This is a genomic window from Bacillus sp. GC_Bacil_1 (genome assembly GCF_026540675.1).
Classification (GTDB): Bacteria; Bacillota; Bacilli; order Bacillales; family Bacillaceae_G; genus Bacillus_A; species Bacillus_A cereus.
Map to the genome: position 1 here is coordinate 1 of NZ_JALNUG010000023.1, position 57671 is coordinate 57671.

Sequence of the window (57671 nt, forward strand, 5' to 3'; positions counted from 1 at the left end):
GATATATTTAAAAAATCGCTGATATAAATTGAATTACTCTTGTACTTTGTTAGAGAAGATATGCAGTGAAATGTTTTTCTAAAATTTGTAAAGATATCTTTACTTGTAACTGGAAAATATTTATAATTTAAGTAAAGATATCTTTACTTTTGAAGGTGGATCCTATGGGTGTGAAAAATAAAATAAAAGAGTTAAGAAAGCAAAATCATATAACACAAGTTGAAATGGCAAAGGCGATGCAGGTGACGCGGCAGACGATAGTGGCGATTGAAAATCATCATTACAATCCGAGTCTAGAGTTATCCTTAAAAATCGCCAAGTATTTTGGAGTGAAGGTGGAGGAAATCTTTACGCTGGAGTAAGGGGAGAGAAATGGTAGGAAAACGAGCATAGCGATAGGGGGAATAAAAAATGCAGGATGAGTTTGAGAGATTTCAGTCAGATAAAGCGTTTAAATATGTAGGGTTATTTTTTACGATTAGTTTAGCGATATGGAGTTTATATAATTTAATTGTTGATGGAAATGCTGGTATGCCGTTTGTTTTATTTGTACTAGGGCAGTGGGTGTATTTTCTTGTGAACTATTGGCCGAAGTGGAAATATAGAAATCGAAAAGAGGCTGATCATGTATGAGTAAGAGAGAGGTCATGAGATTCGTAGGGAGTTTGCTTGTAGCAGGAATTCTTTTAAATACGAGTTTGATGATTTTAAGTATTTCGTGGGGAACTATTTTTATATCGAATGTAGCGCTAGTCATTTTATATGGAATTTCGGAATATAAAGAGCAGAAGCGTTTGAAAGAAGAGGGAGTACCATCGATTGATGAGCGAGTTGTGAACAAGATGAAGTCATATTTTATGATTTGTATTACAAGCTTCGTTTTCTTGTTTATTATGTATCTTTGTGTAAATAAGTATTTAGATAGGCAAGCAGTACATGTAACTGAGCTATTATATATTGCTATTTTTGGTGTATTAATAAGTATCGCATCAACGAGCGTGTTAGCAACAAAGAATAATAGATAGAAAAAGGGGAACTGGGATGGGATTACCGGTGTTATGTGTCGCTACAGCTATATTTGCGCTTCTTTGGGGAATGCAAAATTTTTCTCGTAATCCAGTGCCGAGTATTTGTATTATGATTGGTACTGTAGGTTTATCGTATTATTTATTATTATTAGCCCATTATCATAAAACGGCAACGAGTGTTGTTGTTGGAGCACTTATTTTATTTTGTGGGCGCGCCATACAAAAGGGGTTATTTCCATAAAAGCTGTTTATACACTTTGTATAAACAGCTTTTTGTATTTTTTTTACAAAACACTTGAAAGTTACGTAACGTCATCTTCTATAATGAGGGGGAAGAGGTGATGGTAGTGATTTCAATACAAGAATTGACGAGAGAAACAGGGGTTACAGTACGTACACTACGTTATTATGATCAAATAGATTTATTAAAGCCGAGCGGAAAAACAGAGGGTGGGCATCGGTTATATAGTGAAGCTGACGTTATTCGTTTGCAACAAATTTTATTTTTAAAAGAAATGGGATTTTCATTAAAAGAAGTTGCGAATATGTTAGTAAAAGGTGAGCTGGATTTGAAAAAATCACTTGAAAACCAACTTAGATTTGTACAAGAAGAGCAAAAGAAGTTCAATCGAATGGAGCGTGTTTTACAAGCGGTTGTTTATTCGGTAGATGTAGAGGGAGAACTTGATTGGAAAGTTATGTTTGAACTTATTCAGCTTTCAAAACAGTCTCCTCGTATACGTGAAATATTTCAAAATGAAGTATTTTCAAAGGAAGAACAAAAGTTGCTTCATAATTTGCCGAATATGAGTGAGGAAGATCCGAATGTTTTAGAATGGGTAGATTTATTAAAGCAATTACGTATTTTTATGAAAGAGGGTAAAGAAGCCACTAGTGATGAAGTACAAAGGGCAATGAAGAGATTAATGCAGAAGTGTTTAGAAATGGCTAATGGTGACGAAGCGTTTTTAGATAAGTTATGGGAAGTTAGAAAATCAAAGGAAGATTCACAGAAAATGAGCATGTATCCAATTGAAGAAGAGTTTTTATTATATATGGATGAAGCTTTTCGTATTTATGATGAAAGGGAGAAGGATAAATGAGCATACTCGCAGAATATCGTTGGTATTTTTTAATTGGAGCAGAGATTGTATTTTGGTTATCGGCTATCGGTTTCTTTTTACTCCGTTACGGATTCCGTTTGAAGAAGGCGAGCTTTATTATGGGGATTGTACTCCTCGTAAATGAAGTGTTTATTTTAACATTAGGGGCAGTGGACTATTATCAAACAGGAAAGTTCTCTAATTTTCAAATCATTACTGTAATTATTTTACTGTATGCAGTTTTCTACGGGAAAAAGGATTTGAAGAAGCTTGATATATTTGCGCAAAAGCTAGTTGCGAAATGGCGTAATGAACCGGCGCCTATTATTGAAGAACAGGTAGAATTAACAGGTATGGCCTATGCAAAGCAGGAAATAAAAAATTGGGTATTACATCTTGTTTTATTCGTTGGTGTGCACATATTCTTTTTCTTCGCGTATGGATTTATTCCATTTGAACAATGGGGTAATTGGTTAGAATCGGGAATCGTTTTAAATAAAGCTGCAAGTCGCGTGAGCCAAGTGTGGGCAATTATATTTTTAGTTGATACAGCGATTTCATTTTCATATGTGGTTTTTCCGAAGAAGGAGAAAGGAAAAGAAAAGCTACTTTCATAGTTGAAAGTAGCTTTTGGGTATACAAATAATTTTTATAGGAGAGGATGACAATAGAAAAAAGAACCAGCTTTATATGTCTATTTCTCTTTAGTTTAGTAGCATGCTCATCATCTAACACTACAATTGATAAGAAGAACGATGTCATTGTAAAGGGAACCAGGATTTCCAATCTAGATAAATTTGAAAATTTCGTTTTGAATGTCGAACAAAGGGAAGTTGATAAAATAAGAATTGTACAGTATACCCTTGAAGGGGACCCGATTTTTCAAACGTTAGAGTATAGTGGGAACGATATATTTTATGTTTCAGATAATAGAAAAGACAAATTTGCTGGGAAGGATAAAGGGTTACATAAAGATAGTTGTAAAAGTATTGTTAAAGAGCAGCGCGAATCAGAAAGTACTTATCGGTTAATAGATTGTATGAATGAAGCTGGGCGCAATGGATATGACTTAGTATATGAACCTAAAAAATAGAATTAGTAGAGGAAGGAAGTATTTACTCCTTCCTTTTTCTATGTGTATATTGTCGAAAACTTTACCGAATATCTGTTCGTTTTTTTAGGTTTTTTATAGGCATTCGTGGTAAAATAATAATACAGATTTTTATGAGGAGGTCGGATTTTACTTGGAACATCAATTTGAAATTATATCAGCGTATTCCCCGCAAGGTGATCAGCCGGTAGCTATAGAGAAGCTTGTAGAGGGAATTAATAGTGGAAAGAAAAAGCAAGTGTTGCTTGGAGCGACAGGAACGGGTAAGACATTTACGATTTCAAATGTCATTAAAGAAGTGCAAAAGCCAACACTTGTTATGGCTCACAATAAAACGTTAGCAGGACAGTTATATAGTGAGTTGAAAGACTTTTTCCCGAATAATGCAGTTGAATATTTTGTTAGTTATTACGATTATTATCAGCCGGAAGCGTATGTACCACAAACAGATACGTTTATTGAAAAGGACGCGCAGATTAATGATGAAATTGATAAATTGCGTCACTCGGCAACGTCTGCATTATTTGAACGGGACGATGTAATTATCGTTGCGAGTGTATCGTGTATATATGGTTTAGGTTCTCCTGAAGAATATCGCGAGTTAGTTGTATCACTTCGAGTTGGTATGGAGAAGGACCGCAATCAATTGCTTCGTGAACTTGTTGATGTACAGTATGGACGTAATGATATTGATTTCAAGCGTGGTACATTCCGTGTGCGCGGAGATGTAGTTGAAATCTTCCCAGCATCACTTGATGAGCATTGTATTCGAATTGAATTTTTCGGCGATGAAATTGATCGTATTCGTGAAGTAAATGCGTTAACAGGTGAAGTATTAGCAGAACGTGATCATGTAGCAATCTTCCCAGCATCTCACTTCGTTACACGTGAAGAGAAAATGAAGGTCGCTATTGAAAATATTGAAAAAGAATTAGAAGAGCGTTTAAAGGATTTAAATGATAACGGTAAGTTGCTAGAAGCACAGCGTATAGAGCAACGTACACGTTATGATTTAGAAATGATGCGCGAGATGGGCTTTTGTTCAGGTATTGAAAACTATTCCCGGCATTTAACACTTCGTCCAGCGGGTGCAACACCGTATACGTTATTGGACTATTTCCCGGAAGATTTCTTAATTGTTATGGATGAGTCGCACGTATCAGTGCCACAAGTAAGAGCGATGTATAACGGGGACCAAGCACGTAAGCAAGTGCTTGTGGATCATGGATTCCGTCTGCCGTCAGCTTTAGATAATAGACCGCTCATGTTTGATGAGTTTGAGGAGAAAACAAATCAAGTTATTTACGTTTCGGCGACGCCAGGACCGTACGAGTTAGAGCAGTCACCAGAAGTAATAGAACAAATTATTCGTCCAACAGGGCTTTTAGATCCACCAATCGATATACGACCTATTGAAGGGCAAATTGACGATTTATTAGGAGAGATTCAAGATCGTATTGCAAAAAATGAACGTGTATTAATTACGACTTTAACGAAGAAAATGTCAGAGGATTTAACGGACTACTTAAAAGATGTAGGAATTAAAGTGAACTATCTTCATTCTGAAATTAAAACGTTAGAACGTATTGAAATTATTCGTGACCTTCGCCTTGGTAAGTTTGATGTACTTGTCGGTATTAACTTATTACGAGAAGGATTAGATATTCCAGAAGTATCACTTGTAGCGATTTTAGATGCTGATAAGGAAGGGTTCTTACGTTCAGAGCGCTCATTAATTCAAACAATTGGTCGTGCCGCGCGTAATGAAAACGGCCGCGTTATTATGTACGCAGATCGTATAACAAGATCCATGGGAATTGCAATTGAAGAAACGCAGCGTCGTCGTACTATACAAGAAGCCTACAATAAAGAGCATGGTATTACGCCGAAAACGATTCAAAAAGGCGTACGTGATGTAATCCGTGCAACGACAACTGCTGAAGAGACAGAAACATACGAAGCAACTCCTGCTAAGAAAATGACGAAAAAAGAGCGTGAAAAGACAATTGCGAAGATGGAAGCAGAGATGAAAGAAGCAGCAAAAGCGTTAGACTTCGAGCGTGCAGCTGAACTAAGAGATTTACTATTAGAATTAAAAGCGGAAGGGTGAAAAGAGTGAGTAAGAGCAAGGATTTTATCGTTGTAAAAGGTGCTAGAGCACATAACTTAAAAAATATTGATGTAACCATTCCGAGAAATCAGCTTGTCGTTGTAACGGGATTGTCTGGTTCGGGGAAATCATCATTAGCATTTGATACGATTTATGCAGAAGGGCAGCGCAGATACGTAGAATCGTTATCTGCGTATGCGCGCCAGTTTTTAGGACAAATGGATAAGCCGGATGTAGATACGATTGAAGGATTGTCACCAGCGATTTCAATCGATCAAAAAACGACGAGTCGTAATCCACGTTCAACTGTCGGAACGGTAACGGAGATTTATGATTATTTACGTTTATTATTTGCGCGAATTGGTACGCCAATTTGTCCAAATCATGGGATTGAAATTACATCACAAACAGTAGAGCAGATGGTAGACCGTGTTCTTGAATATCCTGAACGTACGAAATTACAAGTGTTAGCTCCTATCGTTTCTGGGCGTAAAGGTGCACATGTGAAAGTACTTGAAGATATTAAGAAGCAAGGATATGTTCGTGTACGTGTTGATGGTGAAATGCTTGATGTGTCTGAAGAGATTACGTTAGATAAAAATAAGAAGCATTCTATTGAAGTTGTAATTGACCGTATTGTTGTAAAAGAAGGAATCGCAAGCCGTCTTGCTGATTCACTTGAAAGTGCATTAAAGCTTGGCGGAGGCCGAGTGTTAATCGATGTAATGGGAGAAGAGGAACTTCTATTTAGTGAACATCATGCTTGTCCGCATTGTGGTTTTTCAATCGGAGAATTAGAGCCGCGTATGTTCTCATTCAACAGTCCGTTCGGAGCGTGTCCTTCTTGTGATGGACTTGGTTCAAAACTAGAGGTAGATTTAGAGCTTGTTATCCCGAACTGGGATTTATCATTAAATGAACATGCGATTGCACCTTGGGAACCGACAAGTTCACAATACTATCCACAACTTTTACAATCTGTATGTAATCACTACGGCGTTGATATGGATATGCCTGTGAAAGATATACCGAAAGATTTATTTGATAAAGTGTTGTACGGAAGCGGGGAAGAGAAGGTTTATTTCCGCTATGTAAATGAATTCGGTCAAGTAAAGGAAAATGAGATTTTATTTGAAGGTGTTATTCCAAACATTGAACGTCGTTATCGTGAAACGAGTTCTGATTACATTCGTGAGCAAATGGAAAAGTATATGGCAGAACAAGCTTGTCCGAAGTGTAAAGGCGGCCGCTTAAAGCCTGAAAGCTTAGCTGTTTTTGTTGGTGATAAAACGATTGCTGACGTAACGAAGTATTCAGTTCAAGAAGTACAAGAATTTTTCTCGAATGTAGAGTTAACGGAGAAGCAACAAAAAATAGCTCATTTAATTTTAAGAGAAATTCAGGAGCGCGTTGGATTCTTAGTGAACGTTGGTTTAGATTATTTAACGCTAAGTCGTGCGGCTGGTACGTTATCAGGTGGTGAGGCGCAGCGTATTCGCTTAGCGACGCAAATTGGTTCTCGTCTAACTGGCGTACTTTATATTCTTGATGAGCCTTCAATTGGTTTACACCAGCGCGATAACGATCGTCTTATTCGTACATTGCAAGAAATGCGCGATTTAGGTAATACATTAATCGTTGTTGAGCATGATGAAGATACGATGATGGCTGCTGATTATTTACTTGATATCGGACCAGGTGCAGGTATTCACGGTGGGCAAGTTGTATCGGCAGGGACACCAGCTGAAGTGATGCAAGATGATAATTCGTTAACAGGAAAATATTTAAGCGGTAAAGAGTTTATTCCAGTTCCACTTGAAAGACGTAAAGGTGACGGACGTAAAGTGGAGATTGTCGGCGCAAAAGAGAATAACTTAAAGAATGCAAAAATGTCATTCCCACTCGGTACGTTTGTAGCGGTAACAGGTGTATCTGGATCAGGTAAAAGTACGATGATTAATGAAGTACTATATAAATCGTTAGCGCAAAAGTTATATAAAGCGAAAGCGAAGCCAGGTACTCATAAAGAGATTAAAGGTCTTGAACATTTAGATAAAGTAATTGATATTGATCAATCGCCAATTGGTCGTACACCACGTTCTAATCCAGCGACGTACACAGGTGTATTCGATGATATTCGTGATGTGTTTGCACAAACGAACGAAGCTAAAGTGCGCGGATATCAAAAAGGACGTTTCAGCTTTAACGTAAAAGGTGGCCGTTGTGAAGCGTGCCGTGGTGATGGAATTATTAAAATCGAAATGCATTTCTTACCAGATGTGTATGTTCCTTGTGAAGTTTGTCACGGTAAACGATATAATCGTGAAACGTTAGAAGTGAAATATAAAGATAAGAATATTTCTGAAGTGTTAGGGATGACAATTGAAGATGGGGTAGAATTCTTTGCCAATATTCCTAAAATTAAGCGTAAACTTCAAACGCTTGTAGATGTTGGGCTTGGTTATATGAAATTAGGTCAACCAGCAACAACATTATCTGGTGGGGAAGCACAGCGTGTGAAATTAGCTTCTGAATTACACCGTCGTTCTACAGGTCGTACGTTATATATTTTAGATGAGCCAACGACTGGGTTGCATGCGCATGATATTGCACGTCTTCTAGAAGTGCTGCAACGTCTTGTTGAGAGTGGTGAGACGGTACTTGTAATTGAACATAATTTAGATGTGATTAAAACAGCTGATTATATTGTTGATCTTGGACCAGAAGGCGGGGACAAAGGTGGACAAATCGTCGCTTCGGGAACGCCAGAGCAAGTAGTAAAAGAAGAGCGCTCGTACACTGGTAAGTATTTAAAAGAGATTTTAAATCGTGATAAAGCAAGAATGAAAGAGAAAATAAAAGAAGTAGAGTTATCGCAATAATTTTATTGATGAAAACCGAGTGGAAATGACGCTCGGTTTTTATTTTATAGGAGGAGAAGATGGAGTTTTTAGAGGTGTTAAGAAAGAAAAATATGAAGGTAAGAGAATTTCAAAGTTGGGGTGTATATTTTCGAAAGCGCTGGGAGGATCACTTTGCAAAGCATTTAAGTGATAAAGAAAAAGAAGATATTTTTCTTCATGGAGATAGGTATGCATGTGGTTATCTATGGCACATATTTAGTTATGAGAAAAAGAAGTGTTTAGAGGGTAAAGAAGCGGAAAACGCGTTTCATAATGAAGTGAAAAAGGCGTGCTACGTTTTCTACCAACATTGTAATGATGTATTGCTAATAAAGGATGCGAGTTTATTGCATATGGATGATATATTGTGTGAGACAGATGATGCGTATAAAGGTGATATCTATATTGTAGATAAAGATTTCACTTGGACCTTTGTGAAAACTCATGAACATAGGTGGTGTGGTCCTTATTTCGCAAGGAAGTGTTAGTAGGTATACAAGCATAAAGGGTAGAATAAGTTGATATAAGTGTTTGTATCATACTTGCGTTTATTATCTATTAGCGTATGATGAAATATATATGTTTAAAAGGATGTGTAACGAAATGAGATGGATTGTATCACTTCTTGTAAATAGCGTTGTGTTAATCGCTGTATCGGGGCTTTTAAAAGGGATTGCACCAGATGCATTTTACGTAGCAAATATACAAACTGCAATTATTGCGAGTATTATATTGGCGGTTTTAAATGTGTTCGTAAAGCCGTTTTTAATTTTAATTACGCTACCAATTACTGTTGTAACTTTCGGCTTCTTCTTAATTGTTATTAATGCGATTACGTTAAAAATAGCAGATTCATTATTAGGAGATGCTTTTAATATATCAGGATTTGGTGTAGCGATTGTTGCGGCAATTTGTATTTCAATTTTTAATATGATTATTGATAAGGCAATTGTGGAACCTCTATATGAAAAAAAGAGAAAATGACAAAAAGAAAAACATTTCATTATTCGTATGAAATGTTTTTTTCTATTTATTAGAAACCGTATTTCTTGTTTCCAGAAAAAAATGGTACAATATCCGGTAGAATGGAATTTTACATCAAACGAGACTGAACCCGCAGCGGAGTGGAGGTTTATACATATGCCAAAAGTAAGGACAAAAGATTTAATTGAACAATTTCAATTGGAGTTAATAAGTGGTGAGGAAGGAATTCATCGTTCGATTGATACAAGTGATTTATCACGACCTGGAATTGAAATGGCAGGATTCTTTACATATTATCCAGCTGATCGCGTGCAGCTTCTTGGAAAAACGGAGCTTACGTTCTTTGATACGTTAACAACAGAGCAAAAACAAGAGAGAATGAAAGCGCTTTGTACCGAGGAGACGCCATGTATTATTATAACTCGTAATCAAGATGTACCAGATGAGTTATTACAAGCATCACGTGAATCAGGCATGCCTTTATTACGTTCTTCTCAAACGACAACGAGATTATCAAGTCGTTTAACTAATTATTTAGAAGGTAAGCTAGCACCAACAACTGCTGTTCATGGTGTATTAGTAGATATTTACGGTGTTGGTGTTTTAATTACAGGTCAAAGTGGTGTTGGTAAAAGTGAGACAGCTCTTGAACTTGTGAAGCGTGGTCACCGCCTTGTTGCGGATGATAGTGTAGAAATTCGCCAAGAAGATGAAGACACATTAGTAGGAAGCTCACCAGATTTAATTGAGCATTTATTAGAAATTCGTGGTCTAGGTATCATTAACGTTATGACGTTATTCGGTGCAGGGGCAGTGCGAAATTATAAGCGTATTACACTTGTTATTAATCTTGAAATTTGGGATCAAAAGAAAAACTATGATCGCTTAGGTCTTGATGAAGAGAAGATGAAAATTATTGATACAGAACTTACGAAGATTACACTTCCAGTTCGTCCTGGTCGAAACTTGGCTGTTATTATTGAAGTAGCAGCGATGAACTTCCGTTTAAAGCGTATGGGAGTCAATGCAGCACAGCAGTTCTCAGAACGATTAATGAGTGCGATTGAGTTAGGGAATCAGGAGTAAACATTGGAGAGGGAGGTCATACATATGCTGTTAGGTTCTGTACCGCAGCTTGACCGCGTAGCTGTCCAACTTGGGCCGTTTCCTGTTTATTGGTACGGGATTATTATCGGTACAGGGGTGCTATTAGGTCTTTGGCTAGCAACTCGCGAGGGAGAAAGGCTAGGTATTCCAAAAGATACATTTGTTGACCTTGTATTAATTGCAGTACCGATCGCTATTCTATTTGCGAGAATGTACTATGTTATTTTTGAATGGGAATATTACGCGCAAAATCCGAGTCAAATTATTAATATTCGTCAAGGTGGCTTGGCGATTCATGGTGGTTTAATCGGAGCGGTTATTACAGGGATTCTTTTTGCAAAGCGACGCGGGGTTTCATTCTGGAAGTTGGCGGATATTGCTGCACCAAGTATTTTATTAGGACAAGCAATTGGCCGATGGGGAAACTTTATGAACCAAGAGGCGCATGGTGATGAAGTAACGAGACAGTTTTTAGAAGGTCTTCATTTACCAGATTTCATTATTAATCAAATGTATATTGAGGGTGTGTACTATCATCCGACGTTTTTATATGAATCATTATGGAATTTTGCAGGTGTAATTTTACTACTTGCATTAAGAAAAGTGAATTTACGCCGCGGGGAATTATTCTTCACATATTTAATTTGGTATTCAGTAGGACGCTTCTTCGTAGAAGGCTTACGTACAGATAGTTTAATGCTAGGACCACTTCGTATTGCACAAGTAATGTCAATTGGACTTGTTGTTATTTCTATTATTTTCATTATTGTGAGACGAAAAATGGGGCAAGCTGATAAAAGATATTCGGAAAATTAGAGAAAAGTAGCATCTTATTATAAGATGCTGCTTCTTTCATATTCAGGAAGGCGAAAGGACTAAGGCAATGAGAATAAATACAGTGTTATTTGATTTAGATGGAACTTTAATTAATACAAACGAACTTATTATTTCTTCTTTTTTACATACTTTAAATACGTATTATCCAAATCAATATAAGCGTGAAGATGTGTTGCCATTTATCGGTCCATCTTTGCATGATACTTTCAGTAAGATTGATGAAAGTAAGGTTGAAGAGATGATTACAAGTTATCGCGAATTTAACCATGATCATCATGATGAATTAGTAGAAGAATATGAAACTGTATATGAAACAGTTCGAGAGTTGAAGAAGCAAGGTTATAAAGTTGGTATTGTTACAACGAAAGCGAGACAAACCGTTGAGATGGGATTACAGTTGTCAAAGCTTGATGAATTTTTTGATGTTGTCGTGACAATTGATGATGTAGAGCATGTGAAACCACATCCAGAGCCACTTCAAAAAGCGCTTGAATTATTAGATGCAAAACCAGAAGAGGCATTGATGGTTGGAGATAATCATCATGATATTGTCGGTGGTCAAAATGCGGGGACGAAAACAGCTGCGGTTTCATGGACGTTGAAAGGTAGAGCGTATTTAGAAGCTTACAAGCCGGACTTTATGCTAGATAAAATGAGTGATTTGCTACCGATTTTGTCTAATATGAAACGTTCATAAAGGTCCAAGTAAGTTAGTAGAGGAGCGAGCTAAGTGCGACGGACAACGCGCTATCCTGTTTCAGGAGAAAATTCATTATGGAATGTGTATAAAACAGTGTCTTTTTGGAAGGTAATGAAAAACTTTATTATTATCCAAATTGCGCGTTACACGCCATTTTTATCTGTGAAGAATTGGTTGTACCGTACTTTTTTACGGATGAAAGTAGGAAAGAAAACATCATTTGCGCTTATGGTAATGCCGGATATTATGTTCCCGGAAAAGATAACTGTGGGAGAGAATTCGATTATTGGCTATAATACAACGCTTTTAGCGCATGAATATTTAATTCGTGAATATCGACTTGGGGAAATCGTCATTGGAAATGAAGTGATGATTGGAGCGAATGTAACAATATTACCAGGTGTGAAAATTGGAGACGGTGCGACTGTCTCAGCTGGCACACTTGTTCATAGAGATGTACCGAGCGGTGCTTTCGTAGGTGGAAATCCAATGCGTATTATTTATACGAAAGAGCAAATGACCGCAAGAGAAGGTTCATGGTGAAAATGTAACATTTCTCCTCTTTTTTTATGAATAAAAAGGAAATAATTGAGTATAATATACTGTTTTGTTTTTTACGGAATCGTTTATACTTATAGATAGAAGAATGTGTGAGCGAAGAAAACAAAAACTGGAGGATATATGGGGAAAAATCAAAGGATATATAAGGAGAACGGACAAGTTATCTCTTTTAATCAATTAGCGGACTTCTTTTATAAAAAAGGGATGAGAGCTTACAAAGGGCAAAAATTGCAAGATGCAATTAAATATTTTCGAAGAGCGGCACAAAGTGAGAAGGAGCTGTTTATTTTATGTCAATTAGCAACAGTATTATCTGAGGCTGGTGAATATCAAGAGTCGAACCAAATCTTCTTAAAGTTAGTTAGATCTAATCCAGAACTTGAACAGTGCTATTATTTTATTGCAAATAATTATGCATATATGGGGTTATTTCAACAGGCGAAGAAATATGCGGATCGTTATTTAGAAGTTGCAAAAGAGAAGGAATTCGTAGAAGATACATTAGAACTTCTTGAGATTATGGAAGAAGAAGCAATGGGTGCGGAAGAGATTGAAGATGAAGATGATTTAATTGTTATGCAGGAAGAAGCGAATCGTTATATTCGTAATGGACAATTGGAAGAAGCAATTGCTACATTAGAAATTGTTACGAAAGATTATCCGGAATTTTGGTCAGGTCATAATAATTTAGCCATTGCACATTTTCAATCGGGTAATGTAGACAAAGCACTGAAGTTAACAGAAATGATTTTAGAGAAAAATCCTGGTAATATACATGCGCTTTGTAATACGCTTATTTTTCTATATTCAATTGGAGAGCATAAACAAGTAGAAGCGTTAGCGGGACAGCTAGTTTCGGTATATCCGATTTCATTTGAACATCGTTTGAAACTGGGAACTACACTTGCAACAATTGGTTATTTCGAGCATGCATATAAATGGTTCAAACTATTAAAGCGTCAAGGATACGAAGGAGACGTTAGTTTTTATTATTGGTTTGCATATTCTGCGTATATGGTGAAAGATCAGCAACTAGCTGAAAAAATGTGGCAACATGTCGTGGAATTGCATCCTGATAAAAAGGGAAAAGAACCGTGGAATGCGCTGAATTTAGCAGATGAAGGACAAAACGTGTTATTTGAAGAATTACGAAAATCATTTCAGCAAAGTGCGACGCTAGAAGAACAAATGCTAGCTTTATATTTAATGAATGAATTGTCAACGCCGGAGAAGGTTGGATTCTTCTTTGATATAACGCAAGCGAAGAACGGTGTTCCCATCGTATCGCAACTTGCAAAGTACTTCTTTTTACTTAATAGTCATAAGAGTATTCCAGCTGATTTACAACAATTTGAGCAGTGCGCGAGAATCGCGGATGCCTTATACAATTATACGAAAAAAGATGATGAATTAATTGAAGAGTGTTTACACTTTTGGTTTTGTACGTTCATACGTTTATATACATCTGGAGACATATTTACAAATGTGTACGGCTGGTCAGCTGCGATTGAATACATTGTACGCGGCGAACAAGGAAATAAAATGACACAGTCGGAGCTTGGAGACGTATATAATGTATCTGTAGCGACTGTCCGAAAGTATGTGCAAGCTGTTAAGCGTACGCACACATAAGATAAGCAAATCATTGGGAAAAAAATGATGCTAACAGTATAATGAGGGTAACTTAATTGTGTAGGAATGGATAGGAGTGAATAGTGTGTCAGAAGAAAAAATTTATGATGTCGTTATTATTGGTGCAGGACCAGCTGGTATGACAGCTGCAGTATATACATCTCGTGCAAATTTAAGCACATTAATGCTTGAGCGTGGTATTCCGGGTGGCCAAATGGCAAACACGGAAGATGTAGAAAACTACCCAGGTTATGAGTCTATTTTAGGACCAGACTTATCAAATAAAATGTTCGAGCATGCGAAGAAATTTGGTGCTGAATATGCATACGGTGATGTGAAGGAAGTCATCGATGGTAAAGAATACAAAACAATTATTGCTGGTAAAAAAGAATATAAAGCACGTGCAATTATCGTTGCAAGCGGTGCAGAGTATAAAAAAATTGGTGTACCGGGTGAAACAGAACTTGGCGGCCGAGGTGTATCATATTGTGCAGTATGTGACGGGGCATTCTTTAAAGGAAAAGAACTTATCGTAATTGGCGGCGGAGATTCTGCTGTTGAAGAGGGTGTGTTCTTAACACGCTTCGCATCAAAAGTAACAATCGTTCACCGTCGTGACACGCTTCGTGCACAGAAAATTTTACAAGACCGTGCTTTCCAAAACGAAAAAGTAGATTTCATTTGGAACCACACTATAAAAGAAATCAACGAAGCAAGTGGTAAAGTAGGAAGTGTAACACTTGTAGACGTAAACAGTGGAGAAGAGAAAGAAGTCAAGACTGACGGCGTATTCGTATACATCGGTATGTTACCATTATCAAAACCATTTGTTGAACTAGGTATTACAAATGAAAATGGTTACCTTGAAACGAACGAACGTATGGAAACGAAAATTCCTGGTATTTTCGCAGCTGGTGATGTTCGTGAAAAAATGCTTCGTCAAATTGTAACTGCAACAGGTGACGGTAGTATTGCAGCACAAAGTGCACAACATTACGTAGAAGAATTATTAGAGGAATTAAAAACTGTATCAGAAAAATAAGGGATAACATACCTTGTGAGAAGAAAGCTACCGATAGGAGTTTTCTTCTTTTTTTGTGTGAAAATGTCAAAGTATTGTCAAAAAATATAAGGATTATAAGCTTTCTTATTGATATACTGGACTTTACGGAAAAAATCACTATAAGAAATGAGGAATTTATTCAGTATGGAATGGCGTAATATATATCGTGGATTTTGTATGGGCGTTAGTGATTTAATTCCTGGTGTGAGCGGCGGTACAATCGCTGTTGTGTTAGGGATTTATGAACAATTGCTTGCGGCAATTAGTGGATTCTTTAGTCGTGAATGGAAAAAACATTTAGGGTTTTTAATTCCACTTGCAGCTGGTGTGGCAGCAGCGTTTTTAACGTTAAGTCATGTTATTAAATATTTACTTGCAAATCATTATGAACCGACTCAATTTTTCTTCCTCGGTTTAATTATTAGTATATTACCGATGTTAATGAGAGAAGCTGATGCAAAGTCGTCGTTTAAAGGTAAGCACATTGTTTTATTAATAGTTGCAGCAATTCTTGTTGCGATCACAGCTTTCTTTAAACCAGATAAGGCAGCAGATCCAATTACGACGTTAACAATTTTAAATGCAATTGGTTTATTTTTCGCAGGATGGATGGCTAGTATGGCTATGCTACTTCCTGGGATTAGTGGATCGTTTATTTTATTAATTATTGGTGTGTATCCAACAGCAATTAACGCTTTAACTACACTTAACTTACCTTTAATCGTGGTTATCGGTGCTGGTGTTATGGTTGGATTTGTTGTAAGTAGTAAAGGCATTAGTTTTTTATTAGATCGTTATAAAAGTATGACATTTGCGGCAATTATTGGACTAGTTATCGGTTCGATTGTAATTGTGTTCCCTGGTATTCCAACTGGTGGATTTTCAATTATAAGTTCAATTATTACCTTTATTTTAGGATTTGCGATTGTTACTTATTTCGGTAAGAAATAAGGGCTTTAATCCCCTTGGCGATAAAAATCGTTAAGGGGATTTTTCATGCTATTCATTAAAAGTCTAAGCATTTACATTGCTTGTTATGGAAAGCTTTTTTAAAATTGTTGAGTAGCGTATGCTTAGCGAAAGAGGACTGGCTCCTTCGTTGTAGCAAACTGTTTTTGATAGTATAATGAAAGAAGTATGCAGTGAGAAATTTTACTGCAAGTAGCTGAGGTGAAGAAACATGCAAAGAGTGACAAACTGTGTGTTAATTAGAGATAATGAAGTACTCTTACTCCAAAAACCTCGCCGAAATTGGTGGGTTGCACCAGGCGGGAAAATGGAGCGTGGTGAGACTGTAAGAGATTCCGTTGTTCGCGAATATCGCGAAGAAACAGGTATTTATTTGAAAAACCCAGCGTTAAAGGGGGTCTTCACCTTTGTCATCCAAGAAGGTGATAAAGTTGTTTCTGAATGGATGATGTTCTCCTTTTTAGCGACAGATTTTGCAGGAGAAAACAAACTAGAGAGCGAAGAAGGCATCATTGGTTGGCATACATTTGATAAAATTGATGATTTAGCAATGGCGCCAGGAGATTATCACATTATTGATTATTTAATTAAAGGAAATGGCATAATCTACGGTACATTTGTATATACCCCAGATTTTGAGTTGCTTTCATATCGATTAGATCCGAGTTAAACCGTCAAGGAGAGGATACGATGACAGAGAATAATGATATAAAAATGGTAATTATTACAGGGATGTCTGGAGCTGGAAAAACAGTAGCTTTACAAAGTTTTGAAGATTTAGGATATTTTTGTGTAGATAATTTACCACCGATGTTATTGCCAAAGTTTATTGAGCTTATGGCGGATTCAAAAGGGAAAATGAATAAAGTGGCACTTGGTATTGATTTACGTGGCCGCGAGTTTTTCGAGCATTTATGGGGAGCACTTGATGATTTATCAGAACGTACATGGATTATTCCTCATATTTTATTTTTAGATGCGAAAGATAGTACGCTTGTAACTCGTTATAAAGAAACGAGACGTTCGCATCCACTTGCACCAACTGGTTTGCCGTTAAAGGGAATCGAAGCAGAGCGCAATTTATTAACAGATATGAAGGCACGAGCAAATATTGTGCTTGATACATCGGATTTAAAACCGAAAGAATTACGTGAAAAAATTGTTCACTTGTTCTCAACAGAAACTGAGCAAGCATTTCGTGTAAATGTTATGTCATTTGGATTTAAGTACGGTATTCCAATTGATGCAGATTTAGTATTTGATGTTCGTTTTTTACCAAATCCATATTACATTCCACATATGAAGCCATTAACAGGACTAGATGAAGAAGTTTCTTCCTATGTACTGAAATTTAATGAGACACATAAGTTTTTAGAGAAGTTGACGGATCTGATTACTTTCATGCTGCCTCATTATAAAAGAGAAGGCAAAAGTCAACTTGTAATTGCAATTGGATGTACAGGTGGACAGCATCGTTCTGTTACGCTTACAGAATACCTTGGGAAACATTTGAAACCAGAGTATAGTGTTCATGTATCTCATCGTGATGTGGAGAAGAGAAAGGGCCATTAAGGGATGAAAAAAGAGAGAAAGCCTAAAATTGTCATTATGGGAGGCGGGACTGGACTTTCTGTTTTATTAAGAGGATTAAAGCAATATCCTGTTGATATTACAGCAGTTGTTACAATCGCTGATGATGGTGGCAGTTCGGGTCGATTACGTGATGAGCTAGAAATTCCACCTCCAGGTGACATCCGTAACGTACTGGTTGCGTTATCGGATGTAGAGCCACTGGTGGAAGCTTTATTTCAGCACCGTTTCACAACAGGAGACGGACTGAAAGGTCATGCGTTAGGAAATCTATTGTTGGCAGGTATGACCTCGATTACAGGAGACTTTTTCCATGCAATTACGGAAACAAGTAAAGTATTAAATGTCAGAGGACGTGTATTACCAGCAGCGAATCAAAGTGCGGTACTTCATGCGGAACTTGAAGATGGGGAAATTGTAACAGGTGAATCAAAGATTCCTTATTACGGAAAGAAGATTAATCGTGTCTTTTTAACTCCAGAAGATGTAGAGCCATTGCATGAAACCTTGGCTGAGATTAAACGAGCTGATTTACTTGTTTTCGGCCCAGGAAGTTTGTATACGAGTATATTACCCAACTTAGTTGTTAACAAAATTGGGGACGCTGTTCTTGCTGCAAAGGCGAAGAAGGTATATGTATGTAACGTTATGACACAAGCGGGTGAAACGATGGGATATACTGCTTTTGATCATGTGCAGGCGTTACACGATCATTTAGGGCAACCATTTATTAATACTGCAATTGTAAATAACCGTGAGATTCCTTGTGAATTACGTAAGTTATATGAGGAAGAAATGTCTACACCAGTTGTAGTGGATGAAGAACGTTTTGCTGAAAATAATATTGATGTTATTCAAGAGGGACTAGCGAAGTATGATGATCGTGTTGTAAGGCATGATACGTTAAAGTTAGCTTCGATTTTATATTCATTGTTATAAATGTGCGTTGCCTCGTTTGAGGTGGCGCTCCTCATTCATATAGGACAAGAATTTTGTTCCATAATAATCGTATAAGGAGGTGTTGACTGTGTCATTTGCATCAGAAACAAAGAAAGAGTTGACGAATCTTGAAGTGAAAGAATGCTGTGAGAAAGCAGAATTATCGGCGTTACTTCGAATGAACGGATCGCTTTCTTTTTCAAACCGTCGTCTATCTATCGATATTCAAACAGAAAATGCGGCAATTGCAAGAAGGATTTATACGCTTTTGAAAAAAGGATATGATGTGACGGTAGAATTACTTGTTCGTAAAAAAATGCGATTGAAGAAAAATAATGTATATATCGTAAGGCTTGTTGAAAAGTCTCGCGAAATATTAGCCGATCTTCATATCGTTCGAGATGACTTTTCATTTATTCGAAATATATCACAAGAATTGATTGAGAAGAAGTGTTGTAAACGATCATATTTACGCGGTGCATTTTTAGCAGGTGGTTCAGTAAATAACCCAGAAACATCATCTTATCATTTAGAGATCTTTTCGTTATATAAGGAACATAATGATGCTATATGTGAACTGATGAACGGATTTGATTTAAATAGTAAGACGTTGGAAAGAAGAAAAGGGTACATTACGTATTTGAAAGAAGCGGAGAAAATTACGGAATTTTTAAATATTATTGGTGCTCATAATGCACTTTTAAGGTTTGAAGATATTCGAATCGTACGTGATATGCGTAATTCCGTAAATCGTTTAGTGAACTGCGAAACAGCTAATTTAAATAAAACAATTGGTGCAGCGCTAAGGCAGATTGAAAATATCCGCTATATTGATGAGACGGTTGGTCTTGATATATTGCCAGATAAACTACAAGAGATTGCGCAACTACGAAGAGATTATCAAGATGTAACATTGAAAGAGTTAGGTGAGATGGTATCCGGGGGGAAAATTAGTAAATCGGGTATTAATCATCGTTTGCGTAAAATCGATGAAATTGCAGAGAAATTACGCGCGGGGGAAACGGTAGCAAAAAAATAAGAGGTTAAAGGGGAAATGGAGCTGTGGTTCAAAAACGAGTTCAGGTTTCATTAAAAAACGGTTTACAAGCACGTCCGGCTGCGTTGTTTGTACAAGAGGCAAATCGCTTTCATGCAGATATCTTTATTGAGAAAGATGGAAAGACAGTAAATGCAAAGAGCATAATGGGGATTATGAGCTTAGCAATTGGAACTGGAAGCATGATAACAATTACAACAGAAGGTTCAGATGCACAAGAGGCTTTAGAAGCATTAGCTGCATATGTACAATAAAGAGCTATCGCGTATATGCGATAGTTTTTTTGTTTTGTTGTTTGTGCGGATTAGCGGGGAGGGGTATTTAGCTGGTTTGTCCTTGTCGGAGATTGTCGGTAAATCGATATGTTGTGTCGAACCGTTGATATATTAAAAAAATCGTTGATATAATTTGAGTTTTGTTCGATATAATTGAAAAATCGTTGATATATTTAGAGGGATACTGGATGGGGTATGTGAGCGGGGAACAATATATAAAAGAAGCGCCCAATTATAGGGCGCTTCCACTTTTAGTTATATCTAGCTCCAGCGGCTAGAATCTCCGGTTGTTTCGCCCCTTCATTCGAGGCAAAAAGCGCCTCGGAATCAGGGGCTCCATCGCCCTGCGATTCTAAACGAGCCGCTTTCGCTTTTAAGTATTAACGATTTGTAAAGATCTTATCGATTAAACCGTATTCTAAAGCTTTTTCTGCTGTCATGAAGTTGTCGCGGTCTGTGTCGCGTTGTAGTACTTCAAGTGGTTGACCAGTGCGGTCAGCAAGAATTTGGTTTAGTTTTTCACGTAAGAATAGGATACGTTTTGCAGCGATTTCGATTTCAGTCGCTTGACCTTGTGCTCCACCAAGTGGTTGGTGAATCATTACTTCACTGTTTGGAAGTGCATAACGTTTTCCTTTTTCACCTGCTGCAAGTAAGAATGCACCCATAGATGCAGCCATACCGATACAGATTGTTGATACTTGTGGTTTAATAAACTGCATTGTATCATAGATTGCCATACCTGCTGTGATAGAACCACCAGGGCTGTTGATGTAGATGTGAATATCTTTTTCTGGATCTTGAGATTCCAAGAATAAAAGCTGGGAAACGATTGAGTTAGCTACGTTGTCATCAATTGCACTACCAAGCATAATGATGCGGTCTTTTAGTAGTCGAGAGTAAATATCGTAAGCGCGTTCTCCACGATTTGTTTGTTCAATTACTGTAGGAATTAAATTCATCTGTTATTTCCTCCTTCTAAAGCTTTCTTAGTCTTATAATACAATTATGGTCAATAAAGGTCAAACGAAACCACTTTAAATCAAAAAATATGTAGTTGTACCATGAAATATTCGCTATGTTTTCGAAATTCCCTGCTTATGTATCTTCAACATCATAACCGAATTACATAAATTTAAACGTTATGAAAACTGGAGAAAAAGGAAAAGAACGCTTGTTAACTGAAGCGTTCTTTCGATAATTAGTCTTTTAAAAGATAGGTAACTCTATTTAAAATCTTTTCGATTTGTTTCGCGTTTTTACTATACATTTCGCTTGCTGACTTCGACTTTGTTTCTAGGGAAAATAGTTCAAGATCAGCATGACATTTTTTTAAAGATGCTAATAATAAAGGTTTGTTTTGAGGAGAAGGCATTTGGAGTTTGTCATTGTAAATGTCGATAGTAAGTTGTCCGTATGAATCCACTTGACCGAGAAAGACATTTTCAATAACAACGCCGAGTTTTTCTAATTCTGAATGTAGCCAAGCACGGTTATGTCCGCTTGCTGAAAGAGGTTCATCTAGTACATTTCCATCCATAATAACAGTTTGTGGTTCTTTTTCATTCGGTACTTTTAAACCGATGTCTTTTGCAGTAAGTGGCTGAGAATCTTTCTTTAATAGTACATTTAATTCTCCGCTCGGTTCTAAGACAGCAAATTCGACTTCAGCTACGCTGAACGCACTTTTCCCTCGGAGTAGTTCAAGTAATTCGTCACTCGTATATTTTTCTTTCTTTAAGTTATCTTCGAGTATCTTTCCATCTTTTATTAATACGGTAGATTTCCCTTCAAAGAAATCCCGAGCTGTTTTGTTCTTTAAGGAGAGGATTCCTGTGAAAAAAGGTACCGCAGCGAAAATGAGTATCGCAAAGACGCCGTGGAAAAATTTCGAATCGAGCCCTGTAGATACTTGGGCAGCGATGTCACCGATTGTCATTCCGGCAATGTATTCAAAAAAGGAGAGCTGAGAGATTTGTCTTTTCCCTAACCATTTCGTAATAGCGAATAAAATAATTAATATGAATACAGAGCGAAGAATGACAAGTGTCCATTCCGGCAGGTGAGACATAGTCATTTCCTCCAGTCTACTTAAAACCCTTTATATTGAGGTTCTTCACGTTCTAATACTGAAACTCTATTCTGTAAATCAGCGATGACGTTGTCCATTTCTAACATACATTCATGAAATACGCGTTTGGATTCGTCGTCTTGTGAATTTAATGAAAGAGAGCTTAAACTTGCTTGAGCTCCTCTTACACTAGCAAGGCAAGTTTTTACGCTAGCGATAACAGTCATACAAACACTCCTTATCCTTTCGGTTTAAATAACAATGCACCTATGAAGCCGAAAATAATAGCCGCGGATACGCCGGCGCTCGTTACTTTAAACATGCCAGTAATAACGCCAACGATGCCATGTTTTGCAGCTTCTTCCATTGCGCCATGAACAAGGGCATTACCAAAGCTTGTAATAGGTACAGTTGCCCCGGCTCCAGCGAAATCAATTAATGGTTCATACAAATTGAATCCATCTAATATTGCTCCGGCAACAACGAGTGTTGCCATTGTATGAGCTGGTGTTAACTTGCCGACATCAAACATAAGTTGTCCGATTACGCATATGAGTCCGCCGATGACGAAAGCCCAGAAAAAAATCATTGCGTTGCACCTCCAAATTCAATCGAAACGGCGTGAGCGATACACGGAATCGTTTCTTCTTGTTGGAATGTAAGTGGAGATAGTAAAGCGCCTGTCGCAACGACAAGTATTTTTTTGAACTCTCCTCTTTTCATTCGGTTTAATAAATGACCGTACACGACTGTTGCGGAACATCCAGGCCCGCTAGCACCAGCTATGACAGGTTGTCCTTCTCTATAAATGATAATTCCGCAATCTTGAAATTGTTCGCTCGTTACTTTCGTTCCGTGTTTATGTAGTAAGTCATAAGCAATTTCGCGTCCTACATGTCCGAGATCGCCTGTTACGATTAAATCGTAGTAAGAGGCATCGATTTGTCGTTCGCGTAAATGGGCTTCGATTGTATCAACTGCAGCTGGAGCCATCGCGCCCCCCATATTAAAAGGGTCTGTTAATCCCATATCAATAACTCGTCCAATCGTTGCAGAGGTTACTCTTGGACCATGTCCAGTATCGCTTAAAATGGCGGCTCCTGCTCCGGTTACTGTCCACTGTGCAGTAGGTGGCTTTTGTCCGCCGTATTCGGTAGGATAGCGGAATTGTTTTTCTACAGCTGTATTATGACTGGATGCACCAGTTAATAAATATTTTGCGCCTTTTGCATTTACGATACTTGCCCCAAGTGCTAAACCTTCCATAGAAGTAGAACAAGCCCCGAATAATCCGAGATAAGGAGTGCCAAGTGTCCGGCAAGCAAAGCTTGTTGGAGTAATTTGATTGATTAAATCTCCTGCAAGTACAAATTGAATATCATCTTTACGAAGCTCTGCTTTTTCAGTAGCGCGACTACAAGCTTCTTCGAATAAAATTTTATGTGCTTTTTCATAGGAATCTTGTCCGAGCCATAAATCTTCATGAAGGATATCGAAGTCTTCTGGGATGTTCCCCTTTGCTTCAAACGGTCCACCAACGACTCCTGTCGAAATAATAACGGGTTTATTTTCAAATACCCACGTTCGGTGTCCTTGTAACATTTATAGACCTCCCCATTGAACGAGAATCGTTTTAATAAGTGCGATGACGAAAGCTGAAAATACACCAAATAAAATAACAGAACCCGCTAGTTTAAACATATTGCCGCCAACACCAAGGACGAATCCTTCCGTTCGGTGTTCGATACATGCTGCAATAACAGAGTTACCAAATCCAGTAACAGGTACAGCTGTACCAGCACCAGCAAACTGTCCAAAACGATCGTATATACCAAATCCAGTTAGTAACATAGAAATGAAAATAAGAGTTGCGACTGTTGGATTTCCTGCTGAGCGTTCAGTGAAATCAAAATATGTGATGTAAAAAGTAGAAATAAGTTGTCCGATGAAGCAAATAAAACCACCGACGAAAAAGGCTTTTATACAATTTTTTAAGACAGGTCGTTTCGGTTCGCGTTCTTGTTCGAATTTTTTATACTCCTGTTGTACAGGGGTTAAGTTTTTATCTTTACTAGACATTGCAATCCTTCCTTTTCTTTTAAAAAGCGTTAAGTGTTAGACTCCATTTTTTTACCAATGAATTTTAATTGTTTATTAATTTCATCTTTAGATACTTCTTTTTCCTTAATTTTTCTTTCGAGTTTTTCGAGTAACATAAAGATTTTTTTATCTGTACTGACACGAACATCGAAAGTAGGATGCTCATCACTTAGCTGCTTTTGAAGCTTTTTACGAAGAGGTTTTAATCCAAACCTTTCGTGATGCTCAGGTGTAACTGCTATGTAGAGATCTAAATTTGAATTCACTGCTGTGCTTTTTATAATTTCATCCATAGCGAGAGCTCTTTTCTTTGCTCCTTGTGATATAGATTGATTAAAGGATTCCGTACTCGTCTTTGTTAACTTTGGACCTTTTTCTTTCTCCGTTCGTTTTGCTTCTTCTTTCACTTTTTTATCTAAAGGACTATTATCACATCCGGTAAAAGAGCTAAATAGAAGTGCAAATAATGCGGTTATGAGGCCGAGTTTTCGCATAATTATCATTCCATTTCTATTGCAATATGTAATGTGATAGAAAAAGGATGACTGCATATCATCCTTTTTCTATTTCACAGCAAGACTGATTCGTTATTGCTGTGAGTATTGTGGTTCTTCTTGTTGGACTTCTTCAACGCGTGGGTTTAAAGAATCGATAATCGTTTGTGTTTGCTGCGCAGCTGTTTGGAAAAGTTGCTTAGCTTGTTGGTTATCCGTATCAAGAGCGAATCCCTCTAAGCTAGCTTGTGCACTTTTTAATCCAGAAACAGTTTGCTTTAGTTTCGTAATTACAGTCATTGAATGAAGCCCCCTTTGGAATATCAATTCAAAGATTATAATTTGTGAGTTGGGGTGAATTTATGATTGGAAAATTTAGGGATATTACATGTGTGGATTACAATTTTGTAATGAATATGTAAGGAAAAGCGATAGTGGAAAAACCCTCTTTCTCCTAGAATAAAGAAAGTAAAGTAAGTTAAAAGGATATTTTAAGGAGAGAAAAATGAAGAAATTATTATTAGGTTTAATTGGACTTTTTATATTAGTTATTGGTGTGGCAAGCTTTTCTCATAATGAGGTGACTGATAGATATAATCCGCTTGTGAAAGAAGAATTTGTATATGTAAAAGCGAAAGAATCTGGCCGATTATCTACAGTTGGAGAGGTAGCTGGAGACTATAAACTTACTGGTTATTACGCTTCGGGTGAAGGAAGAGACGTTAAGTTTTATGCACCTCGTGGGCTTCGAGAAGGAGCGTATGTAAAGGTTAAAACAAAAGGTGAATATATTGAAACATACCAAGAAGTACAGCCGAATGAAATTCCAAAAGAGATTAAAGAGAAACTAGATAAATAAAATGGGTAAGAAGTGCCTCCTAAATGTAGAAATTAGGGGGCTTTTTTATGCAGACAAAAAGCATATATATAATGTGCTATCAAAGAGTTTTTATTGATTTAAATGGTTTTTATTGCTATTATTATGAAGAGAAAATGAAGTGTTTTCTATAATCATGCGCCCATAGCTCAGTCGGATAGAGCGGTGGTTTCCGGTACCACGTCTGCCGGGGGTTCGAATCCCTCTGGGCGCGTTAAAAAGTCCTAACTTACGTTTTGTAGGTTAGGACTTTTTTTTATTTATCTCATTATTTAAGGGTTAAACAAAACAAACTGATGGAAGTTTCATTTTATATGTGTACTTTCAAAATGCCTTGTCTCATTGCTTCTGTTAAAGCTTCGGAGCGTGATCCTACTTTTAATTTTTTGAAGATTTTTGTTAGGTTGTATTCTACAGCTCTTGAACTCATGTACAGTTCATCAGCAATTTGTTTATTGCTACTTCCTTTAGAGACGGATTCTAAGATTTCTAATTCTTTTTGTGTAAGAAGAGCGGTTTTATTTTCAAGTTGTTGAGTCGTTATATCGTCTGTACGTAGTTGACGTAATAAAGAAATAGGAAGTAAAGTATATCTATTTACAGCTGCACGAATTGCCATTAATAGCTCTTGCTGAGAAGCTGATTTACTAATAATTCCGCTGATACCAGAGTTTATTAATAAATTAAATTGGGATACGTATTCAAAACCTGTGTATAAAATGATTTTTGCATCTGTTTGAATATGTAATATTTTCTGGGCGAGTTCAATACCACTACAATTGGGCATATTCATATCCAAGAGATATACGTCAAAAGGTGTAGCGTCACTTTTTATAAGTGCTTCCTGTTCATTTAAAATATATTCTGCTTGCATATCTTCTTCTAATTCAATCATGCTCTTTGTTCCTTCGCCTACAATTTGATGATCATCTACGATTAATACTCGAATCATTATTTACCACCTCGGAACTGTAATGTTTACTTGAAGTCCTTTTTTAGTTTCGGATACTATATGTATTTCTCCGCCAATTGAATGAAGCCTTCCTTTTATACCGGAAATCCCCATATGCTGCTTAGGAGAGTAGGGAGTGTCTATATCAAAACCTTTGCCGTTGTCTCGGTAGTCTAGGAAAATGCAGTTATTCTCTTCCCATAAAAAAATCGATACGATGGTTGCCTCGGAATGTTTATCTGCGTTTGTTAGTAGTTCTTGAATGATACGATATAAAGATAAAATTTTGTCAAAATCGTAATGATGTTCTTGAATTGATTCATGATCAAATTGAATATGAAACTGCACACGTAATTGTGTTTGGGCTAGCAATTCTCTTAATGCACCAATTAAACCAGCATCTGATAAAAGTGATGGACGCAATTCATTGCATGTGTCGCGAATTTGTTGTATTACATCGTGCATACCGAAGTGGATTTTTTTTAGTTCATTTTTTAATTCTAGTGGAACGGATTTGTTTTTTAGTAAAGAGTCTAGTTTGCGGTACCATACGATTTGATCTTGTAATGCAGAGTCGTGTAAATCTGAAGCGAGTCGGCGCCTTTCTTGTTCAGAAATTTGAAAGAGTAGGCGTGATAAGCTTGCAGAATTTGTTTTGGATTCTAAACTCTCCTGCTCTAGAGAATGAATAATTTCATTAATAGTATACAAGTTTTCGTAAATAAGACGGACGTATGTCGTGACAGTGATGAACCATGATTTTTCATGCGTATTATATTTAATATTATTCAATTTTCTTCCAATCCAGATGTAGTGTTTTATATGTTTAGTAGAGTATAAGTAAATGCCAATGCATCCATCATCCTCTAATAAATCATTAATTAGTAATGCTGCCATACTCCATTTTTTCTTTTTAGAAAGTGTGAAATCTTTCGTTTGTCGATATCCGTTACAGAGTGTATATGTGTTGTCTTTCATATCATATTGAACAAATTGAATAAAAGAAGGTTTCAACATCGAAACGATTTCATTAGTGGATTTTTTCTCTAACTCTTCTGTTTTCATAATAGATGATAGCTGTGCGGTAAACTGTTCAATGTTTACGTATAAGTTTGTTTTAGTCCGAAAGAGGTGATTACGGAATGTAAAATCTAATCTTTCTTTTAATATGAGAAATAGAATGTTTAACGGAAAAATAATAATAAAACTTTGCAGTAGTCGAGAGAGAAAATTGTCTTTGTAATAAATGCTCCAGCTCGTAATGATTGCAATTAATAGAGTTGGAATTAGTGACAGAAATGCGTAATACCGTAAACGATCAAATACAAACTCTATATCAAAAATCTGCTTCGTCGCTACTAAATAAAAATACCCGATTGGAAGAGCGATTAGGAACATAGCGCCAATATCTGCTGAGAGAATAGGTGTTTTGAATATTGCATCTGGAAGAGCATAGAGTGTAACGAACGGAAAGAAGGCAATGGAATGAATCGTGAGCATTAATTTTAAAAATGGTTTATGTACTGTACTGTGATATTTGATATAGGCACGGATTAAAAAATATATACAAAAGATAATATTTATTGAAAGGTAAATTAGTTCTAATCCATCGGTATTAACTATTGGACATGGAATGAACATCGTTAAAATAGAGAGTAATAGTAAAATAATGCCGATTGTAATATCGATTTTTAGAAATCTCATAGAAATAACGTATAGTTGCTTTTTCTTGAATAATTCATTCAACAATAAAATGAGAGACATAGGTGTACCTTGAAATACAATACTTAAAATAATGAGAGCGATAAAATCACCTTTACCAGATTCAACTGCGATTAGAAGACTTGAGGAAGTCATGAATAGAAACGTGATCAAAAAGAATGTTTCCCGGTTCAAAGGCTTCTTTGTATAAAGAAAAATAGATAACCCTAAACAAATAAAAGCGAGTAGGAAGGGAAAGTATACAGAAATAATTTTGTCACGAGAATCAATAAAATGTTGTGTTCCTTTATAAGTTTGGGTAATATCGTCTTTTTTAATTTGTATTTCAGATGCATTTAGTGATTGGTTTTGGTATCCAGGAAGTATTCCTAAATGAGGCTTTTCTTTATTTATCGAATAGATTATATCTCCTTCTTTTAAGTCCGTATGAAAAGCCCAACCGGAGGATTTAATTTTTGCTATTGTGTATGTAGTTGAGTCTGTTTTAGAAATAAGAACTCCACTATATGGTTGGTTTATTTTATATAAGATATAGCCTTGTAAACAAAAAATACAGGATAGTTACACATAAAATGAAAACGAAATTACGTTGTATCTGCAACGGTTTAGACACCTCTCTTTGTAGGTATATCGTTTAATTTCTGAATATTTTTATAATAACATTTAAGAAGTTTTCATACAATCAATGTCATCTGTTGAAATTGCGGTGAACCACATAAGAGTGGTTCGCCTTTTTTACGGTAAATACAGTACGGATTGCGGACAATAGCATCAGAAAGAAGTCTATGATAAAGATACAACTTAACAAGTAAATGAAGGAGGCAATAGTGATGAAAAAGTTTTTGTTGATGGTAGGCGGGATTGCATTAGGAATGGCGGTTATTTATTTCGTAAAAAGCTAAAAGGGGATGTTATATATGGCATTTGAAATTCAAGGATTAGATAAAACATTTGGTGAATATAAAGCCGTTAATGATTTAAATATACGTGTAGAAGAAGGTGGAATTTTAGGGATGCTGGGCCGAAATGGTGCTGGTAAGACGACAACGATTCGTATGATCTTAGATTTAATCAAACCGGATAGCGGCCAAATTCTATGGAATAATCGCCCTTTTTCAAAGAAAGACCTATCTATTGGCTATTTACCAGAAGAGCGTGGATTATACCCGAAAATGAATGTAGTGGAGCAATTGGTGTATTTCGGCAAGTTAGAAGGAATGCCAGCTAATCTTGCAAAAAGGCATGCGTTACAGTGGCTAGAAAAATTAGAAATGACACCACATTTAAAGAAGAGAACAGAGGAATTGTCAAAGGGAAATCAACAAAAAATTCAATTGATTTCAGCGATATTGCATAATCCGGAATTCATCATACTAGATGAACCATTTAGTGGATTGGATCCTGTAAATGCAGAGATGTTAAAAAATGTTGTGCTCGAGTTAATCGCGCAAAGAAAAACGATTATCTTCTGTAGTCATCAAATGGACAGTGTAGAAACGTTCTGTGAGGAAATTTGTATTATGAAAAATGGTCAACTTGTATTATCGGGTGCCTTGTCAGATATTAAGAAAAGTTATCAATACAAATATATGACGTTGCAAACGGAAGGGGATATTGAACCTATTCTTAAGAAAAAAATTTCAATTTTGAAAAAGTTAATCGTACGTTCATGATTAAAGTTAATGATGGAGAGGATGCATTTTCGCTGCTTGAAGACATTAAAACTAAACAATATATCCGAGATGTTTCTATTAAAGAACCTTCTTTACATCAAATCTTTGTTGAAAAGGCGGGTGCATAAGTAATGAGGAATTTCTAGATTGTTTTAGGGTAAACGTATTGGGATCGTGTGAGGACGAAAATATTTATTGGGATGACATTGTTATTAATAGGGGGAGGGATATTCTTATTCTCCTTTCCAACTTTAGTACAAAAGTTTTCTGGAGAGAAAGAAAAAGCAAAAGTTGTATTTATTTCCGAAGCACCTAATGTTACTTTGGATCAATCTAATCTTAGTAAAGCTCTTCCAGAATGGGATTGGTCTTTAGGTGATAAAACAAAATTAAATCAATATAAGCAACATTTGTTAGATAAGAAAGTCGAAGCGCTCTTTATATTAAAAGAGGGTGCGGGTGCTGAACCAGTATTAGATTACTTTATGAAGGTGGATAATCCTAAGTTGATTCAAAGTGCGCAGGTATTTGTACAAAATCAGTATTTTCAAAGTGCGGTAGTTAAACAACAGTTATCAGAAGAGGCTGTGAAATCACTGACGATGAACGTGCAAGCGAAAAAGCAAAACTTAAATAACGAAGAAACAAGCTCATTCTTACTGGTGTATTTATTAGTAGCGATTATGTACTTAGCAATTACTTCGTATGGAAATGCGATTGCTACAGCGGTAGCGTCAGAGAAGGCGTCGCGTGTTATGGAAGTGATGGTAACGAAGGTGTCGCCTGCTCACATGGTCTTTGGGAAGATATTAGGAGTCGGTCTTGCTAGTTTGACACAGTTATTTATTTTCTTCCTTAGTATGGCGCTATATATTAAATCTGGAATTTTTAAGGTATCGGATTCGTTTTTTGGAGTGAATATTGATGTAAATATGATTACAGGTGAGCATGCTGCATATTTCTTGTTATATTTTGTTCTCGGTTACTTCGTTTATGCGGCACTTTTCGCAGTGTTTGGTTCTATGGTAAGCAGGCCAGAAGAATTATCCGGAACAACGATGCCGATTACTCTTATATTGATGGGAAGCTTAGTGGTGGAGTTATTAGTAGTACTTGATAACCCTGAAGGGCTAGTATCAAGGGTGACATCATATGTTCCGTTTACAGCTCCAATTAGTATGGTAGTTAGGATTATAAATGGATCCGTTGGGAGTTTAGAAATTATTACATCTATGGTTGTATTACTGGCTAGCATTAGCTTAATTGCTATGTTTGCAGCGAAGGTCTATCCGAAAGGTGTATTAAGAAGTGGTAAGAGCCTTAAATTCATTCAATTGTTAAAAAATAATTAATTGCAGGGGGGAATAAATTATGGGATTTTTTTCGAAAAGAAAACAAAAAATGATGGATAGTAATAACGAGAGAAGCGTGAAAAAAATAGTTGAGTTGTCTGTGGAAGAGATGAGAGGAATTCAAGGAGCGTCTAGTGAATCGAACGATTATCTCTATGATTCCTATGTAATTAGGAATCAAAGTTCCTTAGCTTTAAATAAGAGGTTTCTTTCTTAATTAAGAATCGTAAAAGAGTAGTTAGGCATAGTGAAGTGTCACTATACCTAAACTGCTCTTTTTATTTTGGAATTGAACAGAGATAAATTTAATGTTGTTATATATAAAATTAAGGGTTACTATTAGTATGTGGTAACAAATAATTGAGTTTATTATTTTCTTTCAATATTATTCAAATTTAGGTTGTAAGTTGTAAATCTCATTAATACATATAAATTAATAATATTTTGGAATGGGTGTCTGTGATAGCATTCTCCTTTTACCAAACTTATTGTACAATAGAAACAAGGGGGAGATTAGTTTGAAGGCAAGTCTTTTACAAGAACAAAGCTTACGTTTGGCAATGACACAAGAGTTAAGGCAAGCGATTACAATGCTCCAGTATAATGTACAAGAATTATCGGAGTTTTTGTATGAGCAATCGTTAGAGAATCCCCTTATTGAGTTAGGTGGTTTTGAGAGGGAGAAGAAAAAGAGCTCTAACAACAGTAAAAGTACCAGCAAACAAGTCGAGAATCAGATGGAGATCTACAGTGTGGATTCTACAACGATTCAGCAACATTTATTAAATCAAATACAGTATTATAAAATAGATGAAGAAGAGCGAAAAGTAGCTTCTTTCATTATTATGAACATGGATGGAAATGGATATTTACAAGAAACGAATGAAGAGTTAGCAGAGCTCCTTTCTGCGCATATTCATGTAGTCGACCGCTCTGTAGAGCTTGTCCAATCACTGGAACCAGCAGGGGTAGGGGCGCGTAATATTCAGGAATGTCTAACCTTGCAATTGAAGCGCTTACAAAGACGGAATGGATTAGCAGAAGAGGTTGTAGAAGATCATTTCGCTTATTTTGTGAAGAAAGATTGGCGAAAGCTCGTTCAAGTGTTGAAATGTAGTAATGAGGAATTACAGAGTGCGGTAAATTGTATAACGTCATTACAACCAAAACCAGGTCTTGCGTTTTCTTCAGATAAACCACTTTATATTGTGCCTGATATGGCGGTGAAAAAAGATGGCGATCGCCTCGTTTTACAAATGAATGAGAGAAATATGCCGAGAATTGAAATTCATTCTGAATATAGTGCGCTTCTTAATAATAGTGAAAGTGAAGTAGCATCTTACGTATCAGAAAAGTATCAGCATGTGCAGTGGATTATGCGCAGTTTGAAGCAGAGAAAACAGACGCTGCTGCAAGTGATGAATATTATTATGGAAAAACAACGTGATTTCTTCTGGAAAGGTCCAGAGTATTTAAGACCTCTCGCTTTAAAAGAGGTAGCGGAAGAGTTAAGTGTGCATGAATCAACAATTAGTCGTGCGACGCGAAATAAATATGTGCAAACACCACACGGTTTATTTGAGATGAAATCGTTCTTTAGCAATGCCGTTTCGACGACTGAAGATGAAGCAGTTTCTACAAAACGTGTAAAACAATTTATTCAAACGCTAGTTGGGGCAGAGGATAAGAAAAAGCCACTTTCAGATCAAAAGATTTCAAAATTATTAGAAGAAGAGCATGAAATTGTTATTTCTCGAAGAACAGTGGCGAAGTATAGAGAACAAATGCATATCCCAGCTTCGTCATTACGAAAAACGATCGGATAGGTGAAGAAGATGAAAGTTGTACTGTATACTAAAAAAGATTGTGGCCTTTGCGTGAAGGCGAAACAAGTTTTACAGGAAGTACAATGTGAATATTCTTTTCAAATCGAGGAAATAGATATATATGAAGATAATGACCTTTTAGAAAAATATCACTTAATGATTCCGGTTGTAGAAATGGACGGAAAACAAGTAGAATATGGTAACATTCACAAAGGTGTCATAATAAACTATATAAAGAATGCAGTTAAGAGTTGAATAAGTTTCTATCTCCTGTTACAATAATACACGTAGCAGGGATTATTTTTTTAACCTATGTGGGACACAAAATGTCACTACGGGACGTAAAGTGACCACGAAGGAAAAATGAACCAATGTAGTGAGGAGAAAAGATATGCGCTCATGGATTCAGAACACAAAAAAATTATTACCTGATCTGCTACCTGTTATGCAAACGAGAATGCAAATTCTTCAATACATTAGGCTCATGCAGCCGATTGGAAGAAGAAACTTATCAGCAAGCCTCGGTATGACAGAACGAGTATTGCGAAGTGAAGTTCAAGTTTTGAAAGAACAAAACTTAGTTCACGTCGCTTCTTCTGGAATGACTTTGACAGAAGAAGGAACAGCTTTAGTTCTTGCTTTGGAAGACTTTATGAAAGAAATTTCCGGGTTAAAGGTTTTAGAAAAGCAACTTAAGGAAACATTAGACTTGGATGAAGTTTTCGTTGTCCCTGGTGATAGTGATGAATCACCTTGGGTCAAACTGGAGATGGGCCGTGCTTGTGTGACTTGTATAAAAGACCGTCTGACAGCGAATAATATCGTTGCTGTGGCTGGAGGAACTACGCTAGCTGCTGCTGCGGACATGATGCAACTTGATTGCAAAGATTTACATATGCTATTTGTCCCAGCACGTGGTGGAATTGGAGAAGGTGTTGAATTAGAAGCCAATACCATTTGTGCCAAGATGGCGCAAAATACGATGAGTAATTATCGCTTATTGTATGTTCCAGACCATGTTAGTAGCGAAGCATATGCGTCTATTGTGACAGAGCCTTCCGTGAAAGAAGTTCTTGAGTTGATTCGATCTTCCAATATCGTCATTCATGGAATAGGTGATGCGTTAACAATGGCACGTCGCAGAAGTACTTCAGAAGCAGATTGGTTAAAGATTCAAGCAAGCGAAGCAGTTGGCGAAGCTTTCGGTTACTACTTTAATGAAGAAGGAAATGTTGTTCATAAAGTAAGAACAGTTGGTATGCAACTTGAGGATTTACAAAATGTATCTCACGTTGTTGCAGTCGCTGGAGGTTCTTCAAAGGCAAAAGCAATACAGGCTGTAATAAAGCAAGGGCACACTTCAATTCTAATTACAGATGAAGGTGCAGCAAAACAATTAACAAAGGGTTTTACCCTTTAATATAATCCCCCAAGGAGGAAATTCAAATGACTAAAATTGGTATTAATGGATTTGGACGTATCGGACGTAACGTATTCCGCGCAGCTCTTAACAACTCTGAGGTAGAAGTAGTAGCAATCAACGACTTAACAGATGCTAAAACATTAGCTCACCTTTTAAAATATGACACAGTTCACGGAACTTTAAATGCAGAAGTATCTGCTAACGAAAACAGCATCGTTGTTAACGGTAAAGAAATTAAAGTTATCGCTGAGCGTGACCCAGCTCAATTACCATGGAGCGACTACGGAGTAGAAGTAGTAGTAGAATCTACTGGCCGTTTCACTAAAAAATCAGACGCTGAAAAACACTTAGGTGGATCAGTTAAGAAAGTTATCATCTCAGCTCCAGCTTCTGACGAAGATATCACTGTAGTTATGGGTGTTAACCATGAACAATACGATGCAGCTAACCACAACGTAGTATCTAACGCTTCTTGTACTACAAACTGTCTAGCTCCATTCGCTAAAGTATTAAACGAAAAATTCGGCGTAAAACGCGGAATGATGACAACAATTCACTCTTACACTAACGACCAACAAATCTTAGACTTACCACACAAAGATTTACGTCGTGCTCGTGCAGCAGCTGAAAACATGATCCCAACATCTACTGGTGCAGCTAAAGCTGTAGCATTAGTATTACCAGAACTTAAAGGTAAATTAAACGGTGGCGCTGTACGTGTTCCAACTGCTAACGTTTCTCTTGTTGACTTAGTTGTTGAACTTGACAAAGAAGTAACAGTTGAAGATGTAAACGCAGCATTCAAAGCAGCAGCTGAAGGCGAATTAAAAGGTATCCTTGGATACAGCGAAGAGCCATTAGTATCTATCGACTATAACGGATGTACAGCTTCTTCTACAATCGATGCATTATCTACAATGGTAATGGAAGGTAACATGGTTAAAGTACTTTCTTGGTACGATAACGAAACTGGTTACTCTAACCGCGTAGTAGACTTAGCAGCTTACATGACTTCAAAAGGTCTTTAATTCTTAATTATATAAGTTATCAATGACAAAACGAGGGAGAGGGTTTGTTCCCTCTCTCTCTTCTTTCGTTTTAAAAGCAAATGTGTTAAGCTTTTGAATGGGTTTTGTCAATCCTAACTAGTAGTCGGAGGGAAATCCAATGAACAAAAAATCAATTCGTGACGTAGATTTAAAAGGTAAGCGTGTATTTTGCCGCGTTGATTTCAACGTACCTATGAAAGAAGGCAAAATTACAGATGAAACTCGTATCCGTGCAGCTCTTCCTACAATTAAATATTTAGTAGAGCAAGGTGCGAAAGTTATTTTAGCAAGCCACTTAGGCCGTCCAAAAGGTCAAGCAGTAGAAGAATTACGTCTTACTCCAGTAGCAGCACGTTTAGGCGAGCTTCTTGGTAAAGATGTTAAAAAAGCTGACGAAGCATTCGGACCAGTTGCACAAGAAATGGTTGCAGCAATGAACGAAGGCGACGTATTAGTTCTTGAAAACGTACGTTTCTATGCGGGCGAAGAAAAGAACGATGCAGAACTTGCGAAAGAATTTGCAGCACTTGCTGACATCTTCGTAAACGATGCATTCGGTGCAGCTCACCGTGCTCATGCTTCTACAGCAGGTATCGCAGAATACCTACCAGCAGTATCTGGTCTATTAATGGAAAAAGAGTTAGATGTACTTGGTAAAGCACTTTCTAACCCAGAACGTCCATTTACAGCTATCATCGGTGGTGCGAAAGTAAAAGATAAAATCGGTGTAATTCGTCATCTATTAGACAAAGTAGATAACTTAATCATCGGTGGCGGACTTGCTTACACGTTCGTTAAAGCTTTAGGTCATGAAATTGGTCTATCTCTATGTGAAGACGACAAGATTGAACTAGCTAAAGAATTTATGCAACTTGCAAAAGAAAAAGGCGTAAACTTCTACATGCCAGTTGATGTTGTAATCACTGAGGAATTCTCTGAAACTGCAACAACTAAAATTGTTGGTATCGACTCTATCCCTTCTAACTGGGAAGGCGTGGACATCGGTCCTAAAACACGTGAAATTTATGCAGATGTAATTAAAAATTCTAAGCTTGTTGTATGGAATGGACCAATGGGTGTATTCGAAATGACTCCATTCGCAGAAGGTACAAAAGCAGTAGGACAAGCATTAGCAGATGCAGAAGATACATACTCTGTTATCGGCGGTGGTGACTCTGCAGCAGCTGTTGAAAAATTCGGTATGGCTGATAAAATGAGCCACATTTCTACTGGCGGCGGTGCGTCATTAGAATTCATGGAAGGTAAAGAGCTTCCAGGTGTAGTTTGTCTTAACGACAAATAAGTAGCAGCCAAAGAAAAAGGACGGTGCAAAGCATGCGTAAACCAATTATCGCAGGTAACTGGAAAATGAATAAAACTCTATCTGAAGCAGTTAGCTTCGTAGAGGAAGTTAAAGGTCAAATCCCAGCAGCTTCAGCTGTTGATGCAGTAGTTTGCTCTCCAGCTCTATTCTTAGAGCGTCTTGTAGCAGCAACTGAAGGAACTGACTTACAAGTAGGTGCACAAAACATGCACTTCGAAAAAAATGGTGCATTCACTGGCGAAATTAGCCCAGTAGCACTTAGCGACTTAAAAGTTGGCTATGTAGTACTTGGCCACTCTGAGCGTCGTGAAATGTTTGCTGAAACAGACGAATCAGTAAAGAAAAAGACTATCGCAGCATTTGAACATGGTTTAACACCAATCGTATGTTGTGGTGAGACTTTAGAAGAGCGCGAAAGCGGAAAAACATTTGATCTAGTAGCAGGTCAAGTGACAAAAGCACTTGCAGGTTTAACAGAAGAGCAAGTTAAAGCAACTGTTATCGCTTATGAGCCAATCTGGGCTATCGGTACAGGTAAGTCTTCTTCTTCTGCAGATGCAAACGAAGTATGTGCGCACATCCGTAAAGTTGTTGCAGAAGCTGTTTCTCCAGAAGCTGCAGAAGCTGTTCGTATCCAATACGGCGGTAGCGTAAAACCAGAAAACATTAAAGAGTATATGGCACAATCTGACATCGACGGCGCTTTAGTTGGCGGTGCTAGCTTAGAGCCTGCTTCGTTCTTAGGTCTTCTGGGGGCGGTAAAATGAGAAAGCCAACAGCTTTAATCATTCTTGACGGTTTCGGACTTCGTGAAGAAACTTACGGGAATGCTGTAGCACAAGCTAAGAAACCTAATTTTGATGGTTACTGGAACAAATTCCCTCATACAACGCTTACAGCTTGTGGTGAGGCGGTAGGTCTTCCAGAAGGTCAAATGGGTAACTCTGAGGTTGGTCACTTAAATATCGGTGCTGGCCGCGTAGTATATCAAAGCTTAACACGCGTTAACGTTGCAATTCGTGAAGGTGAGTTCGATAAGAACGAAACTTTCCAAAATGCAATTAAAAGCGTAAAAGAAAAAGGTACTGCACTTCATTTATTCGGTTTACTTTCTGACGGTGGTGTGCACAGTCACATGAACCATATGTTTGCTCTTCTTCGCTTAGCAGCAAAAGAAGGCGTGGAGAAAGTTTATATCCATGCATTCTTAGATGGCCGCGATGTTGGACCACAAACAGCAAAAGGTTATATCGATGCAACGAATGAAGTAATTAAAGAAACAGGAGTAGGACAATTCGCGACTATCTCTGGTCGTTATTACTCTATGGACCGTGACAAGCGTTGGGATCGCGTAGAAAAATGTTACAGTGCTATGGTGAATGGTGAAGGCCCTACTTATAAATCAGCAGAAGAGTGTGTAGAAGACTCTTATGCGAACGGTATCTATGATGAATTCGTATTGCCGTCTGTAATTGTTAACGAAGATAACACGCCAGTTGCAACAATCAATGATGATGATGCAGTTATCTTCTATAACTTCCGTCCAGACCGTGCAATTCAAATTGCTCGTGTATTTACAAACGAAGACTTCCGTGAGTTCGATCGTGGTGAAAAAGTACCTCACATTCCAGAATTCGTATGTATGACACACTTCAGTGAAACTGTAGATGGTTACGTGGCATTCAAGCCAATGAACCTTGATAACACTTTAGGTGAAGTTGTTGCGCAAGCGGGATTAAAGCAACTTCGCATCGCGGAAACTGAAAAGTATCCGCACGTTACATTCTTCTTTAGCGGTGGTCGTGAGGCTGAATTCCCAGGAGAAGAGCGTATCTTAATTAACTCACCAAAGGTTGCAACGTATGACTTGAAACCTGAAATGAGCATTTACGAAGTAACGGACGCTTTAGTAAATGAAATCGAAAATGATAAACATGATGTTATCATTCTTAACTTTGCGAACTGTGATATGGTTGGCCATTCTGGGATGATGGAACCAACAATTAAAGCAGTAGAAGCAACTGACGAATGTTTAGGAAAAGTTGTAGAAGCAATTCTTGCAAAAGATGGTGTAGCACTTATTACTGCTGACCATGGTAATGCTGATCAGGAGTTAACTGCTGATGGCGGTCCTATGACAGCTCATACAACTAACCCGGTTCCTTTCATCGTTACAAAAAATGATGTAGAGCTTCGTGAAGGTGGTATTTTAGGAGATATCGCTCCAACAATGCTTACACTTTTAAATGTGGAACAACCGAAAGAAATGACAGGTAAAACAATTATTAAATAATTTGCTTATATAAAAAGGAGAGAATTTATTATGTCAACAATTATTGATGTTTATGCTCGCGAAGTCCTTGACTCTCGTGGTAACCCAACTGTAGAAGTAGAAGTTTACACAGAAAGCGGCGCTTTCGGACGCGCTATCGTACCAAGTGGTGCATCTACTGGTGAGCACGAAGCAGTAGAATTACGTGACGGTGACAAATCTCGTTACCTTGGTAAAGGTGTTGTTAACGCAGTAAACAACGTTAACGAAATTATCGCTCCAGAAATCGCTGGTTTCGATGTAACTGACCAAGCTGGTATCGACCGTGCTATGATCGAATTAGATGGCACTCCAAACAAAGGTAAACTAGGCGCTAACGCTATCCTTGGTGTATCTATGGCAGTAGCTCACGCAGCAGCTGACTTCGTAGGTCTTCCATTATACCGTTACCTTGGTGGATTCAATGCAAAACAATTACCAACTCCAATGATGAACATCATCAACGGTGGTTCTCACGCTGATAACAACGTTGACTTCCAAGAGTTCATGATCTTACCAGTTGGTGCTCCAACATTCAAAGAATCAATCCGTATGGGTGCTGAAGTATTCCATGCACTTAAAGCTGTATTACATGACAAAGGTCTTAACACTGCAGTAGGTGACGAAGGTGGATTCGCTCCAAACCTTGGTTCTAACCGTGAAGCTCTAGAAGTAATCATCGAAGCTATCGAAAAAGCTGGTTACAAAGCTGGCGAGAACGTATTCTTAGGAATGGACGTTGCTTCTTCTGAGTTCTACAACAAAGAAACTGGTAAATATGACCTTGCAGGCGAAGGCCGTACTGGCTTAACTTCTGCAGAAATGGTTGATTTCTACGAAGAGCTTTGCAAAGACTTCCCAATCATCTCTATCGAAGATGGTTTAGACGAAAACGACTGGGATGGTCACAAATTATTAACTGAGCGTATCGGTGATAAAGTACAATTAGTTGGTGACGATTTATTCGTAACTAACACTCAAAAACTTGCTGAAGGTATCGAAAAAGGTATCTCTAACTCAATCTTAATTAAAGTTAACCAAATCGGTACTTTAACTGAGACTTTCGAAGCTATCGAAATGGCTAAACGTGCTGGTTACACAGCAGTTGTATCTCACCGTTCTGGTGAAACTGAAGATGCTACAATCGCTGACATCGCAGTTGCAACTAACGCTGGCCAAATCAAAACTGGTTCTATGAGCCGTACTGACCGTATTGCTAAGTACAACCAATTATTACGCATCGAAGACGAACTAGGCGAAATCGCTGTTTACGATGGTATCAAATCTTTCTATAACATCAAACGATAATTGTAGAAAATAAACGATAGACCGTGAGAAATCACGGTCTGTTTTTTTATGTTAAAATTGTTCACCTGTCATAAGTGACATGAAATGTTTGAAGAAGCGGTTATAATCAAAATCAATTGCTATTTGATGACTCGGCCAATCAATAAATGGTTTAGGTTCTCCTAAAGAGCGAAATTCTCCAATGCTTGCCCCCTGCGCATAAGATTCTGTCATGATAACGATAGGTGATTTGTGATAGGTAAACATAGAGTTATCAAGTAAAGCGAGTATTGGCATTGTGTCATGGAAGGGGCTGCCCTTTAAATGTGGTAGGGCGTCTTTATAATATCCGTAGTAATAATGATCGAATAACGGTTTGACAAGTGGGGCTTTTCCTTTTGCCTCAATGTATTCGGCCATTTCTGGTGTAATGATGGAATATTGGGTGACGTTTAATGGGTATATGTACATGTTAGCTGCGGATTGAAGGACTATATTAGCTGCCGTAGGATCGCCATAAAAGTTTGCTTCGGAAATAGGGGTAACATTACCAGGATGTAAAAAGGTACCGCCCATTACGTAGTAAGATTTAACTTGCTCCATTAATTGTTTACATACGATAAATAAAATTGCTAGGGAGGTAAGTCTTCCTAAGCTCACAATAATTAATTCATCTTTATACTGTTCAATAAGAGGAATAACTTCAAAAAAATTCTCCATTTCTTCGTTAGTTACATTCACCTTTGGAATAATTGGCCCGAGCCCTTGTTTCCCGTGTACATCTGTAAAAAAAGCAGGAGGAGCACCAGTAATTGGACGTTCTGATCCACCAAAGATTTTGATATTTCTACCCTTTACTTCGCTTGTAAGAAAATGAGCATTTTCTACGGCCATTTTTTTTGGAACATTGCCGTAATCAGCAACGATACCGACGATTTCTATTTCATTGATAAAGAATGCTAAGAGGAGAGCCATCGTATCATCAATCCCAGGATCACAAAAAATGAGAACTTTTTTGGGCATATGTTCACCACCTATCTTGTTTATCCCGTACAAACCCGCTTGGTGAGGAATGATCAATGGGGATGAGGAAACCCTCAATGATTAAAGTTTCACTTTATATATATGTAAGTTTAAGGATAAAAAGATTATTTTATTGAAATAACAGTCTTATAAATTCAGAAAATAAAAACTTTTTATATTAGGTCAAGGTTTTTGACGTAATTTTCATTTGGAAATGCAGTCATATCAAGGTTGTAAGCGTATAACATCGGCTTTTTTTGCTGTCAATTTGATAAATTGCAGCTTTTTACAATTTATACTATGATAAAGATATTAACAGAAGATCGTATAAACATGAGGGATGATGAACATGAAATTTACAAAGATTCTTGTCCAAATTGCTGCTCTTTACGTGTTTTATATGGTTGGAACTTGGGTGCAAGAAATGTTAAACATTCCAATCCCAGGAAGTTTGATTGGGATGTTCCTCTTACTTGTTTTACTTAGCCTAAAAGTTCTTCCAGTGAAATGGTTCGATTTAGGAGCAGAAACACTCGTTGCTATTATGCCGTTTTTATTAATTCCGCCAACGCTTGGCCTAATGAATTACGGTGCTTTTTTTATGAGTAAAGGAATTTCTCTTTTCATTACAGTTGTAGCGAGTACGTTTTTAATTATTATTGTCGCAGGACATACAGGACAATATCTTGCGAATAGGAAGGAAAGAGAGTCGCGATGAGCCAAATATTAATCGGAATCGGTTGGGTTCTTTTTACGGTGCTATTATATCAATTATCTAAAAAAATCTATAAATTATTTCCAACACCATTCACCATTCCAATGCTTGTAGCAACAGGATTAATGGCTTTCCTATTTATCGTGCTTGATATACCATATCAACATTATATGGAAAGTGGTGGTGGCTGGATTGCAAAGCTACTTGGACCCGGTGTTGTAGCATTTGCAATTCCTCTTTATAAACAACGTCATGTTCTGCAAAAATATGTTGTACCGATTGCTGGTGGGGTATTAGTAGGTACAACAGTTGCAATCGCTAGTGATTTTGCCATTGCTTCACTTATGGGAACAGATAAAAGCTTAATCTTATCGTCTTTACCAAAATCGGTGACAATGCCAGTTGCGATGAGCGTTTCTGAACAAGTTGGTGGTGTACCTTCCTTAACAGCAGCTTTCGTTGTTATCGCAGGTATTACTGGAACAATTACAGGACCTCTCTTGTTGAAATGGAGCCGTGTTACAAACTCAGTTGGTAAAGGTATCGGATTTGGATGTGCTTCTCATATTATGGGTGTTATGAGAGCGATGAAAAATAACGAACATGAAGGTGTTATTGGATCGGTAACAATGACATTAACAGCAATTTTGACATGTTTACTTGGACCGTTATTTGCAATGATGTTTATGTAATAGAAGAAAAGCGAGGGCAACTCTATAGCTCTCGCTTTTCTATAGGATTTATGCTACAGTTACAATAACTGAATCTTTGTAGGAGGTACGCCAAGTGCATACGTTATTATCCGTTTTACTTATTACTGTATCGATTTTAATGATTGTTATGGTACTTATGCAGTCTAGTAATAGCTCAGGCCTTTCAGGTGCAATTTCAGGCGGTGCAGAGCAATTATTTGGTAAGCAAAAAGCACGTGGAATTGAAGCAGTATTAAACCGTATTACAATTGTTTTAGCTGTATTGTTCTTTGTATTAACAATTGCTGTTACGTACTTAAACTTATAGAATTGAAAGAAGAAGCGTTAGTAAGATGTACTAATGGTTCTTCTTTTTTGTTTTGCCATTTGAAAGATGTTTCTAATTAGATTATAGAAATACAAATATGGTACACTAGATATAGAAAGAATACGACTAGATTACAGAAGAGAAAGAGGAGAAGTACATGATGAAATTAGCATCTCCGAAACCATTTACATTTGAGGGTGGAGACCGCGCTGTTTTATTACTACATGGATTCACAGGGAACTCAGCTGATGTACGTATGTTAGGGCGTTTCTTAGAAAAGAAAGGCTATACTTGTCATGCGCCAATTTATAAAGGGCACGGTGTACCACCAGAAGAGCTTGTTCATACAGGCCCTACAGATTGGTGGCAAGATGTAACGGAGGCATATCAGCTTTTAAAAGATAAAGGTTTTGAGAAAATTGCTGTTGTTGGATTGTCACTTGGCGGCGTATTTTCTTTAAAATTAGGTTATACAGTACCGGTTTTAGGTGTAGTACCAATGTGTGCACCGATGTATATTAAGAGCGAAGAAACGATGTACCAAGGTATATTGGCATATGCCCGCGAATATAAAAAACGTGAGCAAAAATCACCAGAACAAATTGAACAAGAAATGTTGGAATTCCAAAAGACACCGATGAATACATTAAAAGCATTACAACAATTAATTGCTGACGTACGTAACAATGTGGATATGATTTATGCACCAACATTTGTTGTACAAGCACGTCATGACGAAATGATTAATACAGATAGTGCTAACATTATTTATAACGGTGTAGAATCTACGTTAAAAGACATTAAATGGTATGAAGACTCTACGCATGTCATTACACTTGATAAACAACGTGACGAGCTACATGAGGATGTATATAACTTCTTGGAGCAACTAGATTGGTAAGATCTAGTTGCCTCTTTTTTTCATAAGGAATTTTTTGTGAAAACTGTAAAAATCATAAGGGGAGTATTGAAGTTTCGCTTTATACATCCCCTATCTTTCGGATACACTAAATAATATAAGGTTTTAAAGGAGGTATTTTTGCTTGGAAGAAATTACACAAGAACATATTGATAAGTTGTTATTATTTATGAGAGAAGAAGCGTATAAACCGCTAACGATACAAGAGTTAGAAGAGGCATTTGGAATTGAAGGTTCTGAGGGCTTTAAAGATTTTGTAAAGGCACTTGTAATGATGGAAGAGAAGGGACTTGTTATTCGTACACGTAGCAACCGTTACGGTCTTCCTGAAAAGATGAATTTAGTAAGAGGTAAGTTAATTGGACATGCACGTGGCTTTGCATTCGTTGTACCAGACGAGAAGAAAACGGGAGACGATGATCTTTTCATCCCTCCTACAGAATTAAACGGTGCACTTCATGGCGATACAGTATTAGCACGACTTAGTTCTCAATCGAGCGGTTCACGTCAAGAAGGTTCAATTGTACGCATTTTAGAGCGTGGAACGAAAGAACTTGTTGGTACATATACAGAATCGAAAAACTTTGGCTTTGTTATACCTGACAATAAACGCTGGACGAGTGATATCTTTATCTTGAAAAGTGCATCAATGGGTGCTGTAGAAGGTCATAAGGTAGTTGTGAAAATTACGAGCTACCCAGAAAACCGTTTAAGTGCAGAAGGTGAAGTTATTCAAATTCTAGGTCATAAAAATGATCCAGGAGTAGATATTTTATCTGTCATTCATAAACATCATTTACCTTTAGCATTCCCTGAAGAAGTGATGGAGCATGCAAACAGTGTACCAGAAACGATTTCAGAAGAAGATTTAAAAGATCGCCGTGATTTACGTGATCAAATGATCGTAACGATTGATGGTGCAGATGCGAAAGATTTAGATGACGCTGTTACAGTAACGAAGCTTGAGAACGGCAATTACAAGCTAGGCGTTCACATTGCGGATGTAAGTCATTACGTTCAAGAAGGTTCTCCAATTGATGTAGAAGCAGCGGAAAGAGCGACAAGTGTGTATCTTGTTGACCGTGTAATTCCAATGATTCCACATCGTCTATCTAACGGTATTTGCTCATTAAATCCGAAAGTAGACCGTCTGACATTATCTTGTGAAATGGAAATCAACAACTTAGGTGATGTTGTTAAACACGAGATTTTCCAAAGTGTGATTAAAACGACAGAGCGTATGACGTATGCTGACGTAAGAAGCATTTTAGAAGATGAGGACGAAGAGTTAATTAAGCGTTATGAGCCATTAGTACCGATGTTTAAAGAGATGGGGCAATTGGCACAAATTCTACGTGAAAAACGTATGCGCCGTGGTGCAATTGACTTTGACTTTAAAGAAGCGAAAGTATTAGTAGATGAAGAAGGAAATCCGACTGATGTTGTTATGCGCGATCGCTCTGTATCAGAGAAGTTAATTGAAGAATTTATGCTTGTTGCGAATGAAACAGTAGCAGAGCACTTCCACTGGATGAACGTACCGTTTATGTACCGTGTCCATGAAGATCCGAAAGAAGATAAGCTTGAGCGTTTCTTCGAGTTTGTAACGAACTTCGGATATGCGGTAAAAGGACGTGCGAATGAAGTGCACCCTCGTGCGCTGCAACAAATTCTTGAAATGGTTCAAGGACAGCCAGAAGAAGTAGTTATTTCAACAGTTATGCTTCGTTCTATGAAGCAAGCTCGTTACGATGCGGATAGTTTAGGACATTTCGGTTTATCAACTGAGTTCTACACACATTTCACATCACCAATTCGTCGTTACCCAGATACAATTGTTCATAGATTAATTCGTGAATACATTATTAATGGTAAAGTCGACAATGAAACGCAAGCAAAATGGCGTGAAAAATTACCTGAGATTGCAGAGCACTCTTCTAATATGGAACGCCGTGCTGTTGAAGCAGAGCGTGAAACAGATGAGATGAAAAAAGCAGAGTATATGGTTGATAAGATCGGTGAAGAGTATGACGGTATGATTAGCTCTGTAACAAACTTCGGTTTATTCGTAGAGCTTCCAAATACAATCGAAGGTCTTGTACACGTTAGTTATTTAACGGATGATTACTACCGTTATGACGAGCAGCATTTCGCTATGATCGGAGAGCGTACAGGAAACGTATTCCGCATCGGTGACGAAATTACAATTCGCGTTATTAACGTAAATAAAGACGAGCGTGCAATCGACTTTGAAATCGTTGGTATGAAAGGCACACCTCGCCGTAAGTTCAAAGATCGTCCAGTCGTTATCGAGCAGCCAAGAACAGGCAGAAAGAAACGCGGTGGACGTAGCGAGCGCAGTAATGAGCGCGGCGGTGAACGTGGCACAGGTAGAAAATTTGACCGTGGTGGCAAAGGTAAAAGTACAGGAAGAGGATCAGCATCAGCAACAGCATCTACGTCCGGTAGTCAGCCAGGGAAAAAAGATGGTAACGGCAAGAAGAAAAAAGGATTTTTCGAAAACGTACCAGGATTCAAGAAGAAAAAGAAAAAGCGTAAGTAAGAAAAGAGTGGCTTCGCTTTGATGAAAAGCGGGGCTTTTTCTTTTTTTATTGGTGGCTTGAGAGCGAGCCACTTTCGCTTTTAATGGAATCCAGCTACAGTGGCTAGAATCTGTGGGCCATTTCACTCCCTCGGACGAAGCAAAAAGCGCTTCTCTGTCGGGAGTTCCAATGTCCAAAGATTCTGAGCGAGCCACTTTCGCTTTTTATTAACATTTGTTACAATAGTAAAAATAGAGGAGGGACGTTATATGCCAAAAGGTACAGGTAAGGTTATTGCACAAAATAAAAAAGCGTTTCATGATTATTTCATCGAAGAAACATACGAAGCAGGGCTTGTCCTTCAAGGAACGGAAATTAAGTCGATTCGCGCTGGTCGCGTGAACTTGAAAGATGCGTTTGCACGTGTACATAATGGTGAAGTATGGGTTCATAATATGCACATTAATACATACGAACAAGGGAATCGTTTCAACCATGATCCACTTCGTACGAGAAAGTTACTTCTTCATAAAAAAGAAATTGATAAGCTAGCGGGCGCTGCAAAAGAAACAGGTTACGCATTAGTTCCACTTAGAATCTATTTGAAAAATGGATTTGCAAAAATGGCACTTGGTTTAGCAAAAGGTAAGAAACAATACGATAAACGTCACGATTTAAAAGAGAAAGAAGCAAAACGTGAAATTGCACGCGTGTTCCGTGATCGCCAAAAGATGTAATACAGATATTTACATTTGTAAAACGGCGCGCGTATGATATAATAACTTATGTAAGGTTGTTGCACATTGAAAAACAGCTCTTAGTAGCTATCACGATATTTTCTTCGTATGCTCCATTTTTATCATGGGGACGTTACGGATTCGACAGGGATAGTTCGAGCTTAGGTTGCGAGTCGAGGGGATCGGCCTCGTTAAAACGTCAAAGCCTATAATTGGCAAACAAAACAATCTTTCTTTAGCTGCTTAATTGCACTAAAGGTTCCTCCCTCCATCGTCCATGTGGTAGGGTAAGGGACTCAAACTAAGTGGACTACGCCGGAGTTCGCCGTCTGAGGGCGAAGGAAGAGAACAATCAGACTAGCAACTTGGAAGCCTGTCGATAGGCTGAAGAGTTCGCGAAATGCTAATATATCGACTACACTCGTAGAAGCTTAAGTGCCGATATTTTTGGACGTGGGTTCGACTCCCACCGTCTCCACCAATACATATTTGGTGGTTTTTTTATTTTGTATGATATGAACCATAACTTTGCCAGCTTGGCAAGGTTATGGTTCTTTTTGTTTGTGGCAAATTTATGGTTCTAAAAATAGAATGTATCTAATTTCTTGGTTCTTTCAATTACATCATCAATGCATCTTGTGTGTTATCCCTTAACTATCACAATTTTATCCAGTAAAAGCCCGATTGGTGAGGACTGATAATCAGTGGGGGGATAAACATCTCTATTCAATTAATACTTCGCTTTATTCGAATCTTCATATGTTTTGTGTTTTTATCCATACCTATTGTAAGATTATATAGAGTTCTCCTAATAAACTGTTTTAATGGATTATTTAGGGGTTTTAAATTTATAAATCTTAAATTATTTTTTCGGGATAATTTTTTATCTAAATAATTTATATTGAAGTAGAGGTGAACCATCGGTGAAGCAGGTGTTGGTGATTAAAAATGAACGGTCTTCAGCAAAGAAAATCGTAAGCGGTTTAACGCAAGAAGGTTACTTCATTTTAAAACTTCACAATGAAAACGAAGGTTTAAATATAATATATGAACAAGATTGGGATATTATCATATTGGATTGGGATTCATTAAGTATATCTGGACCAGAAATTTGCAGACAAATACGACTTGTTAAAACCACACCGATAATTATTGTGACCGACAATATTTCTAGTAAGGATTGCATAGCAGGGCTACAAGCAGGAGCAGATGATTATATAAGAAAACCATTTGTGAAAGAAGAATTAGTAGCAAGGGTTCAAGCAATTTTAAGGAGAAGTGACTATATCCAGCAAAATGAGATGAAATTTTTTCAGTTTAAAGATCTCTTTGTTGATGCATCTAGCAATATTGTGAAAAAAGGTGGCGAAAATCTCTCACTTACTAAGCGCGAGTATGATTTACTTGTATTTTTAATCAAAAACAAAAACACAATATTGAGCCGTGAGATGCTTTTGAATCAAGTTTGGGGATATAACGTAGTAGTAAATCCAAATGTAGTAGATTTATATATTGGGTATGTAAGAAAAAAGTTAAAGTGCGAGAAGAAAGACAGATATATTCAAACGATACATGGCAGAGGCTATTCAATGATTGACTGATAAAAATAAGATAATAAAAAAATGAGTAAAACTATTTCATTCGGTTTTACTCATTTTTTTATTAAATATGATAATCAAATAGTTTCTTAGAAGTATTAAAAGACGTAAAAAAATGGATTATGGAAATATTAGCTATTAATGAGCGTGTTTTGTAGAGGAAATCATGGTTAATCAACACGCCTGACGTCACATATTACTTTTTATGTCTGATTTTATGAATTCACACCATTCACAAGATTTTCACAGAATTAATGACTATACTAATTAACAGGATGTTCAAATGAAAATGATTATCAATAGCGATTCAATTGAATAAAAGTTACCTTCTAATTCAATCTATGGATGTCATCATTTTCGAAATAAATCACACTATAAGGAGTATACATATGAAAAAATCTATGCTTTTAAAATTAGTGAGTATTCTAGCAGTTTTCACTTTAATGTTAGTAGCTTGCTCAGATTCAAGTAAAGAAACTTCGAAGGCTAATAATAAAGATAATGGTAGTGATAAGCCAAAAACGGTTGAAATCACTGATGCTCATGGAACTGTTAAAGTCCCTGTAAACCCAAAGAATGTAGTTGCTTTGGATAACAGAACTTTTGAAACTTTATCTGATTGGGGAATTAAATTAGCGGCTGCTCCAAAGGATATCATGCCTGCTGATTCAGCATATAAAAAGGATGAAAAAGTTCAAAATATTGGGAATCACCGTGAACCAAATCTTGAAATTATTGCAGCGGCAAACCCTGACCTTGTAATCGTTGGTCAAAGATTTGCTGACCATTACGAAGAAATCAAAAAATTAGTACCAAATGCAGCAGTTATTGATCTTAATTTTGATGTCTCTGAGAAAGCTACTAAGCCTGGCGAAAACTTAGTAAAAGGACTTAAAGATTCTACAGTTACTTTAGGAAAAATCTTTAATAAAGATAAAGAAGCTAAACAATTAGTAGCTGATTTTGATAAATCTATTGAAAAAGCAAAATCTGCTTATAACGGAAAAGATAAAGTTATGAGTGTTATCGTTACTGGTGGTAATATTGGTTTTGCTGCTCCACATTCTGGTCGCGTTTGGGGACCAATGTATGAAATTTTCGGTTGGACTCCAGCGTTAGAAGTTTCAAATTCTACTGCAGGTCATAAAGGTGATGACGTTTCTGTTGAAGCTATTGCACAAACAAATCCTGATTGGATTTTCGTATTAGATCGTGATGCTGCAACATCTGATGCAGCTAAGTCAACACCTGCTAAGGATGTTATTTCTAAATCACCTGCTCTTCAAAACACAACTGCTGTTTCTAAAAAACAAGTTATTTATGCACCAGAAGATACTTACACAAATGAATCAATTCAAACTTATATAGAGTTATTTGGAAATATGGCAAAAACTTTAGCTAAGTAGTGTAAAGGGGTACGAAACAGTGTCAAAAAATATGATTTCTAGGGTTGAGAATATTTCTCAACCCCAGTTTTATAATCAAAATAAAATATGGACAAAACCTTTTATAATAGCAGTTATAGTTGTTATAATTTTAGGGATTATATCACTGTTTACTGGAGTTTATGATATACGTGGACAAGAGGACGGGACAGAGATGTTTTTCATAACTCGTGTTCCGAGAACAGCTGCATTAATGCTTACTGGAGCTGCGATGGCGATGGCAGGGCTCGTAATGCAACTCATTACACAGAATCGCTTTGTTGAACCTACTACAACGGGGACTATTGAATGGTCAGGCTTAGGCCTGCTTTTTGTGTATTTATTATTTCCTGCCCCGACTTTAGTTCAAAGAATGACTGGTGCAATCATTTTTTCTTTTATAGGAACTATGATTTTCTTTCTATTTTTAAGAAGAGTTAAGCTTCGTTCGTCTTTAATTGTTCCGATTATTGGATTGATGCTTGGAGCAGTAATTTCTGCAGTGTCTACTTTTTTAGGACTCCTTTTTCAAAAGACGCAAAGTATTGAAACTTGGTTTGTAGGTTCATTTGCTAACATTCAGGTGGGAAGATATGAATATTTATGGCTGATTGTTATCATTACTTTTCTTATTTTTATGTATGCTAATAGATTGACTTTAGCTGGACTAGGAGAAGATGTCGCAACAAGTCTTGGAGTTAATTACAATAGAATTGTTCTTTTTGGGACTGCTCTTATCTCTGTTGCAGTTGGAATTGTTGCAGCTGTTATCGGACACTTACCTTTCTTAGGATTAATTGTGCCAAATATCGTTTCAATGTTTAGAGGTGATGATCTTAGGAGTAATTTACCTTGGGTTTGTGTGATCGGAATGGGATCAATAACTGCCTGTGACATCATTTCTCGAACAATTATACAGCCTTTTGAATTACCTGTTTCTTTAATACTTGCAACAGTGGGAGCAGTCGTGTTTATTACTATTTTATTGAGACAAAGAAAACCAAGGAGGCTACGATGATCACATTAGAATATAGAAAAAAAGAAAATGTCGAAATCGATTCTAGCCTTCATAATGAAAGTAGATCAGCTAGCGCTTTTCGTTCTAAGAAGGAAGCAAGGCGTTATTGGATTTTACTGATAACATTGATTGGTTTAGGTCTCCTTTCTTCATATGGCCTTTTAGTGTATAACAATCCAGTTCCGATAGATTCACCTTCTTTTATCCCAGTTGTTAAGAGAAGGATAGTAGCTATTGTTGCAATGATTATTGCTGCGGTTTGCCATAGCTTGTCGACAGTTGCTTTCCAATCTATTACGAATAATAAAATTATTACTCCTTCACTTTTAGGTTTCGAATCACTTTATTCAGCAATTCAAACGAGTACAGTATTCTTCTTTGGTGCTAGTGCGTTAATAAATTTTAATGGAATTGGCTCATTTTTATTCCAAGTTGTTGTTATGGTCTTCATGAGTTTGATACTTTATGGATGGTTACTTTCCGGTAAATATGGGAATTTACAACTTATGCTTTTAGTTGGAATTATTATTGGTACCGGGCTAAATTCAGTGTCAACTTTCATGAGAAAACTACTTGCGCCTTCAGAATTTGATATTTTACAAGCAAGATTATTTGGTTCTGTTAATCATGCAGATCCTGCATATTTTCCTATTGTAATTCCTATGATCATAATTGTAGCAGTATTAATTTTTGCTCATTCTAAGAATTTGAATGTTTTGTCACTAGGAAAGGATGTTGCTACTTCTTTTGGAGTTAAATATCAACCTAGTGTAATTTATACGCTTGTATTAGTTGCTATTTTGATGTCCATTTCAACAGCTCTAATTGGGCCACTTACTTTCTACGGCTTTTTAGTAGCAACGTTGAGTTATCAGGCAGCGTCAACTTATGATCATAGATATATTTTTCCGATGGCTTTTGCTATAGGATTTTTAATAATGACGAGTGCATACTTTTTAATGTATCATGTATTCCATGCTCAAGGTGTAGTTTCAGTTATTATTGAATTATTCGGTGGAATCATATTCTTAACTATAGTTTTAAGGAAGAGGGCTTTATGATAAAAATTGATAATGTTAAAAAGTTCTATACTGATAAGGTAAAAATAGGACCTTTGGATATTGAAATACCAAAAGCAGGCTTTACTTCTTTAATTGGACCAAATGGCGCTGGAAAGTCAACGACACTTTTGATGATTGGCAGACTTTTAGATATGGATGAAGGTCAAATTCAGGTAGCAAATATGGATGTTTCTGAATCCAAATCAAAAGATTTAGCAAAAGTTTTGACTATATTGCGACAAGAAAATCATTTTGTAACTAGGCTTACAGTTAGACAATTAGTTGGATTTGGGCGCTTTCCTTATTCAAAGGGAAGATTGACTAAAGAAGATGAGGCTATCATCTCTAAATATATCGATTTCTTAGATTTAACTAGTTTAGAGAATAGATATTTAGATGAGCTTTCTGGTGGTCAAAGACAAAGGGCATATGTAGCGATGGTATTGTGCCAAGAGACGGAATATGTACTTTTGGACGAACCTTTGAACAACCTTGATGTTGCTCGTTCTGTTCAAATGATGGAGCATTTGAGACGTGCAGCTAATGAATTTGGACGAACAATTTTGACTGTCATGCATGACATAAATTTTGCAGCTAAATATTCGGATAAAATTTGTGCTATGAAAGATGGACAAATTGCTGCTTTTGGAACAGTAGAAGAAGTTATGGACCCAACACTTTTGACAGATATTTTTGAAACAAAAATAGAGATTATTAATGGTCCTTATGGGCCAATCGCTGTTTATTAGTTATAAAATGTCTTGCGTAGATTATGCAAGACACTCTAGTTGAAGTTGCTGTCTATATTTTATAGGCAGCAGCTTTTTTTATGTGATTACTCATAAAATGCAAAAGAATGCTTCACCTTTTCAAGTATGTACCAAGTGGAAAAAATATCTCTGTATAATTTTTCAAAAGAATTCAGCTTATTTTTTGTATATGTAATATTGCATATCAGAGTGTATTGATAAAAGGGTAAGGGGTCACTATAATGAGGGCATAAAGATAAATCACATTTTCGTAGCAATAAAAAGGAGGAAATAATATGGAAATCGCAATGGCAGTTTTAAAATTTGTAGGTGGCGTAATCCCGTTAATTCAAGAACTTTTAAAAGCATTTATGTAAGTTTATTAGTTAGCTATCATTTATCAATCATTATCATATTTTACTAAAAAAAGAACGGGGCGATTTTTCTGAATATTAAGAAAAACACTAAAAGAAGAAAGTTCCTTACATGTTTATTAGTTAGTCTATGCACTATTAATTATTCATCTATTTCCTTCGCAGAAACACAAGCAAGTAATGTAACTGATGTAACCAAAAATGCTAGTGGCATTAATACTGGTATAGCAAATCTTAAATATAATAATCAAGAGGTTTTAGCTGTAAATGGTGATAAAGTAGAAAGTTTTGTTCCGAAAGAAAGTATTAATTCAAATGGTAAATTTGTAGTAGTGGAACGCGAGAAAAAATCACTTACAACGTCACCAGTCGATATTTCAATTATTGATTCTGTAGTGAATCGTACGTATCCAGGAGCTGTACAACTTGCAAATAAAGCTTTTGCAGACAATCAACCAAGTTTATTAGTGGCTAAGAGAAAGCCTTTGAATATTAGTATAGACTTACCGGGCATGAGAAAAGAAAATACAATCACTGTCCAAAATCCGACATATGGTAATGTAGCTGGAGCAGTAGACGATTTAGTATCTACTTGGAATGAAAAGTATTCTACAACACATACGTTACCTGCAAGAATGCAGTATACGGAATCTATGGTTTATAGTAAATCACAAATCGCAAGCGCTCTTAATGTTAACGCTAAATATCTTGATAACAGTCTAAACATTGATTTTAATGCGGTTGCAAATGGAGAGAAAAAAGTGATGGTAGCGGCGTATAAGCAAATATTTTATACGGTAAGTGCTGAACTACCTAACAATCCATCCGACCTTTTTGATAATAGCGTTACTTTTGACGAGTTAACTCGAAAAGGCGTAAGTAATTCGGCTCCACCTGTTATGGTTTCAAATGTAGCTTATGGTAGAACGATTTATGTAAAATTAGAAACAACATCTAAGAGCAAAGATGTACAAGCTGCTTTTAAAGCCTTACTTAAGAATAACAGCGTTGAAACAAGTGGACAGTATAAAGATATTTTTGAAGAAAGTACCTTTACTGCTGTAGTATTAGGCGGAGATGCGAAAGAGCATAACAAGGTTGTTACTAAAGATTTCAATGAAATCCGAAATATTATTAAAGATAATGCTGAATTAAGTCTTAAAAATCCAGCATACCCAATTTCATATACAAGTACTTTCTTAAAAGATAATGCAACTGCTGCTGTTCATAACAATACAGATTATATTGAGACGACAACTACAGAATATTCAAGTGCTAAAATGACACTTGATCATTACGGTGCTTACGTTGCTCAATTTGATGTATCTTGGGATGAATTCACATTTGACCAAAAGGGTAACGAAGTACTAACACATAAAACGTGGGATGGTAGCGGAAAAGATAAAACGGCTCATTACTCTACAGTTATCCCTCTTCCACCGAATTCAAAAAATATAAAAATTGTAGCAAGAGAATGTACAGGTCTTGCATGGGAATGGTGGAGAACAATTATTAATGAACAAAATGTTCCATTAACAAATGAAATAAAAGTTTCAATTGGAGGAACAACATTATACCCAACAGCTAGTATTAGTCATTAAGTATAAAAAAGCGCCCTATAAGTAGGGCGCTTTTTACTCTTTCCAAAATTGTTCTAATAGAATGACAAGCATGGTACCCACAAGTAAGCCATTACTTAAAACATATTGTAAGGAAGAAGGAATTCCGCTAAATGCACTTTCTGGAAGAAACAATATTCCTAAACTGATTAATAATGAAATTCCTAATATATTTAATCGGCGTTGATTTACTGCTTCACGTAAAATGGATTGAAATGAAATGCCTATTACTTGGACAAATGTTGCTAAAAGTACAGCATTAGCAATAGGTCCTGGTAGCAAGGATATAAAGTTTACAATTGAGGGAATAAAAGAAATTCCTGCTAATATAAGACTTGCTATAAGGAACGACTTCACTTTTCTTTGTCCTGTTAGTTTGATAAATCCTGCTGATGCAGGTAATGGTACAATTCCAATTGTAGAGAACAACGACGAGATAATATGTGATATACCTCCGACCCATACACCACGGTTCAGTGTTTGCTTTTCATTTTCTTTAGATAATGGAGCCACTTGTTTTACAGCCGAAATAGCAGCGATTGTATTTGCAACTAAAAGAAATGTAAATAAAGTTGCAGTTAGAGTCATTCCAATATCGAATCTAGGTGTGCCCCAAGCAAATATCTCTGGTAACTTAACTAGTGTTGTGTGCGAAGGCATATGAGATGATTTTCCTAATACTGCATACAAAAGCCAACCGCATGAAATTCCAAGTAATACAGCGTAACTTTTCATCCATCCTTTCCCTTTAATTGATAAGAAAGTAATAAGGGCAAAAACAAAGAGAGCAATAGTAGCTGTTGTATAGTCAGGATGGGTTGCAGATCCTTGTAATCCTATCATTCCTTTTACTAACACACCACTAAGCTGAAGTGCTAAGATTAAAAGAAAAGTTCCTGTAACTAAAGGGGTAAATAAACGTAAGATTCGATGTACAAGCCCTGTTATACCAAGTATGAAGAGTAATATACCTGCAATAATTAACCCGCCTTCTAAAAGTTGCAACACGTCTTTTGCACTTTGTCCCTGATGCATAGCGATTTGTCCCGATATGACAAATATACTTACCCATGAACCGGCTGGCCCATCCGCGATGGGATAGCGATGCCCAAACCATACTTGTATAAATGAACTTATTCCTACCACTAAAAAAGTTTGCTGCATTAATGTTGAGACATCCTCTATTGGTAAATGGAATATGCCACCAATAATTATAGGTAATGCAATTGCATTTGCTAATAGAAACACAAACCATTGTAGAATATTAAAGCTCGTATCAAAGTATTCTTTATTCATATTATTCTCCTTTGCCGAAAAAGAATCTCATATTAAAAATCCATCCTTTCTACACAGTTAGATTAAAAAGGATGGATTTTGTAAATCTGTAAAATTAATTTAATGATATAGATAGATTTTTAATTAATTACCATGCACGAAATGGTAAGAATTTACCGTTAAGTGTAATTACGATGCGAGGATCGCCACCTTTTGGATCTTCTTGTGTATCCACACCCAAGTTGAAGTTAATTGCACTCATTACACCTTCGCCGGATTTTTCTAAGATTAATTCTCTAATAGTTGGTGCATATTGTAACATCATTTCATATAAACGATATGCAATCGGGTCCGTAGGAGGCATTTCCATTACTTGGCCGCGAAGTGGAACTACTGTTAATGCTTGAACTACTTCTTCATCTAATTCTAATAGTTTACCAATTTCTTCTGCTTCTGGACGTGTCATTGTAGCTTGTCCTAATAACGCTGTTACAACCCAAGTCTCAGAGTGTTCACTTACTTTTGCAATTTCTTCCCAAGTTAACCCTTTTTTAATTTTTGCCGCTAAAATTTTTTGCGTAGCTTCTTGTCTATTCATATCTAATACTTGTTTTTTCATATCTCATAACTTCCCTTCATATACGTGATAATTATTATTTTGTTTTACTATTTAACGCTTTATATCCATCAACCACTACATCTAATTTACCTGTGTGAGGGTCAATAACTAAACCATGTACAGGAACATCTTTTGGGATAAGTGGATGATTTCTTACTAAATCAACATTAGCTTGCGTTGAGTCGCAAACATCATCGAATCCGAATAACCATTTTTCAAGGTCAATACCAGCATATTCAATCGCTGATAAAATTTCTGATGAAGCTACTCCGCGATCTAATATTTTTTGAAGTGTTCCTTTTGGATTCGTTTGGCTCGCGCCACATCTATGGTGTCCAATAAGGAAGATTTCATCTGCATTTAAATCGTATACTGACGCTACAACACTTTGCATAACACTATCGAAAGCAGAAGCAATTTTACCACCTGCATTTCTGATAACTTTTGCATCACCATCGTGTATATCTAAAGCTTTTGGAAGTAGCTCAATTAAACGAGCATCCATGCAAGAAACAACAACCATACGTTTTTTAGGCATTTTTGTCGC

General features: G+C 36.9%; 61 protein-coding genes, 1 tRNA gene, 1 other RNA gene and 1 pseudogene (1 of these 64 running past the window's edge). 50 read left to right on the forward strand and 14 right to left on the reverse strand.

Annotated features, from left to right (window positions below):
- Positions 1-164 precede the first annotated feature (164 nt).
- From OXT04_RS25510 to OXT04_RS25620, 23 genes are all read left to right on the forward strand, one after another.
- Positions 165-362, forward strand: a complete 198-nt coding sequence (locus OXT04_RS25510; RefSeq protein ID WP_000538364.1) for a helix-turn-helix transcriptional regulator — start codon at positions 165-167, stop codon at positions 360-362.
- A 49-nt stretch (positions 363-411) separates the two neighbouring features.
- Positions 412-633 carry a hypothetical protein gene (locus OXT04_RS25515; protein WP_001150199.1) on the forward strand — a complete coding sequence of 74 codons (222 nt, stop codon included), beginning with the start codon at positions 412-414 and terminating at the stop codon, positions 631-633.
- Positions 630-1025, forward strand: coding sequence for a hypothetical protein (locus tag OXT04_RS25520; RefSeq protein ID WP_025710206.1), 396 nt, complete (start codon positions 630-632; stop codon positions 1023-1025). The genes OXT04_RS25515 and OXT04_RS25520 overlap by 4 nt, the downstream gene beginning before the upstream one ends.
- Positions 1026-1041: 16 nt before the next feature.
- Complete coding sequence (locus OXT04_RS25525; RefSeq protein WP_000524131.1) at positions 1042-1269, forward strand: hypothetical protein; 228 nt, start codon at positions 1042-1044, stop codon at positions 1267-1269.
- 100 nt (positions 1270-1369) lie between these two features.
- Positions 1370-2131 carry a MerR family transcriptional regulator gene (locus OXT04_RS25530; protein WP_000260342.1) on the forward strand — a complete coding sequence of 254 codons (762 nt, stop codon included), beginning with the start codon at positions 1370-1372 and terminating at the stop codon, positions 2129-2131.
- Positions 2128-2748 carry a hypothetical protein gene (locus OXT04_RS25535; protein ID WP_000025200.1) on the forward strand — a complete coding sequence of 207 codons (621 nt, stop codon included), beginning with the start codon at positions 2128-2130 and terminating at the stop codon, positions 2746-2748. The genes OXT04_RS25530 and OXT04_RS25535 overlap by 4 nt, the downstream gene beginning before the upstream one ends.
- Positions 2749-2792: 44 nt before the next feature.
- Entirely contained in the window at positions 2793-3224 is a 432-nt protein-coding gene (locus OXT04_RS25540; protein ID WP_065229554.1) for a DUF4362 domain-containing protein, read from the forward strand.
- Between the two features lie 151 nt (positions 3225-3375).
- Positions 3376-5352 carry an excinuclease ABC subunit B gene (gene uvrB / locus OXT04_RS25545; protein ID WP_000400987.1) on the forward strand — a complete coding sequence of 659 codons (1977 nt, stop codon included), beginning with the start codon at positions 3376-3378 and terminating at the stop codon, positions 5350-5352.
- Positions 5353-5357: 5 nt separating this feature from the next.
- Positions 5358-8234 carry an excinuclease ABC subunit UvrA gene (gene uvrA, locus OXT04_RS25550; RefSeq protein ID WP_000045587.1) on the forward strand — a complete coding sequence of 959 codons (2877 nt, stop codon included), beginning with the start codon at positions 5358-5360 and terminating at the stop codon, positions 8232-8234.
- A gap of 59 nt (positions 8235-8293) precedes the next feature.
- Positions 8294-8743 (forward strand): DUF4275 family protein, encoded by a 450-nt coding sequence (locus OXT04_RS25555; RefSeq protein WP_267418492.1) that lies wholly within the window; start codon positions 8294-8296, stop codon positions 8741-8743.
- Between the two features lie 115 nt (positions 8744-8858).
- The gene (locus tag OXT04_RS25560; RefSeq protein ID WP_098255348.1) at positions 8859-9239 is read left to right on the forward strand and encodes a phage holin family protein; all 381 of its coding nucleotides are present in this window, start codon (positions 8859-8861) and stop codon (positions 9237-9239) included.
- A 156-nt stretch (positions 9240-9395) separates the two neighbouring features.
- Positions 9396-10325: an HPr(Ser) kinase/phosphatase gene (hprK, locus tag OXT04_RS25565; protein WP_098211088.1), complete on the forward strand. Its 930-nt coding sequence runs from the start codon at positions 9396-9398 to the stop codon at positions 10323-10325.
- Positions 10326-10349: 24 nt separating this feature from the next.
- Positions 10350-11162, forward strand: a complete 813-nt coding sequence (gene lgt, locus OXT04_RS25570) for a prolipoprotein diacylglyceryl transferase (protein ID WP_000924240.1) — start codon at positions 10350-10352, stop codon at positions 11160-11162.
- A 67-nt stretch (positions 11163-11229) separates the two neighbouring features.
- Complete coding sequence (gene ppaX, locus OXT04_RS25575; RefSeq protein ID WP_050822169.1) at positions 11230-11880, forward strand: pyrophosphatase PpaX; 651 nt, start codon at positions 11230-11232, stop codon at positions 11878-11880.
- A gap of 33 nt (positions 11881-11913) precedes the next feature.
- Positions 11914-12426 (forward strand): acyltransferase, encoded by a 513-nt coding sequence (locus tag OXT04_RS25580; protein ID WP_001255070.1) that lies wholly within the window; start codon positions 11914-11916, stop codon positions 12424-12426.
- A gap of 138 nt (positions 12427-12564) precedes the next feature.
- Complete coding sequence (locus tag OXT04_RS25585; RefSeq protein ID WP_267418513.1) at positions 12565-14076, forward strand: tetratricopeptide repeat protein; 1512 nt, start codon at positions 12565-12567, stop codon at positions 14074-14076.
- An 85-nt stretch (positions 14077-14161) separates the two neighbouring features.
- Positions 14162-15118 carry a thioredoxin-disulfide reductase gene (trxB, locus tag OXT04_RS25590; RefSeq protein WP_001288078.1) on the forward strand — a complete coding sequence of 319 codons (957 nt, stop codon included), beginning with the start codon at positions 14162-14164 and terminating at the stop codon, positions 15116-15118.
- 165 nt (positions 15119-15283) lie between these two features.
- Positions 15284-16090, forward strand: coding sequence for a DUF368 domain-containing protein (locus OXT04_RS25595; RefSeq protein WP_000455196.1), 807 nt, complete (start codon positions 15284-15286; stop codon positions 16088-16090).
- 229 nt (positions 16091-16319) lie between these two features.
- Positions 16320-16778 carry an NUDIX hydrolase gene (locus tag OXT04_RS25600; protein WP_001190080.1) on the forward strand — a complete coding sequence of 153 codons (459 nt, stop codon included), beginning with the start codon at positions 16320-16322 and terminating at the stop codon, positions 16776-16778.
- 20 nt (positions 16779-16798) lie between these two features.
- On the forward strand, positions 16799-17680 hold the full coding sequence (rapZ, locus tag OXT04_RS25605; RefSeq protein ID WP_000138459.1) for an RNase adapter RapZ: 882 nt from the start codon (positions 16799-16801) through the stop codon (positions 17678-17680).
- A gap of 3 nt (positions 17681-17683) precedes the next feature.
- Complete coding sequence (locus OXT04_RS25610) at positions 17684-18637, forward strand: gluconeogenesis factor YvcK family protein (protein WP_000712187.1); 954 nt, start codon at positions 17684-17686, stop codon at positions 18635-18637.
- 88 nt (positions 18638-18725) lie between these two features.
- The gene (gene whiA, locus OXT04_RS25615; RefSeq protein WP_000006566.1) at positions 18726-19676 is read left to right on the forward strand and encodes a DNA-binding protein WhiA; all 951 of its coding nucleotides are present in this window, start codon (positions 18726-18728) and stop codon (positions 19674-19676) included.
- 23 nt (positions 19677-19699) lie between these two features.
- Complete coding sequence (locus OXT04_RS25620; protein ID WP_075717077.1) at positions 19700-19948, forward strand: HPr family phosphocarrier protein; 249 nt, start codon at positions 19700-19702, stop codon at positions 19946-19948.
- 401 nt (positions 19949-20349) lie between these two features.
- Here OXT04_RS25620 and clpP read toward each other — a convergent pair whose 3' ends face one another.
- The 8 genes from clpP to OXT04_RS25660 form a co-directional block, all read right to left on the reverse strand.
- A complete protein-coding gene (clpP, locus tag OXT04_RS25625; protein WP_001049162.1) occupies positions 20350-20931 on the reverse strand; it encodes an ATP-dependent Clp endopeptidase proteolytic subunit ClpP in 582 nt (193 codons plus the stop codon).
- Between the two features lie 239 nt (positions 20932-21170).
- Positions 21171-22040 carry a DUF421 domain-containing protein gene (locus OXT04_RS25630; RefSeq protein WP_072940926.1) on the reverse strand — a complete coding sequence of 290 codons (870 nt, stop codon included), beginning with the start codon at positions 22038-22040 and terminating at the stop codon, positions 21171-21173.
- A 20-nt stretch (positions 22041-22060) separates the two neighbouring features.
- Positions 22061-22267, reverse strand: a complete 207-nt coding sequence (locus tag OXT04_RS25635) for a DUF1657 domain-containing protein (protein WP_053563376.1) — start codon at positions 22265-22267, stop codon at positions 22061-22063.
- 11 nt (positions 22268-22278) lie between these two features.
- Complete coding sequence (gene spoVAE, locus OXT04_RS25640; RefSeq protein WP_000575919.1) at positions 22279-22629, reverse strand: stage V sporulation protein AE; 351 nt, start codon at positions 22627-22629, stop codon at positions 22279-22281.
- On the reverse strand, positions 22626-23642 hold the full coding sequence (gene spoVAD / locus OXT04_RS25645) for a stage V sporulation protein AD (RefSeq protein WP_000938970.1): 1017 nt from the start codon (positions 23640-23642) through the stop codon (positions 22626-22628). The genes spoVAE and spoVAD overlap by 4 nt, the downstream gene beginning before the upstream one ends.
- A complete protein-coding gene (spoVAC, locus tag OXT04_RS25650; protein WP_000095399.1) occupies positions 23643-24119 on the reverse strand; it encodes a stage V sporulation protein AC in 477 nt (158 codons plus the stop codon).
- Between the two features lie 29 nt (positions 24120-24148).
- A complete protein-coding gene (locus OXT04_RS25655) occupies positions 24149-24634 on the reverse strand; it encodes a YhcN/YlaJ family sporulation lipoprotein (protein ID WP_001228545.1) in 486 nt (161 codons plus the stop codon).
- A gap of 93 nt (positions 24635-24727) precedes the next feature.
- Complete coding sequence (locus OXT04_RS25660) at positions 24728-24934, reverse strand: DUF1657 domain-containing protein (protein WP_000216166.1); 207 nt, start codon at positions 24932-24934, stop codon at positions 24728-24730.
- Positions 24935-25139: 205 nt separating this feature from the next.
- Here OXT04_RS25660 and OXT04_RS25665 point away from each other — a divergent pair, with 205 nt between their 5' ends.
- Positions 25140-25493: a YxeA family protein gene (locus OXT04_RS25665; RefSeq protein ID WP_016513219.1), complete on the forward strand. Its 354-nt coding sequence runs from the start codon at positions 25140-25142 to the stop codon at positions 25491-25493.
- Between the two features lie 156 nt (positions 25494-25649).
- Positions 25650-25725 (forward strand) — tRNA-Arg (locus tag OXT04_RS25670).
- Positions 25726-25821: 96 nt separating this feature from the next.
- Here OXT04_RS25670 and OXT04_RS25675 read toward each other — a convergent pair.
- Positions 25822-26463 (reverse strand): response regulator transcription factor, encoded by a 642-nt coding sequence (locus tag OXT04_RS25675; RefSeq protein ID WP_267418529.1) that lies wholly within the window; start codon positions 26461-26463, stop codon positions 25822-25824.
- A 3-nt stretch (positions 26464-26466) separates the two neighbouring features.
- Positions 26467-28786: pseudogene (locus tag OXT04_RS25680) on the reverse strand (sensor histidine kinase).
- Between the two features lie 316 nt (positions 28787-29102).
- On the opposite strand from OXT04_RS25680, the gene OXT04_RS25685 reads away from it, so the two are divergent.
- The 12 genes from OXT04_RS25685 (at position 29103) to eno (ending at position 40451) form a co-directional block, all read left to right on the forward strand.
- Positions 29103-29858, forward strand: coding sequence for an ABC transporter ATP-binding protein (locus OXT04_RS25685; protein WP_267418532.1), 756 nt, complete (start codon positions 29103-29105; stop codon positions 29856-29858).
- Positions 29855-29986, forward strand: coding sequence for an ATP-binding protein DrrA1-3 family domain-containing protein (locus OXT04_RS25690; RefSeq protein ID WP_240520386.1), 132 nt, complete (start codon positions 29855-29857; stop codon positions 29984-29986). Before OXT04_RS25685 ends, OXT04_RS25690 begins: the two co-directional genes overlap by 4 nt.
- 72 nt (positions 29987-30058) lie before the next feature.
- Positions 30059-31210 carry an ABC transporter permease gene (locus OXT04_RS25695; RefSeq protein WP_276591302.1) on the forward strand — a complete coding sequence of 384 codons (1152 nt, stop codon included), beginning with the start codon at positions 30059-30061 and terminating at the stop codon, positions 31208-31210.
- Between the two features lie 19 nt (positions 31211-31229).
- Complete coding sequence (locus tag OXT04_RS25700; protein ID WP_000505575.1) at positions 31230-31427, forward strand: hypothetical protein; 198 nt, start codon at positions 31230-31232, stop codon at positions 31425-31427.
- Between the two features lie 301 nt (positions 31428-31728).
- Positions 31729-33036: an RNA polymerase factor sigma-54 gene (gene rpoN, locus OXT04_RS25705; protein WP_000647954.1), complete on the forward strand. Its 1308-nt coding sequence runs from the start codon at positions 31729-31731 to the stop codon at positions 33034-33036.
- Positions 33037-33045: 9 nt separating this feature from the next.
- On the forward strand, positions 33046-33291 hold the full coding sequence (locus OXT04_RS25710) for a glutaredoxin family protein (RefSeq protein ID WP_000869730.1): 246 nt from the start codon (positions 33046-33048) through the stop codon (positions 33289-33291).
- A gap of 136 nt (positions 33292-33427) precedes the next feature.
- A complete protein-coding gene (cggR, locus tag OXT04_RS25715) occupies positions 33428-34456 on the forward strand; it encodes a gapA transcriptional regulator CggR (protein WP_001258185.1) in 1029 nt (342 codons plus the stop codon).
- A 26-nt stretch (positions 34457-34482) separates the two neighbouring features.
- Positions 34483-35487 (forward strand): type I glyceraldehyde-3-phosphate dehydrogenase, encoded by a 1005-nt coding sequence (gene gap / locus OXT04_RS25720; RefSeq protein WP_000161234.1) that lies wholly within the window; start codon positions 34483-34485, stop codon positions 35485-35487.
- Positions 35488-35626: 139 nt separating this feature from the next.
- Positions 35627-36811 (forward strand): phosphoglycerate kinase, encoded by a 1185-nt coding sequence (locus OXT04_RS25725; protein ID WP_098250815.1) that lies wholly within the window; start codon positions 35627-35629, stop codon positions 36809-36811.
- Between the two features lie 32 nt (positions 36812-36843).
- Positions 36844-37599 carry a triose-phosphate isomerase gene (gene tpiA, locus OXT04_RS25730; RefSeq protein WP_267418546.1) on the forward strand — a complete coding sequence of 252 codons (756 nt, stop codon included), beginning with the start codon at positions 36844-36846 and terminating at the stop codon, positions 37597-37599.
- Positions 37596-39125 (forward strand): 2,3-bisphosphoglycerate-independent phosphoglycerate mutase, encoded by a 1530-nt coding sequence (gpmI, locus tag OXT04_RS25735; RefSeq protein ID WP_001231158.1) that lies wholly within the window; start codon positions 37596-37598, stop codon positions 39123-39125. The genes tpiA and gpmI overlap by 4 nt, the downstream gene beginning before the upstream one ends.
- A 30-nt stretch (positions 39126-39155) precedes the next feature.
- Positions 39156-40451 (forward strand): phosphopyruvate hydratase, encoded by a 1296-nt coding sequence (eno, locus tag OXT04_RS25740; protein WP_000103951.1) that lies wholly within the window; start codon positions 39156-39158, stop codon positions 40449-40451.
- Positions 40452-40502: 51 nt separating this feature from the next.
- Here eno and OXT04_RS25745 read toward each other — a convergent pair whose 3' ends face one another.
- Positions 40503-41453: a nucleoside hydrolase gene (locus OXT04_RS25745; protein ID WP_090978111.1), complete on the reverse strand. Its 951-nt coding sequence runs from the start codon at positions 41451-41453 to the stop codon at positions 40503-40505.
- Between the two features lie 349 nt (positions 41454-41802).
- On the opposite strand from OXT04_RS25745, the gene OXT04_RS25750 reads away from it, so the two are divergent.
- From OXT04_RS25750 to alo, 13 genes are all read left to right on the forward strand, one after another.
- A complete protein-coding gene (locus tag OXT04_RS25750; protein ID WP_000673222.1) occupies positions 41803-42171 on the forward strand; it encodes a CidA/LrgA family holin-like protein in 369 nt (122 codons plus the stop codon).
- Entirely contained in the window at positions 42168-42860 is a 693-nt protein-coding gene (locus OXT04_RS25755) for an LrgB family protein (RefSeq protein WP_000078304.1), read from the forward strand. Before OXT04_RS25750 ends, OXT04_RS25755 begins: the two co-directional genes overlap by 4 nt.
- Positions 42861-42954: 94 nt before the next feature.
- On the forward strand, positions 42955-43188 hold the full coding sequence (gene secG, locus OXT04_RS25760) for a preprotein translocase subunit SecG (protein WP_000557266.1): 234 nt from the start codon (positions 42955-42957) through the stop codon (positions 43186-43188).
- A 160-nt stretch (positions 43189-43348) separates the two neighbouring features.
- The gene (gene estA, locus OXT04_RS25765) at positions 43349-44089 is read left to right on the forward strand and encodes a carboxylesterase (protein WP_000761986.1); all 741 of its coding nucleotides are present in this window, start codon (positions 43349-43351) and stop codon (positions 44087-44089) included.
- 142 nt (positions 44090-44231) lie between these two features.
- Positions 44232-46670, forward strand: a complete 2439-nt coding sequence (gene rnr, locus OXT04_RS25770; RefSeq protein WP_267418551.1) for a ribonuclease R — start codon at positions 44232-44234, stop codon at positions 46668-46670.
- A 249-nt stretch (positions 46671-46919) separates the two neighbouring features.
- Entirely contained in the window at positions 46920-47387 is a 468-nt protein-coding gene (smpB, locus tag OXT04_RS25775) for an SsrA-binding protein (protein WP_001123920.1), read from the forward strand.
- A gap of 126 nt (positions 47388-47513) precedes the next feature.
- Positions 47514-47868, forward strand: a transfer-messenger RNA (tmRNA) gene (gene ssrA, locus OXT04_RS25780).
- Positions 47869-48310: 442 nt separating this feature from the next.
- Positions 48311-48988, forward strand: a complete 678-nt coding sequence (locus tag OXT04_RS25785; RefSeq protein WP_053563383.1) for a response regulator transcription factor — start codon at positions 48311-48313, stop codon at positions 48986-48988.
- Between the two features lie 386 nt (positions 48989-49374).
- Entirely contained in the window at positions 49375-50391 is a 1017-nt protein-coding gene (locus tag OXT04_RS25790) for a siderophore ABC transporter substrate-binding protein (protein ID WP_000749447.1), read from the forward strand.
- 19 nt (positions 50392-50410) lie between these two features.
- Positions 50411-51427, forward strand: a complete 1017-nt coding sequence (locus tag OXT04_RS25795; RefSeq protein ID WP_000042077.1) for an ABC transporter permease — start codon at positions 50411-50413, stop codon at positions 51425-51427.
- Positions 51424-52488: an iron chelate uptake ABC transporter family permease subunit gene (locus OXT04_RS25800; RefSeq protein ID WP_000631247.1), complete on the forward strand. Its 1065-nt coding sequence runs from the start codon at positions 51424-51426 to the stop codon at positions 52486-52488. The genes OXT04_RS25795 and OXT04_RS25800 overlap by 4 nt, the downstream gene beginning before the upstream one ends.
- A complete protein-coding gene (locus OXT04_RS25805) occupies positions 52485-53237 on the forward strand; it encodes an iron ABC transporter ATP-binding protein (protein ID WP_000590061.1) in 753 nt (250 codons plus the stop codon). The genes OXT04_RS25800 and OXT04_RS25805 overlap by 4 nt, the downstream gene beginning before the upstream one ends.
- Before the next feature lie 445 nt (positions 53238-53682).
- Positions 53683-55212 carry an anthrolysin O/cereolysin O family cholesterol-dependent cytolysin Alo gene (gene alo / locus OXT04_RS25810; protein ID WP_153600328.1) on the forward strand — a complete coding sequence of 510 codons (1530 nt, stop codon included), beginning with the start codon at positions 53683-53685 and terminating at the stop codon, positions 55210-55212.
- A gap of 33 nt (positions 55213-55245) precedes the next feature.
- Here alo and OXT04_RS25815 read toward each other — a convergent pair whose 3' ends face one another.
- The 3 genes from OXT04_RS25815 to OXT04_RS25825 all read right to left on the reverse strand — a co-directional run.
- Positions 55246-56526, reverse strand: coding sequence for a purine/pyrimidine permease (locus OXT04_RS25815; RefSeq protein ID WP_267418558.1), 1281 nt, complete (start codon positions 56524-56526; stop codon positions 55246-55248).
- Positions 56527-56653: 127 nt separating this feature from the next.
- Positions 56654-57103 carry a cyanase gene (gene cynS, locus OXT04_RS25820; protein ID WP_025118105.1) on the reverse strand — a complete coding sequence of 150 codons (450 nt, stop codon included), beginning with the start codon at positions 57101-57103 and terminating at the stop codon, positions 56654-56656.
- A 55-nt stretch (positions 57104-57158) separates the two neighbouring features.
- Positions 57159-57671: the 3' portion of a beta-class carbonic anhydrase gene (locus tag OXT04_RS25825; RefSeq protein ID WP_000926482.1), read on the reverse strand. Its footprint extends 69 nt past the window's final position; only the last 513 of its 582 coding nucleotides appear in the window; the start codon falls outside the window, past its right edge; it ends in the stop codon at positions 57159-57161.

Excerpts from the sequence above, each read along its gene's own strand:
- OXT04_RS25510 (WP_000538364.1), top strand. The coding sequence starts at position 165 with ATGGGTGTGAAAAATAAAATAAAAGAGTTAAGAAAGCAAAATCATATA.
- OXT04_RS25515 (WP_001150199.1), top strand. The coding sequence starts at position 412 with ATGCAGGATGAGTTTGAGAGATTTCAGTCAGATAAAGCGTTTAAATAT.
- OXT04_RS25520 (WP_025710206.1), top strand. The coding sequence starts at position 630 with ATGAGTAAGAGAGAGGTCATGAGATTCGTAGGGAGTTTGCTTGTAGCA.
- OXT04_RS25525 (WP_000524131.1), top strand. The coding sequence starts at position 1,042 with ATGGGATTACCGGTGTTATGTGTCGCTACAGCTATATTTGCGCTTCTT.
- OXT04_RS25530 (WP_000260342.1), top strand. The coding sequence starts at position 1,370 with ATGGTAGTGATTTCAATACAAGAATTGACGAGAGAAACAGGGGTTACA.
- OXT04_RS25535 (WP_000025200.1), top strand. The coding sequence starts at position 2,128 with ATGAGCATACTCGCAGAATATCGTTGGTATTTTTTAATTGGAGCAGAG.
- OXT04_RS25540 (WP_065229554.1), top strand. The coding sequence starts at position 2,793 with ATGACAATAGAAAAAAGAACCAGCTTTATATGTCTATTTCTCTTTAGT.
- OXT04_RS25555 (WP_267418492.1), top strand. The coding sequence starts at position 8,294 with ATGGAGTTTTTAGAGGTGTTAAGAAAGAAAAATATGAAGGTAAGAGAA.
- OXT04_RS25560 (WP_098255348.1), top strand. The coding sequence starts at position 8,859 with ATGAGATGGATTGTATCACTTCTTGTAAATAGCGTTGTGTTAATCGCT.
- hprK (WP_098211088.1), top strand. The coding sequence starts at position 9,396 with ATGCCAAAAGTAAGGACAAAAGATTTAATTGAACAATTTCAATTGGAG.
- lgt (WP_000924240.1), top strand. The coding sequence starts at position 10,350 with ATGCTGTTAGGTTCTGTACCGCAGCTTGACCGCGTAGCTGTCCAACTT.
- ppaX (WP_050822169.1), top strand. The coding sequence starts at position 11,230 with ATGAGAATAAATACAGTGTTATTTGATTTAGATGGAACTTTAATTAAT.
- OXT04_RS25585 (WP_267418513.1), top strand. The coding sequence starts at position 12,565 with ATGGGGAAAAATCAAAGGATATATAAGGAGAACGGACAAGTTATCTCT.
- OXT04_RS25595 (WP_000455196.1), top strand. The coding sequence starts at position 15,284 with ATGGAATGGCGTAATATATATCGTGGATTTTGTATGGGCGTTAGTGAT.
- OXT04_RS25600 (WP_001190080.1), top strand. The coding sequence starts at position 16,320 with ATGCAAAGAGTGACAAACTGTGTGTTAATTAGAGATAATGAAGTACTC.
- rapZ (WP_000138459.1), top strand. The coding sequence starts at position 16,799 with ATGACAGAGAATAATGATATAAAAATGGTAATTATTACAGGGATGTCT.
- OXT04_RS25610 (WP_000712187.1), top strand. The coding sequence starts at position 17,684 with ATGAAAAAAGAGAGAAAGCCTAAAATTGTCATTATGGGAGGCGGGACT.
- clpP (WP_001049162.1), bottom strand. The coding sequence starts at position 20,931 with ATGAATTTAATTCCTACAGTAATTGAACAAACAAATCGTGGAGAACGC.
- OXT04_RS25630 (WP_072940926.1), bottom strand. The coding sequence starts at position 22,040 with ATGTCTCACCTGCCGGAATGGACACTTGTCATTCTTCGCTCTGTATTC.
- OXT04_RS25635 (WP_053563376.1), bottom strand. The coding sequence starts at position 22,267 with ATGACTGTTATCGCTAGCGTAAAAACTTGCCTTGCTAGTGTAAGAGGA.
- spoVAE (WP_000575919.1), bottom strand. The coding sequence starts at position 22,629 with ATGATTTTTTTCTGGGCTTTCGTCATCGGCGGACTCATATGCGTAATC.
- spoVAD (WP_000938970.1), bottom strand. The coding sequence starts at position 23,642 with ATGTTACAAGGACACCGAACGTGGGTATTTGAAAATAAACCCGTTATT.
- spoVAC (WP_000095399.1), bottom strand. The coding sequence starts at position 24,119 with ATGTCTAGTAAAGATAAAAACTTAACCCCTGTACAACAGGAGTATAAA.
- OXT04_RS25655 (WP_001228545.1), bottom strand. The coding sequence starts at position 24,634 with ATGCGAAAACTCGGCCTCATAACCGCATTATTTGCACTTCTATTTAGC.
- OXT04_RS25660 (WP_000216166.1), bottom strand. The coding sequence starts at position 24,934 with ATGACTGTAATTACGAAACTAAAGCAAACTGTTTCTGGATTAAAAAGT.
- OXT04_RS25665 (WP_016513219.1), top strand. The coding sequence starts at position 25,140 with ATGAAGAAATTATTATTAGGTTTAATTGGACTTTTTATATTAGTTATT.
- OXT04_RS25675 (WP_267418529.1), bottom strand. The coding sequence starts at position 26,463 with ATGATTCGAGTATTAATCGTAGATGATCATCAAATTGTAGGCGAAGGA.
- OXT04_RS25685 (WP_267418532.1), top strand. The coding sequence starts at position 29,103 with ATGGCATTTGAAATTCAAGGATTAGATAAAACATTTGGTGAATATAAA.
- OXT04_RS25690 (WP_240520386.1), top strand. The coding sequence starts at position 29,855 with ATGATTAAAGTTAATGATGGAGAGGATGCATTTTCGCTGCTTGAAGAC.
- OXT04_RS25695 (WP_276591302.1), top strand. The coding sequence starts at position 30,059 with ATGACATTGTTATTAATAGGGGGAGGGATATTCTTATTCTCCTTTCCA.
- OXT04_RS25700 (WP_000505575.1), top strand. The coding sequence starts at position 31,230 with ATGGGATTTTTTTCGAAAAGAAAACAAAAAATGATGGATAGTAATAAC.
- OXT04_RS25710 (WP_000869730.1), top strand. The coding sequence starts at position 33,046 with ATGAAAGTTGTACTGTATACTAAAAAAGATTGTGGCCTTTGCGTGAAG.
- cggR (WP_001258185.1), top strand. The coding sequence starts at position 33,428 with ATGCGCTCATGGATTCAGAACACAAAAAAATTATTACCTGATCTGCTA.
- gap (WP_000161234.1), top strand. The coding sequence starts at position 34,483 with ATGACTAAAATTGGTATTAATGGATTTGGACGTATCGGACGTAACGTA.
- OXT04_RS25725 (WP_098250815.1), top strand. The coding sequence starts at position 35,627 with ATGAACAAAAAATCAATTCGTGACGTAGATTTAAAAGGTAAGCGTGTA.
- tpiA (WP_267418546.1), top strand. The coding sequence starts at position 36,844 with ATGCGTAAACCAATTATCGCAGGTAACTGGAAAATGAATAAAACTCTA.
- gpmI (WP_001231158.1), top strand. The coding sequence starts at position 37,596 with ATGAGAAAGCCAACAGCTTTAATCATTCTTGACGGTTTCGGACTTCGT.
- eno (WP_000103951.1), top strand. The coding sequence starts at position 39,156 with ATGTCAACAATTATTGATGTTTATGCTCGCGAAGTCCTTGACTCTCGT.
- OXT04_RS25745 (WP_090978111.1), bottom strand. The coding sequence starts at position 41,453 with ATGCCCAAAAAAGTTCTCATTTTTTGTGATCCTGGGATTGATGATACG.
- OXT04_RS25750 (WP_000673222.1), top strand. The coding sequence starts at position 41,803 with ATGAAATTTACAAAGATTCTTGTCCAAATTGCTGCTCTTTACGTGTTT.
- OXT04_RS25755 (WP_000078304.1), top strand. The coding sequence starts at position 42,168 with ATGAGCCAAATATTAATCGGAATCGGTTGGGTTCTTTTTACGGTGCTA.
- estA (WP_000761986.1), top strand. The coding sequence starts at position 43,349 with ATGAAATTAGCATCTCCGAAACCATTTACATTTGAGGGTGGAGACCGC.
- smpB (WP_001123920.1), top strand. The coding sequence starts at position 46,920 with ATGCCAAAAGGTACAGGTAAGGTTATTGCACAAAATAAAAAAGCGTTT.
- OXT04_RS25790 (WP_000749447.1), top strand. The coding sequence starts at position 49,375 with ATGAAAAAATCTATGCTTTTAAAATTAGTGAGTATTCTAGCAGTTTTC.
- OXT04_RS25800 (WP_000631247.1), top strand. The coding sequence starts at position 51,424 with ATGATCACATTAGAATATAGAAAAAAAGAAAATGTCGAAATCGATTCT.
- OXT04_RS25805 (WP_000590061.1), top strand. The coding sequence starts at position 52,485 with ATGATAAAAATTGATAATGTTAAAAAGTTCTATACTGATAAGGTAAAA.
- OXT04_RS25815 (WP_267418558.1), bottom strand. The coding sequence starts at position 56,526 with ATGAATAAAGAATACTTTGATACGAGCTTTAATATTCTACAATGGTTT.
- cynS (WP_025118105.1), bottom strand. The coding sequence starts at position 57,103 with ATGAATAGACAAGAAGCTACGCAAAAAATTTTAGCGGCAAAAATTAAA.